Annotated in this window: 55 protein-coding genes and 1 riboswitch (2 of these 56 running past the window's edge); of the genes, 10 read left to right on the plus strand and 45 right to left on the minus strand. The window is 51.5% G+C overall.

The genetic code is table 11. The features are described from left to right. The 9 genes from AC0YOA_RS05300 to AC0YOA_RS05340 form a co-directional block, all read right to left on the minus strand. On the minus strand, window positions 1-102 hold the 5' end (the start) of the coding sequence (locus AC0YOA_RS05300; RefSeq protein ID WP_475785724.1) for a thiazole biosynthesis adenylyltransferase ThiF. It extends 915 nt beyond the left edge of the window; only the first 102 of its 1,017 coding nucleotides appear in the window; the start codon lies at window positions 100-102; its stop codon lies off the left edge, out of view. Continuing rightward, window positions 99-866, minus strand: coding sequence for a thiazole synthase (locus AC0YOA_RS05305; protein WP_475785725.1), 768 nt, complete (start codon window positions 864-866; stop codon window positions 99-101). Before AC0YOA_RS05305 ends, AC0YOA_RS05300 begins: the two co-directional genes overlap by 4 nt. A gap of 1 nt (window position 867) precedes the next feature. Then, window positions 868-1,071, minus strand: a complete 204-nt coding sequence (thiS, locus tag AC0YOA_RS05310) for a sulfur carrier protein ThiS (RefSeq protein WP_210039620.1) — start codon at window positions 1,069-1,071, stop codon at window positions 868-870. Next, on the minus strand, window positions 1,055-2,209 hold the full coding sequence (gene thiO / locus AC0YOA_RS05315; RefSeq protein WP_475785726.1) for a glycine oxidase ThiO: 1,155 nt from the start codon (window positions 2,207-2,209) through the stop codon (window positions 1,055-1,057). The genes thiS and thiO overlap by 17 nt, the downstream gene beginning before the upstream one ends. Next, window positions 2,193-2,828, minus strand: coding sequence for a thiamine phosphate synthase (locus tag AC0YOA_RS05320; RefSeq protein WP_475785727.1), 636 nt, complete (start codon window positions 2,826-2,828; stop codon window positions 2,193-2,195). The genes thiO and AC0YOA_RS05320 overlap by 17 nt, the downstream gene beginning before the upstream one ends. A gap of 117 nt (window positions 2,829-2,945) precedes the next feature. Beyond that, window positions 2,946-3,047, minus strand: a riboswitch (TPP riboswitch). Between the two features lie 145 nt (window positions 3,048-3,192). Further along, entirely contained in the window at window positions 3,193-4,479 is a 1,287-nt protein-coding gene (locus AC0YOA_RS05325) for a hypothetical protein (RefSeq protein ID WP_475785728.1), read from the minus strand. A 34-nt stretch (window positions 4,480-4,513) separates the two neighbouring features. After that, window positions 4,514-5,350: a carbohydrate ABC transporter permease gene (locus AC0YOA_RS05330; protein WP_379113025.1), complete on the minus strand. Its 837-nt coding sequence runs from the start codon at window positions 5,348-5,350 to the stop codon at window positions 4,514-4,516. Beyond that, on the minus strand, window positions 5,347-6,291 hold the full coding sequence (locus tag AC0YOA_RS05335) for a carbohydrate ABC transporter permease (protein WP_475785729.1): 945 nt from the start codon (window positions 6,289-6,291) through the stop codon (window positions 5,347-5,349). Before AC0YOA_RS05335 ends, AC0YOA_RS05330 begins: the two co-directional genes overlap by 4 nt. 45 nt (window positions 6,292-6,336) lie before the next feature. Continuing rightward, complete coding sequence (locus tag AC0YOA_RS05340) at window positions 6,337-7,659, minus strand: ABC transporter substrate-binding protein (protein ID WP_475785730.1); 1,323 nt, start codon at window positions 7,657-7,659, stop codon at window positions 6,337-6,339. A gap of 265 nt (window positions 7,660-7,924) precedes the next feature. Between AC0YOA_RS05340 and AC0YOA_RS05345 the strand changes: the two genes are divergently transcribed. Both AC0YOA_RS05345 and AC0YOA_RS05350 read left to right on the plus strand, forming a co-directional pair. Continuing rightward, window positions 7,925-8,653 (plus strand): response regulator transcription factor, encoded by a 729-nt coding sequence (locus AC0YOA_RS05345; RefSeq protein WP_475785731.1) that lies wholly within the window; start codon window positions 7,925-7,927, stop codon window positions 8,651-8,653. 16 nt (window positions 8,654-8,669) lie between these two features. Next, a complete protein-coding gene (locus AC0YOA_RS05350) occupies window positions 8,670-10,472 on the plus strand; it encodes a sensor histidine kinase (RefSeq protein WP_475785732.1) in 1,803 nt (600 codons plus the stop codon). A gap of 128 nt (window positions 10,473-10,600) precedes the next feature. On the opposite strand, the gene AC0YOA_RS05355 is transcribed toward AC0YOA_RS05350, so the two are convergent. The 5 genes from AC0YOA_RS05355 to AC0YOA_RS05375 form a co-directional block, all read right to left on the minus strand. Then, on the minus strand, window positions 10,601-11,806 hold the full coding sequence (locus AC0YOA_RS05355; RefSeq protein ID WP_475785733.1) for a multidrug effflux MFS transporter: 1,206 nt from the start codon (window positions 11,804-11,806) through the stop codon (window positions 10,601-10,603). Window positions 11,807-12,066: 260 nt separating this feature from the next. Further along, window positions 12,067-12,789, minus strand: a complete 723-nt coding sequence (locus AC0YOA_RS05360; protein WP_475785734.1) for a C40 family peptidase — start codon at window positions 12,787-12,789, stop codon at window positions 12,067-12,069. Window positions 12,790-12,985: 196 nt separating this feature from the next. After that, window positions 12,986-14,113 carry a PAS domain-containing sensor histidine kinase gene (locus AC0YOA_RS05365; RefSeq protein ID WP_475785810.1) on the minus strand — a complete coding sequence of 376 codons (1,128 nt, stop codon included), beginning with the start codon at window positions 14,111-14,113 and terminating at the stop codon, window positions 12,986-12,988. Between the two features lie 25 nt (window positions 14,114-14,138). Further along, window positions 14,139-14,792, minus strand: coding sequence for a response regulator (locus AC0YOA_RS05370; RefSeq protein WP_210045731.1), 654 nt, complete (start codon window positions 14,790-14,792; stop codon window positions 14,139-14,141). Between the two features lie 33 nt (window positions 14,793-14,825). Then, window positions 14,826-15,311, minus strand: coding sequence for a hypothetical protein (locus AC0YOA_RS05375; RefSeq protein WP_475785735.1), 486 nt, complete (start codon window positions 15,309-15,311; stop codon window positions 14,826-14,828). A 337-nt stretch (window positions 15,312-15,648) separates the two neighbouring features. On the opposite strand from AC0YOA_RS05375, the gene AC0YOA_RS05380 reads away from it, so the two are divergent. After that, window positions 15,649-16,161, plus strand: a complete 513-nt coding sequence (locus tag AC0YOA_RS05380; protein ID WP_475785736.1) for a DoxX family protein — start codon at window positions 15,649-15,651, stop codon at window positions 16,159-16,161. Window positions 16,162-16,246: 85 nt separating this feature from the next. Here AC0YOA_RS05380 and AC0YOA_RS05385 read toward each other — a convergent pair whose 3' ends face one another. The 9 genes from AC0YOA_RS05385 to AC0YOA_RS05425 all read right to left on the minus strand — a co-directional run bounded on the left by AC0YOA_RS05385 (window position 16,247) and on the right by AC0YOA_RS05425 (window position 26,477). Then, complete coding sequence (locus tag AC0YOA_RS05385) at window positions 16,247-17,197, minus strand: 6-phosphogluconolactonase (protein WP_475785737.1); 951 nt, start codon at window positions 17,195-17,197, stop codon at window positions 16,247-16,249. A 31-nt stretch (window positions 17,198-17,228) separates the two neighbouring features. Then, a complete protein-coding gene (locus AC0YOA_RS05390; RefSeq protein ID WP_475785738.1) occupies window positions 17,229-17,939 on the minus strand; it encodes a PIG-L deacetylase family protein in 711 nt (236 codons plus the stop codon). A gap of 71 nt (window positions 17,940-18,010) precedes the next feature. Continuing rightward, entirely contained in the window at window positions 18,011-18,745 is a 735-nt protein-coding gene (locus tag AC0YOA_RS05395; RefSeq protein ID WP_475785739.1) for a metallophosphoesterase family protein, read from the minus strand. Window positions 18,746-18,767: 22 nt separating this feature from the next. Beyond that, complete coding sequence (locus AC0YOA_RS05400; RefSeq protein WP_475785740.1) at window positions 18,768-19,442, minus strand: HAD family hydrolase; 675 nt, start codon at window positions 19,440-19,442, stop codon at window positions 18,768-18,770. 194 nt (window positions 19,443-19,636) lie between these two features. Further along, window positions 19,637-21,205, minus strand: a complete 1,569-nt coding sequence (locus AC0YOA_RS05405) for an extracellular solute-binding protein (RefSeq protein WP_475785741.1) — start codon at window positions 21,203-21,205, stop codon at window positions 19,637-19,639. Between the two features lie 210 nt (window positions 21,206-21,415). Continuing rightward, on the minus strand, window positions 21,416-23,218 hold the full coding sequence (locus AC0YOA_RS05410; protein ID WP_475785742.1) for a sensor histidine kinase: 1,803 nt from the start codon (window positions 23,216-23,218) through the stop codon (window positions 21,416-21,418). Between the two features lie 430 nt (window positions 23,219-23,648). After that, the gene (locus AC0YOA_RS05415) at window positions 23,649-24,728 is read right to left on the minus strand and encodes an AI-2E family transporter (RefSeq protein WP_475765341.1); all 1,080 of its coding nucleotides are present in this window, start codon (window positions 24,726-24,728) and stop codon (window positions 23,649-23,651) included. A gap of 194 nt (window positions 24,729-24,922) precedes the next feature. Continuing rightward, on the minus strand, window positions 24,923-25,708 hold the full coding sequence (locus tag AC0YOA_RS05420) for a class I SAM-dependent methyltransferase (protein ID WP_475785743.1): 786 nt from the start codon (window positions 25,706-25,708) through the stop codon (window positions 24,923-24,925). Window positions 25,709-25,736: 28 nt separating this feature from the next. Beyond that, window positions 25,737-26,477: a methylenetetrahydrofolate reductase gene (locus tag AC0YOA_RS05425; protein WP_210045720.1), complete on the minus strand. Its 741-nt coding sequence runs from the start codon at window positions 26,475-26,477 to the stop codon at window positions 25,737-25,739. 146 nt (window positions 26,478-26,623) lie between these two features. Here AC0YOA_RS05425 and AC0YOA_RS05430 point away from each other — a divergent pair, with 146 nt between their 5' ends. Further along, window positions 26,624-28,048 carry an RsmB/NOP family class I SAM-dependent RNA methyltransferase gene (locus tag AC0YOA_RS05430; protein WP_475785744.1) on the plus strand — a complete coding sequence of 475 codons (1,425 nt, stop codon included), beginning with the start codon at window positions 26,624-26,626 and terminating at the stop codon, window positions 28,046-28,048. A gap of 498 nt (window positions 28,049-28,546) precedes the next feature. Here the strand turns inward: AC0YOA_RS05430 and AC0YOA_RS05435 are convergent, their stop codons facing one another. The 6 genes from AC0YOA_RS05435 to AC0YOA_RS05460 all read right to left on the minus strand — a co-directional run bounded on the left by AC0YOA_RS05435 (window position 28,547) and on the right by AC0YOA_RS05460 (window position 34,914). Continuing rightward, window positions 28,547-29,341: a Cof-type HAD-IIB family hydrolase gene (locus AC0YOA_RS05435; protein WP_475785745.1), complete on the minus strand. Its 795-nt coding sequence runs from the start codon at window positions 29,339-29,341 to the stop codon at window positions 28,547-28,549. Between the two features lie 78 nt (window positions 29,342-29,419). After that, window positions 29,420-30,184, minus strand: a complete 765-nt coding sequence (locus AC0YOA_RS05440; RefSeq protein WP_475785746.1) for a pseudouridine synthase — start codon at window positions 30,182-30,184, stop codon at window positions 29,420-29,422. Then, entirely contained in the window at window positions 30,185-32,161 is a 1,977-nt protein-coding gene (locus tag AC0YOA_RS05445) for an RsmB/NOP family class I SAM-dependent RNA methyltransferase (protein ID WP_475785811.1), read from the minus strand. A gap of 310 nt (window positions 32,162-32,471) precedes the next feature. Continuing rightward, on the minus strand, window positions 32,472-32,996 hold the full coding sequence (locus AC0YOA_RS05450; RefSeq protein ID WP_475785747.1) for a DUF309 domain-containing protein: 525 nt from the start codon (window positions 32,994-32,996) through the stop codon (window positions 32,472-32,474). A 1-nt stretch (window position 32,997) separates the two neighbouring features. Next, window positions 32,998-33,801 carry a GTP diphosphokinase gene (yjbM, locus tag AC0YOA_RS05455; protein ID WP_210045717.1) on the minus strand — a complete coding sequence of 268 codons (804 nt, stop codon included), beginning with the start codon at window positions 33,799-33,801 and terminating at the stop codon, window positions 32,998-33,000. 18 nt (window positions 33,802-33,819) lie between these two features. Then, window positions 33,820-34,914, minus strand: a complete 1,095-nt coding sequence (locus AC0YOA_RS05460) for a quinone-dependent dihydroorotate dehydrogenase (RefSeq protein ID WP_475785812.1) — start codon at window positions 34,912-34,914, stop codon at window positions 33,820-33,822. Between the two features lie 193 nt (window positions 34,915-35,107). Between AC0YOA_RS05460 and AC0YOA_RS05465 the strand changes: the two genes are divergently transcribed. Then, a complete protein-coding gene (locus AC0YOA_RS05465) occupies window positions 35,108-35,248 on the plus strand; it encodes a hypothetical protein (RefSeq protein WP_475785748.1) in 141 nt (46 codons plus the stop codon). Here the strand turns inward: AC0YOA_RS05465 and AC0YOA_RS05470 are convergent, their stop codons facing one another. From AC0YOA_RS05470 to AC0YOA_RS05480, 3 genes are all read right to left on the minus strand, one after another. After that, window positions 35,249-36,649, minus strand: coding sequence for a L,D-transpeptidase (locus AC0YOA_RS05470; RefSeq protein ID WP_475785749.1), 1,401 nt, complete (start codon window positions 36,647-36,649; stop codon window positions 35,249-35,251). It abuts the gene before it with no gap. Between the two features lie 315 nt (window positions 36,650-36,964). After that, on the minus strand, window positions 36,965-37,201 hold the full coding sequence (locus AC0YOA_RS05475) for a ferredoxin (RefSeq protein ID WP_210045714.1): 237 nt from the start codon (window positions 37,199-37,201) through the stop codon (window positions 36,965-36,967). Between the two features lie 120 nt (window positions 37,202-37,321). Next, entirely contained in the window at window positions 37,322-38,611 is a 1,290-nt protein-coding gene (locus AC0YOA_RS05480) for a DNA polymerase IV (protein WP_475785750.1), read from the minus strand. Between the two features lie 259 nt (window positions 38,612-38,870). Here AC0YOA_RS05480 and cimA point away from each other — a divergent pair, with 259 nt between their 5' ends. Further along, window positions 38,871-40,484, plus strand: coding sequence for a citramalate synthase (gene cimA, locus AC0YOA_RS05485; RefSeq protein ID WP_475785751.1), 1,614 nt, complete (start codon window positions 38,871-38,873; stop codon window positions 40,482-40,484). Window positions 40,485-40,565: 81 nt separating this feature from the next. Here the strand turns inward: cimA and AC0YOA_RS05490 are convergent, their stop codons facing one another. Beyond that, window positions 40,566-41,129, minus strand: a complete 564-nt coding sequence (locus AC0YOA_RS05490) for a TlpA family protein disulfide reductase (protein ID WP_475765319.1) — start codon at window positions 41,127-41,129, stop codon at window positions 40,566-40,568. 178 nt (window positions 41,130-41,307) lie between these two features. Between AC0YOA_RS05490 and AC0YOA_RS05495 the strand changes: the two genes are divergently transcribed. Further along, the gene (locus AC0YOA_RS05495; RefSeq protein ID WP_475785752.1) at window positions 41,308-42,609 is read left to right on the plus strand and encodes an MFS transporter; all 1,302 of its coding nucleotides are present in this window, start codon (window positions 41,308-41,310) and stop codon (window positions 42,607-42,609) included. Between the two features lie 86 nt (window positions 42,610-42,695). Then, window positions 42,696-43,220: a M67 family metallopeptidase gene (locus AC0YOA_RS05500; protein ID WP_475785753.1), complete on the plus strand. Its 525-nt coding sequence runs from the start codon at window positions 42,696-42,698 to the stop codon at window positions 43,218-43,220. Here AC0YOA_RS05500 and AC0YOA_RS05505 read toward each other — a convergent pair. From AC0YOA_RS05505 to AC0YOA_RS05515, 3 genes are read right to left on the minus strand one after another with little or no spacing between them, the layout of a single operon-like run. Then, complete coding sequence (locus AC0YOA_RS05505) at window positions 43,167-43,901, minus strand: exonuclease domain-containing protein (protein ID WP_210045710.1); 735 nt, start codon at window positions 43,899-43,901, stop codon at window positions 43,167-43,169. The genes AC0YOA_RS05500 and AC0YOA_RS05505 overlap by 54 nt on opposite strands. A gap of 20 nt (window positions 43,902-43,921) precedes the next feature. Next, complete coding sequence (locus AC0YOA_RS05510; RefSeq protein ID WP_475785754.1) at window positions 43,922-44,992, minus strand: DUF294 nucleotidyltransferase-like domain-containing protein; 1,071 nt, start codon at window positions 44,990-44,992, stop codon at window positions 43,922-43,924. Between the two features lie 42 nt (window positions 44,993-45,034). Continuing rightward, complete coding sequence (locus AC0YOA_RS05515; protein WP_475765311.1) at window positions 45,035-46,405, minus strand: ammonium transporter; 1,371 nt, start codon at window positions 46,403-46,405, stop codon at window positions 45,035-45,037. 435 nt (window positions 46,406-46,840) lie between these two features. Between AC0YOA_RS05515 and AC0YOA_RS05520 the strand changes: the two genes are divergently transcribed. Further along, window positions 46,841-47,284 carry a MerR family transcriptional regulator gene (locus AC0YOA_RS05520; RefSeq protein WP_475785755.1) on the plus strand — a complete coding sequence of 148 codons (444 nt, stop codon included), beginning with the start codon at window positions 46,841-46,843 and terminating at the stop codon, window positions 47,282-47,284. Between the two features lie 24 nt (window positions 47,285-47,308). Next, window positions 47,309-47,992 carry a zinc metallopeptidase gene (locus tag AC0YOA_RS05525; RefSeq protein WP_210045706.1) on the plus strand — a complete coding sequence of 228 codons (684 nt, stop codon included), beginning with the start codon at window positions 47,309-47,311 and terminating at the stop codon, window positions 47,990-47,992. A gap of 217 nt (window positions 47,993-48,209) precedes the next feature. Here the strand turns inward: AC0YOA_RS05525 and AC0YOA_RS05530 are convergent, their stop codons facing one another. From AC0YOA_RS05530 to alaS, 9 genes are all read right to left on the minus strand, one after another. Further along, window positions 48,210-50,363 (minus strand): methyl-accepting chemotaxis protein, encoded by a 2,154-nt coding sequence (locus AC0YOA_RS05530; protein WP_475785756.1) that lies wholly within the window; start codon window positions 50,361-50,363, stop codon window positions 48,210-48,212. Between the two features lie 289 nt (window positions 50,364-50,652). Next, entirely contained in the window at window positions 50,653-51,909 is a 1,257-nt protein-coding gene (locus AC0YOA_RS05535; protein WP_475785757.1) for a peptidase U32 family protein, read from the minus strand. A gap of 37 nt (window positions 51,910-51,946) precedes the next feature. Next, complete coding sequence (locus AC0YOA_RS05540; protein ID WP_475785758.1) at window positions 51,947-52,912, minus strand: peptidase U32 family protein; 966 nt, start codon at window positions 52,910-52,912, stop codon at window positions 51,947-51,949. Window positions 52,913-52,915: 3 nt separating this feature from the next. Beyond that, window positions 52,916-54,055, minus strand: a complete 1,140-nt coding sequence (mltG, locus tag AC0YOA_RS05545; protein ID WP_475785759.1) for an endolytic transglycosylase MltG — start codon at window positions 54,053-54,055, stop codon at window positions 52,916-52,918. Between the two features lie 187 nt (window positions 54,056-54,242). Then, the gene (locus tag AC0YOA_RS05550) at window positions 54,243-54,539 is read right to left on the minus strand and encodes a DUF1292 domain-containing protein (RefSeq protein WP_210045702.1); all 297 of its coding nucleotides are present in this window, start codon (window positions 54,537-54,539) and stop codon (window positions 54,243-54,245) included. Window positions 54,540-54,575: 36 nt separating this feature from the next. Next, window positions 54,576-54,887 carry a DUF1292 domain-containing protein gene (locus tag AC0YOA_RS05555; protein WP_210045701.1) on the minus strand — a complete coding sequence of 104 codons (312 nt, stop codon included), beginning with the start codon at window positions 54,885-54,887 and terminating at the stop codon, window positions 54,576-54,578. A gap of 8 nt (window positions 54,888-54,895) precedes the next feature. Beyond that, complete coding sequence (gene ruvX / locus AC0YOA_RS05560) at window positions 54,896-55,312, minus strand: Holliday junction resolvase RuvX (RefSeq protein WP_475765301.1); 417 nt, start codon at window positions 55,310-55,312, stop codon at window positions 54,896-54,898. A gap of 27 nt (window positions 55,313-55,339) precedes the next feature. Beyond that, window positions 55,340-55,603, minus strand: a complete 264-nt coding sequence (locus AC0YOA_RS05565; RefSeq protein ID WP_210045699.1) for an IreB family regulatory phosphoprotein — start codon at window positions 55,601-55,603, stop codon at window positions 55,340-55,342. Between the two features lie 48 nt (window positions 55,604-55,651). Beyond that, on the minus strand, window positions 55,652-57,671 hold the 3' portion of the coding sequence (gene alaS, locus AC0YOA_RS05570) for an alanine--tRNA ligase (RefSeq protein WP_475785760.1). The gene runs 623 nt beyond the window's last position; only the last 2,020 of its 2,643 coding nucleotides appear in the window; the start codon falls outside the window, past its right edge; the stop codon is at window positions 55,652-55,654.

Raw genomic sequence — 57,671 nt, forward strand, 5'->3', positions numbered from 1 at the left:
CGCTCCTGCTCCAATGAGCAGAACATGCTTGCTTCCAAGCTTCTCCTGCCCGGCCGTGCCAATGGGAGGAAACAGCTCCTGCCTGGAATAACGCCCGTTCAATTGGAGCTCCAGCCTTCCATCGGGCTGCTGGCCGACGCATACCGTTTCTTCGGAATTCTTCCCGCCTCGAAGCCCAGCCTTCCCGCCTCAATGGCAAGCTTCATCGCCAAAGCCATCTTGACAGGGTCCTTGGCGCCGGAGACCGCCGTGTTCAACAGCACGCCATCAGCGCCCATCTCCATCGCAATCGCAGCATCCGACGGTGTACCGATTCCCGCATCCACGATGACAGGAACGGTCGCCTGTTCAATAATGAAGCTGAGATTCAGCGGATTGATAATCCCAAGCCCTGTGCCGATCGGCGATGCGCCCGGCATGATGGCATGCACGCCCAAATCCTGCAGACGTCTGGCCAGCAGAACATCATCGGACGTATATGGCAGAACGGTGAACCCTTCGGCAAGCAGCATCTCGGACGCCTTCAGCGTCTCGATGGGATCGGGCAGCAGCGTCTTGAAGTCGCCAATCACCTCGACCTTGATCATATCGCAAAGCCCGGAAGCTTTGGCCAGTCTGGCAATTCGCACCGCTTCCTCCGCGGTCTTGGCCCCTGCCGTATTCGGCAGCAGCGTGTAGCGGCTCACATCCAGCATCTCCAGAAAATTAGGCTGGCTAGCCTCAAAAATATTCATCCTTCTCACGGCGAACGTCAGAATCTGCGATTCCGAAGCCTCGACGGCCTGCTTCTGGATTTCAAAATCCGGGAACTTCCCTGTGCCGAGCAGCAGCCGGGAATGAAATTCATGTGCTCCAATCTTCAACATATCAGCCACCTCCTACAAAATGGACAATCTCAATACGGTCTCCGTCCGACAGACGGGTATCCTGGTGAGCGGACTTTTCCAGAATGCTCTGGTTCCACTCAACGATCACTACCTTCTCCTCCAAACCGAAATGACGGAGCAGGTCGTGTACGGATGCTAAAGTACCGGGCACTTCAACGTTCTCGCCATTAATGTGCAAATTCATCCTGGTTCATCGCTCCTTTCATGTCCATCTGCCGGTTCAATCGAAAAGCGTCGAGATAATCGGCCTCTGCCGCTTTTCCCTCCGCCCAATCAGCGGCCAATTGCCCGGTAATGGGACTAAGCAGTATGCCATTGCGATAGTGGCCGGCCGCCACATACAAGCCCCGCAGCTCCTTATGCTCCCCCAGGAAAGGCAATCCGTCCGCGGTCTGCGGCCGCAGTCCCGACCAGGCTTTTTCCCATTCCGCATGCACAATATCCGGAACCAGCAGCTTGGCAGCTTCGAGGAGTTTGCCAATCCCCCCCAGCGTGACTTTGCGGTCATAGGAATGCTCTCTCATCGTGGCTCCGACAATAAGCCGTCCGCCCTTCTTGGGAACGAGATAACAATCATCGCTGAAGATCGTCGCTTGCACCAGCGGCGCATGGGTAAGCACCGAGAAGCATTCTCCCTGAACAGGGAAAACAGGACTTGAAAGTCCAGCCTGCTCCATTAGCGGTCCGCTCCAGGTGCCGGAGGCAATGACGATGCGGCTGCCATACAAGGTTGTGTCCCGGGTGCGGACGCCGCATACAGAGCCCTGCTCCAGCACAAGCGATTGAACCTCCGCATATTCCCGTATATCCGCTCCCAGCGCCGCGGCTGCCTTGGCAAAAGCAAGGGAAAGCTCCGGGGCCAGCACATGCCCGTCCTCTTCAACAAGCATGGCGCCCAAAATATCCGGGGCAAGCGCCGGCTCGAGCTTGCGAACCTCACGACCGGTCAGCCAGCTTGCCTGTTGCCCCGCTTTGCGCTGAAATTCAATCGCATGCTGAAGCTCGTTCATCTGTTCGACGGTTGTGGCGATGCGAAGCAGCCCCTTGCGCTCCAGACCGATATCAATTCCGCTGAGCTCTCGAAGCTGGGCGGCAAGTGAGGGGAAGAGCGCGCGGCTGCGGAGGGCCAGCTCGAATAATGGCCCCGCTTCGTTGATTTCCGCCTGTGCGGCAAGCATGCCGGCAGCGGCATTGGAGGCCTGCCCGGCAAGCCGGTCACGCTCCAGCAGCACAACCTTCATGCCTCTTGCCGCCATATGGTAAGCGATCGAGCTTCCAATCACCCCTCCGCCCACAATGATCGCATCAAAAGTATTCGTCATCTGATTCGTCTCCTCGTCTGTTCAAAGCTTCGGCATACTGCAAGGCGGCCCGCAGAGGATCCGCCGCCTGCATAATGCCCGACAGCACCGCTACACCCGCTGCTCCTGCTGCCCGAACCTGCTGCACGCGCTCCGGATTAATTCCGCCAATGGCGATTACGGGTATATCTGCGCTCCGGACCATATGCGCCAGAGCGCCGATCCCTCTCGGCTCCTGCCCCGGCTTGGAAGCCGTTGCGAATATATGGCCATAAATCAGGAAATCCGCTCCCTGCTGCCCGGCCAGGACAGCCTCCTCTATTCCATGCACGGAGCAGCCCAGCCGAAGTCCGGGAAAAGCCATTCTGGCTTCTCTTACGCCCAAACTGCGGTAGGATAGCTGAGCGCCCTGCAGCCGGGCGGCCCAAGCTACATCGATACGGTCATTAATCATTATTTTCCCGGCCGGAACGCTTTCGGCCAGCAGAGATTGCACGCCCTGCCACAGCTCGAAAGCATTCCTCGCCGGTTCCCGCAGATGAAAGGAAGTCACATACGGATGAATCTTCCCGGCAGTCCTCGCATAGGCTTCCAGATCCTGCCGGCCATCCGAAATTATATGTAATTCCAGTGCCGTCAAACTATCACCGCCCTCCCAGACTACGGTATGGATAAAAACACAAAAAAGACCACCCTCCAGATAAGAAGGCGGCCCTGTTCAACTAGGCAATAGCATACTTATTCATATGCCGATAGACCAATCGTGAGACCACTTCCCTACGCTGGTATTACCCAGATCAGGTGCAAAGGGTTTGAATTCATCTTCAATCTCAGCCATTCGGCTCCCCTAGTGATACATCCTATGCAATTGGCTTTATACTATCACGAATGCTAGAAAAAGCAAATAAAAATCTGTTGGAAGGCTGCAAATATGCGGGTCCAACCTTATGTGGCCAGGAAGAAGCCGCATCTGAAAGGGTAAGCGTTGGGACATTATTTTCCTCTCAATACCCGCCGGCATACGGGCTTTTCGGCTCTGCTCCCTGATGGTCGAACTTCGCCATATAGGCCCCTCTCTTCTCGACTGTTTCTGCCGAGGAAGTCATCGCCTGCTTCAGATCCCCTTTATGCACGTCATTCACGATCCAGCGCTGCCCGAAACCGGCATGCACCACTTCATCGGCCCAGTCGAAGTCCTGGAAGGTCGTCATGAGCGGATCCCGGGCAATGTCGCGGCAAAATTCCCATTCCTCGCGCTTGCCAGGCGGGTATTTCATCGCCGCTTTCTCAATGGCAATCGTCAGATGCGTATAGGCCTCGTCCGGCTCGAACAGCTGCAGCGTCATGTCCAGCCAGCCCGTCCAGTTCGGCTTGTCGTATATATCATAGCCCTTGACGCGCAGCGCCGCTTCGCCGAACCAGGAATGTCTGACCTCGTCCCAGGCATGCCTGGCGGTATCAAGGTAGAACTCCCAGGGCTTGCCTTCGGATTGAAAGTGGACGCAGGCAACCGCTTCCGCCGGAGACATCTCGAAGAAGCGCGTAAACATCATCATTTCGAATCGGCCCGCCTCGGAGTCCTCGAACTGAAATTCCTTGAATTTGCTCACTGCGCTGCGGAACCGCTCGTCGCGCGTGCTGGAAGCAGGCAGCTCGAATGGCTGGGCGGCAACCGCAAGCTCTGGATCGGGCTCCTCCTTGGCGAGATCCCCGTCAATCCCTCCGGCTGCAGCCAGCAAATTACGAAGGTATCCGACCCAGCGGTCGGCATCGGTCACCTCTTTCTCAGTGGCCTCGGCCGTGAAATGCCGTACGGCCTCATTCCCCCACTCCAGCTGCTCCTCCCGGTCCATCAATTGATGCTTCAATAAATGAATCGTCGGCTCATCGACAATGGGCTGGGCGCTTGCCATATATGCCCGCGCAGAGCGGATTTGATCCGGTTTCACCACCTCGAACAACGCTCTCATCAGCTGCAGCGTATCCGCGGATTTCAGCACCTCGTCCATCAGCAGCTCCAGATTCGGGTCCGGCGACTTGTCGAAGGCCGACGAGCTCATTCGGAGCTGCTTGCAGCGGCTGCGCAGCTGATCGCAATGCGAGGCATCCTGCCACATCAGGCGGGAAAGCGCCCCCTTCACCTCGTATTCGGGGCGCGCCACCATATGCCCGGCCTCAAGCTTCATCAATCTGCGGTCCACATAGCCGATTCGATGCAATTTGTGGGATGATTCCGCTACCGACATGCCTACTTTGCCATAATTCTTGATTCCCATAAATGGATGCAGCATATAAATATTCCTCCCCGCAAATAAAAGTACTCTATTAACCCTTCAATCCGGTTGTAGAAATTCCTTCTACAAAATGCTTTTGCGCCAGGAAAAAGATAATCATGCAGGGCAGCATCGTCAGTAATGACATCGCCATGATCTGATTCCATTGAATATCATAGGTGGCGTCGATTGACATTCTCAGCGCCAGTTGAAGTGTAAATTTGCTGACGCTGTTCACATAGATCAGCGTGTTGAAAAATTCATTCCACAGCCAGATGAATTGAATTATACTGACGGAGAACAGCGCAGGCTTGCACAGCGGCATCAGGATCCGGGTCAGAATCGTAAAGGAATTGCAGCCGTCTATTTTCGCCGATTCATCCAGCTCGCTCGGCAGACCGCGTATAAATTGAACCATCATAAAGATGAAGAACGGATATCCCCCGAGGAAAGCCGGAACGACAAATGGCAAATAGCTGTCCAGCCATCCGAAATTCCGGAACAGCAGGTAACGCGGAATGATCAGCACCGCATGGGGCAGCATCAATGTTGCTATCATGACTGCCAGCAGCACCTTCTTCAGCGGAAATTGAAACCTTGTGAATCCGTAGGCGACAAGAACGCTTGAGACGACCGTACCGATGACAGTGGGAACGACCAGCAGAAAGGAATTGGCGTAGAACGTTCCGAACGTGAATTGACCGGAGCCCTTCCAGCCCTCCACAAAACCGTCCCAGATCACCCGCTTCGGAATTAATCCGATTGAAGTATAAATCTCTGCATTGGACCGGAAGGAAGCCGCCGCCATCCAGAGCAGCGGGTAGATCATAATAAAGCCGAATACGATCAATACCAGGTAAGCGCCGATTTTGGACAGATTCTTCATCATTTGCCACCATCTTCGTAGTACACCCATTTGGATGAGGATTTAAAAATAACCAGTGTAAAAATCATTATAATGACGAACAGCACCCAGGATTGTGCTGACGCGTAGCCCATTTTAAAATACTTGAACCCGTTCTCATAAATAAGCAGCCCGTACAGGTAGGTGGAATTCAGCGGTCCGCCGCTTGTAATCACCATCGCCGCGGTAAACTCCTGGAAAGCGTTCACCATCTGCATGATGAGGTTAAAGAAAATAATTGGCGTAATGAGCGGAAACGTGATGCTGACGAACATCCGGGACCGGGATGCCCCGTCGATCCGCCCCGCTTCATACAGCTCACCGGGCACCTGCTTGAGCGCCGCGAGGAACAGGACCATGGACGATCCGAACTGCCACACTGTCAGCGCGCTGATCGTATACAGGGCAATATCCGGACTTCCCAGCCAATCGATCGGAGCGATGCTCAGCTTCCCCGTCATCTGATTGACCAGCCCTTCCCTGGAGAAGAGATATCTCCAGAGCAGAGCTACCGCGGCGCTGCCTCCCATAATGGAAGGCAGATAATAAATGGTGCGGAAGAAATTGATCCCCTTCAGCTTTCTGTTCAGAAGAATGGCAATCAACAGAGCGAAAGCAAGCTTCAAGGGGACCGCGATGACGGCATAGATAAAGGTAACCTTCAACGATTGCAGAAACAGCTTGTCACGGGTAAACATCTCGATGTAATTTTGAAGACCGACGAAATTGGGACTCTTGAACATATTCAGATCCGTAAACGAATACAGCAGGGATGAGATAAACGGATATAATTCGAAAATAGCAAACCCGAGTAGCCATGGACCGATATAGAGAAAGCCTATATATTTCCATCTGCGGTTCCTGCTTTTTTTGGGTGACTTGAGCTTCGCATTCGCTGCAGCGGCATTGGATACTGATTCACTCACAAGCTCTGTTCCCTCCTTTGCCCATTCATGGATGAGTCCAGTGAATTATTGATGACTTTTGATTTCCTCCAGCTTGGCAGTCAGTTCCTTGATAATCTCATCGGCCGCTTCTTCCGGTGTGCTTTTGTGATAACCAAGCTTCTGCATGATGTCGGTGGCAATTTTGATCAGCTCGGCATTGTTGGTAATTCCGTTCTCCGGCTCGCCGCTTGTTTTCAGTGCCAGCTCCGTCGCATCCACGATAACCGAATCAAGCTTATCCGCGCCTTCCAGCGCATCCAGAGCGGCTGAGCTTGCCGGCACGCCGCGTACATCTCCGAGAATAACAGCCGCATCTTTATCATTGAGCAGCCAATTCATCAATTTGGCCGCTTCCTCTTGATGCTTGGAGCTCTTCGCAATGGAGAGCAGCTGTGATGGACGATTGACCACCGCCGTCGTCAGCGCGCCTTTCATTATAATTTCAGGCAGTGCCCCCACTTCGAAATCGACTCCATCCTGCAGTGAGGGAATGGTTGAAGGCCAGTTCTTCGTCATGCCGAACTCTCCCTTGAACCATTTCGGATGCTTGTCCAGATTATCCTGATAAGGGGCGGATTCCGCAAAAGGCTGAACAACGCCGGCGTCAAGATATTTCTCCAAATATCCCAGCGCCTCGACGGCAAGCGGTTTATCGAAGCCCAGCGTATAATCGTCCTGAATGAACTGCTTGCCTGTTTTCTGCCTGACATAGGATTTGAACATGGCCAGGAAGGTGTTCGGCCCGGCATTCAGCAGCACATCCGCACCGCCGCTCTCATCGTGGACTCTCTTGCCGATTTCGAGCAGATTGTCCCAATCGAATTGAATGTCTTCCGGTATGTTATATTTTTGAAAAAAGCTTTTGTTGTAGGAAATGATCATTCCGGTCGACCCCGTCGGAAGGCCCTGCAGCTGATTGTTCAGAACCGAATAATCCTGCAGAAATTTCTCGTCGAAGGTGGACAGGTCGATAATATCCTTGAATGTATTCAAATCTGCAAACATATCGTCCTGAGTGGAAAAATCGTAAATCCAGGGCTGATCCACCTGAATGAGGTCAGGCGCAGTCCCGCCGGCCAGCTGTGTTTTCAGCTTCTGCTCATAGCCCTCGTATCCGCTGTATTCAGCCTCGACTTTGACATTCGGATTCAGCTCCATATACTTGTCCAGTGCGGACAGTGTCTGCTCATGCCGGGCATCGCTGCCCCACCACAGGAAGCGAAGCGTCACCTTCTCCTGCTCGCCTCCCCCATTACCGGTTGACGAACCGGAATTGCCGCATCCGGCAAGCGCAAACGAACCAAGCAGAAAGACGCCGAGCAGTAAAGCCATCCCTTTTTTCATCATATTGCTTACAACCCCTTTTCTTTTTTTTGATTGATCAGCAGCATATACGTTTTCTTAGTGACACTTTATCAATTCATGCCGCGGTTTGGTATGCACCGGACTCGCGTTTATACCCCTTTGCTTTAGAAGCTTTGGGAATCGTTCCCCATAAAGGGGCGTTATTTTAAGAAAAGGGATGCCAGCTATAGATTATCCGCAAAGCATTCTCCCTCCCATGATATAATCAGATTAAAACGCTTGCATAATACGATAAGGAGACCCGAACATGTATCAATTGCTTATCGTGGACGATGAATATGAAATCCGGCATGGCATCAGCAGCTATTTTCCATGGGACGAGCTTGGATTCCACGTTGCGGGTGAAGCGGAGAATGGACTGGAAGCGCTCAACTTTATCCGCGGCCATGCGGTGGATGTTATATTATGCGACATTAAGATGCCGGTCAAATCCGGACTTGAGCTGGCGAAGGATCTGAAAGCGATAGGCGATCCGACCCGGATCGTATTTTTGACCGGACACAAGGAATTCGAGCTCATCAAGGAGGCGCTGGTTTACGGTGCCAGAGATTATATCGTAAAGCCGACTAAATACCAGGAGCTGGCCCAGGTGTTCCAGAAATTAAAAATCGAGCTTGATCAGGAGCGGCAATCCGAACCTGTTCATGAGGATGACCAGGACAGCGATATCATGATCCGAAAAATGAAAGACTATGTAAAGGAGCATTTTCAGACCGTTCAATTAAAAGACGTCTCCCGGATTGTCCATATGAATCTGTATTATATCAGCACCTATTTCAAAAAGAAGACCGGACAGTCCTTCAGCGATTATGTTCTTTCCGTGAAGATGGAGAAGGCTGCACAGTATTTGTCGGACCCCCAGTACAAGACGTATGAGGTGAGCGAGCTGGTGGGCTACGGCAATCCCAAGAACTTCTCCAAAGCGTTCAAGGCCTTCTACGGAAGAAATCCGAGACAATTTCGAAGCGGCCAGTAAGAGAGGAAGCCTAACGATGTGGAAGCAGAAATATATGTTCAAAAATCTTCTTTTCTTTCTGGTGCCTTTAATGGTGCCTATTCTTATTTTTGGCGCTTTTTCGATACTGATCACCCAGCATTTTATCAAAAATGATGTAACCCAGAAAAACTGGAATCTGCTGGCGCAAACGAGAGACTCTTTGGAGCTGATCCTCAATGAGATGGATACGCTGTCATTAAGTTACCAAGCCAATCACAATATATCCGTGCGCCTTAAATCGATCTTGAACGCAACCCGTCTGGAGTACGAACAGGTTCTGCAGCTGGAATTATTCATCAACTTCCTGAGCTCTCCGGCTAATGCGCGCCCTTATATCGATTCGATTTATGTCTATTACGACAACCCTGCCGGTCGGGTGCTCACCTCGACCGAGGGGCTTGCCACGATCGGCAATTTCTACGATATCGACTGGTTCCGCTCCTATCAGACGGGAAACAGTGACGATACGTGGATCGAAGAACGCGATATCGAACGGTTCGGCCTCGGGAAGAACAGGATCGTCACCATTTACCGCAAGCTGTATACACCAGGCTCGAAGCAGGCGACCGGTATTCTGGTATTGAATATATCACCGGCCTATATCGACAGCCTGCTGCAGGATCTGGCTCCTTCCAAGGAGCAAACGCTGCTCATTGCCGATCAGCAGGACCGGATTCTTTTTCACAGCAACCGGATACCGGATTTATCTGCGACCGATCTGCAGCAGATAAGCGCTTCCACTGCGGACCAGCTGCCGCTTCGGACAAGCACTCAAAGCTATGCGGTATCCCATATTCAGTCCGAACAGCATGAGCTTCATTATATCCTGCTTATTCCGCAGGATGTCTTGTACCGCGTGCCTACGCTGCTGCGGCAGGTTACTTTCATTCTGCTGATTGCCTCATTTCTGATCGGGATTGCCATCACCTATATTTTGACCAAACGCAACTACAATAACTTAAAGAACATTGTGTCGATTATTTCAGCAGCCAAGCATGACCGGCCTCTGCCGATGCAGTTGAATAAGGTTTCGGATGAATACGGCTTTATTTTGCAAAATTTTATCAAAACGTTTATCGAACAGGATTTTCTGAAAACACAGCTGTCCAATCGAAGCTACGAACTGAAATACATGGAGCTGCTGGCGCTGCAATCGCAAATTAATCCCCATTTTCTGTACAATACCCTGGAAATTATCAACTGGAAGACGCTTGGACTGTCCGGCGGACCTAATGACGCCAGCAAGATGATCGAGCATCTGAGCGATATTTTGAAATACGCCTTGAGCAGCCCGAAGCAAACGGTTATTGTAAACGAGGAAATCCGCTACACGGAAATTTATCTGGAAATCCAGAAAGTCAGAAACAAAGACAAGCTTTCGATTATTTGGGATGTGGATGACGATACCAGATATCTGCCGATCCTGAAGCTGATTTTGCAGCCTTTGATCGAGAACAGCATTTATCACGGAATTAAGGAGAAGACGGGAAGATGCGCAATCAAGATTAAAATCCATCATAAATCCCCCAACGTATGGATTCGGGTAATCGATAATGGCAGGGGGATGAACAGGCGGCGTCTTAAAGAAGTACGGGACAGGCTTGAAGGCACAGAAGTGCTGTCCGTGCACAGCGGGGACGCTTCCTCCCGGAGCGGCTCCGGTCATATCGGATTGTCCAACAGCAGCAAACGGTTGATTCTCTCATATGGAAGAGAGCATGGCCTGCGCATCCTCAGCAAGGACGGATGGGGAACAAGTGTGGAAATCACCGTCCCGATCGAAGCCCGGCAGTCTTAATGAGGCCGCAAAGGTTAAACCTGCAAGCCACCAACACACCACAGACAATCGGCAGTCCTGACAAAAAAGCCTGCACCCTTTGCGGCAAAGGGTGCAGGCTTTTTTCGCATGCTGGCTGACGCTGATACTCAAGCAAGCCTTGTCTTGGGCACTCTAACGAGTCCAAAGTAAGCAAGCAGGGCCAGGAAGCTGGTCGACAGCAGAATAACGCCCATAGGAACAGCCGTGTACTCGCCGGCAACCCCGACAAGTGGGGAAACGATGGCGCCAATTACGAACGGGAACAGTCCAAGCAGGGCCGATGCGCTCCCCGCGATATGACTCTGCGTCTCCATCGCCAGCGAGAAGGAAGCCGTCGATGTGATGCCGATTGACGCGACAAATATGAACAGCAGCGCAACCAGCGCAAACAACGGGCCCTTCAAGAGAATGACGAACAGAACCCCGATACTGGTCGTCCCCGCGAGCAGCAGCCCGATCGTCAGGAAGCGGCTCTCCGATACCCGATGGGCCAAACGGCCAACCACCTGGGAGCCAAGAATCAGGCTGATCCCATTAGTTCCGAATAACAGGGCAAACAGCTGTGGAGACGCTCCGTAGATGTTCTGATAAATAAACGGCGTGCCGGATACGTAGGCGAAAATTCCGCCGATCATAATGCCCTGCGCAAGCGCATATCCCATGAACTGCCTGTCCCTCAGCAGGACCTGGAAATTTTTGAACAGCTCGCCAAGTCCGCCGGGAACACGTTTGTCTACCGGCAGGCTTTCCTCCAGCTTCCAGGCAGCCGTGATAACCAGAAGAATCCCCACGATGCCAAGTGTAATAAACACGCCGTTCCACGATGTAAAGGAGATGACGCCGCTGCCTGCTACAGGAGCAATAAGCGGGAACACATTGTTCACCAGCATCAGTATGGAGAAAAACTGGGTCAATTCACGGCCGCTGTAATGATCCCGGACGACGGCACGGGAAATGACAATGCCGGCCGAGGCTGCAAAGCCCTGTATAAACCGGGCCGCAATGAAGAAAATAATATTCGGGGCGACCGCACAAACAAACGAAGCGATTAAATAGAAAACAAGTGAAATCAATAAAGGCTTGCGTCTCCCATGAACATCGCTCAGAGGGCCCATAATCAGCTGTCCCAAACCTAATCCGACCAGACACGCGGTCAGGCTCAACTGAACCAACGAAGCTTTTGTTCCAAAATCAGCTGCAATCTCAGGGAATGAGGGCAAATACATATCGATCGTAAGCGGACCAAGCGCTGAAAACGCGCCTAAAATCAAGGCAAACCGTATTGAATTTTGCTTCTTTTTTACTGTTGTCATTGCTGCTGCTTCTCCTAACTGCTACTGGATGTTGGTAAAAAGGTTAGTATCTTCCTTTCTTATATTGGCTATCATTTATTGTAAAAACGGCTGAATTCTATAATAACACATCCTTCTGCTTCGTAGAGTAATGAAATAATATTAAATTTTCAAAAAAGCCGCCGTACTGAATCTGCAGCCGGTATAATACGGCAAAAAAGCCGCCATGAAGGCAGCTCTGTTCGAAAAGATATAAAGTTGGATTAGTCCTCGTGGCGGTCTCAGTGCCGGTTGCCGGATTTCCATCCTTCGTTATGTTCCCAATGAGATGACTGATTGCCCGTTTGCTGATCCGTCGGAGCCTTAACCGCTGGCTGTGAGCTATCATCTGCAGGCTGTGAGCTATCGTCTGCGGGCTGAGTTGTCTGATCATCCGATTGCTGATCTGCCGGAGCATTCACAGCGGGCTGCGAACCATCATCAACAGGCTGTGACGCCTGATCTTCCGAAATGACACGACGTGCCGTAACAAAATCATGATCCCACGTGCTTCCCGCAAAATCGGAAATTGTAACGCCTATGCCGACCCGGTAAGTGTGGAGCAATTGTCCGTCACCCATATAAATCGAGACATGATTAATCGTTCCGTCTCCGTTCGTATCGGAGAATACCAAATCGCCGGCCTGCAGATCGCTTTTGGCTACTTTGGTTCCAGCCTTCGCCTGCTCGCGCGAGGAACGGGGAAGATCAATCCCATTTTGCTTGAATACATATTGGACAAAAGAGGAACAATCAAATGAGCTGGTTATTCCCGATTTTGCCCCAAACTTATAAGGAACGCCCAGAAACTGCTTTCCTGTTGCAATCACGTTGTCCGCAGTTGAGGCGCTGGAGGAAACAGCCGCTTGAGCTGACTGGGGTGTGATTAGTATGCTGCCGGAAAAGGCAACCGTGAGACTGAAGCCGATTCCTGCGATCATTTTGACCATGTGGTTTTTTTTCATGTTGTCCATGTCTCCCTCCCAATAGGAAAGTTGGATTTGGCGATCACCTAATACCACCATAACACAACTTTAAACGCCCACCATTTCCCATTGGTTAAGAAAACCCTTTCACCACCTGCATTTCCCTGCGATTATGAGAGATTGATGAGAATTTGCTGAGCAGATTAGCCTTGACAAAATAGACAACATAAGTCTGTCAGTCCCTGAAACCTTCCTCTGCAGAGCTGCCGTTATCGAACTGCGTTTGTTCACGCTTCAATAGAAGTGTCACCGTTGTGCCGAGACCCTGTTCTGTTGCGAGCTGAACCTGGCCCCCTGCGATACGTGCCCGCTCTTCCATGCTGAACAATCCCACGCCCTTGGTGTGAGATTTCGCATCGAAGCCATGACCTTTATCCCTGATTTGCACGGTGATTCCCGCATCGGTCTCAAGCATTGACACTTCGGCTTCAGCCGCGTCGGCATGCTTGGCGATATTGGTCAGCGCTTCCTGAACGATGCGGTAGATCGCTGTTTCTGCCTGTATATCAAGCCTTTTGCGGAGATTGCAGGTAAACTTTACATCGATACCGTAATGCGAGGAATAATTCTCGATATAGGTTCGAATCGCCGGCACCACGCCGAGATCATCCAGCACCGAAGGACGAAGCTTCCAAGCCAGACCGCGGACATCCGCCATAAGACCGGAAACCATTTCGCGGATGCCCTGAAGTTCCTCTTGTCCCTTTTCTTGACCGGAAATATAACGGTCAAGCTGGATTTGCAGGAAGAACAGGCTTTGACCGATTCCATCATGAAGCTCCCGGGAAAACCGGTGCCGCTCATCCTCCTGAATTCGGATCACATTCGCAATCATTTCCTGAAGCTCCTGCTCCACCTTCTTGAGCCTTGTTACCTCATTGCGGATGGCCAGAAATTGATAAGGCCGCTCCTCTTCATCCACGAACGGAACGATGGTCGTGCTTACCCAATAATAGCTACCGTCCTTCGCACGGTTGCGGATTTCTCCAAACCATACCCGGCCGGAGCTGATCGTCTGCCACAATTCCTGCATAAACGCTTTATCATGATACCCCGAATTAATGATCCGATGATCACGTCCGATCAGCTCTTCCCGCTCATATTGCGAGATTTCACAAAATTTCTTGTTCACGTACTGGATGCGTCCACGGTGGTCGGTCAAAGCAACGATGGAGGACTCATCAAGAGCAAATTTGACATCGGCCAGCTGCTTGAGCGATTGCTTGATGGCGCCGCGGCTTTGCTCGTCCCGGATCACATGATCGAGGCTGGACAGCAATGCCTCCACATGCTGACCAATCATTTCGGACTCATGGCTTTTTGGCTGATCACTCAAAGCTCAACAGTCCTTTCTTCAACGCATATTTGACCAGCTCGGGCCGGGATTTGAACCCCAGCTTTTCCATCACATTGCTTTTATGTGTTTCTACTGTTTTTACGCTGATGAACAGCTGCTCGGCGATATCTTTATTGGCATAGCCCTTCGCGGTCAGCGCCAGCACTTCCCGCTCCCTTTCCGTCAGCGTATCGAATTGGTCCATGCTCTCTCCGCGTTTCATCCGATCCATATACTCTTTCATCAGCCGCTTGGTCGCAGTCGGGTACAGGTAAGCGTCTCCCTTGGATACGGCGCGGATTGCGCCAAGCAGCTCTTCATGGGGAGCGCTCTTAAGCACATAACCCGATGCTCCGGCATGAATGGCGCGGAACAAATATTCGTCGTCGTCATGCATGGTGAGAATAAGGATCGCGGTATCAGGCAGCCTGGACTTCAACTCCGCGGCCGAGGTCAGACCGTCCTTGCCGCTTGGCATGCTCAAATCCATCAGCACCACATCAGGGCGCAGCTCTACCGCCTTGCAGATTCCTTCATCTCCCTCTGAGGCCTCTCCGATCACTTCTATGTCGTCTTTACCGCTGAGCAGCATGCGCAGCCCCGAACGAACCATCACATGATCGTCGACAATGATGATTTTGATCATAGGCACCTCCAGCCGCTTCGGCAATATATTTTCTTAATAGGAGTCGGGATAAACCTCGCTGGTCTGTTCTTCACTACGGCTGCTCTGCAGCAGCTGATGAATATTCGGCAGCAGTGCCGCTGCCTCCCCGATCTCCTGGACTCCAAACGATCGGCCGGTTCTTCTTCCAACCAACAGAACGCCCCCGGGAATCCTTTGCCGCACAGGCGGGAGTGCAAAAGCAATGGCTGCGGTCAGCTTCTCTGCGAGCATGACAGGGCATTCAGCGGCCTTCATTCCCCCTGAAGAACCGTCAATCCGGCAGGTGGTTCCGTGGCGGAGTACCATACCTGCCAGACCGACGCCGGGAGCCACTGTCAACCGACAAGTCCGCACGCTCCGGCTCCCCCATAGATACTGCCACTTCATCTGCCGGACACCGGGCAGCAGCACCGCCAGCGCGGCAAAATCGCCAGACATGCGGGTGCCCAGCCTGTTCAATTCGCGCCTGATCTCAATATCTGCCGGATGAGTCATCATGCAGTCCCTCCTCCTACAACGGCGTTCATAGCCCGTTTGTCAGCTACTCTACATTGTAAACAAGGAGTCCTTGTTTGTAAGTAGGGGAACTCCCTGAATTCCAGAACGAAGAAGGTTCGGGGAATTCCCCTCCCATAAATAGGGTCATCCCCCGATTACGGGAGCTGGCCGTTTCCTCTATGATGAAGACACGACCTGACATGAAGGCGCCAAAAGAAGTTTGGGAGTATTTCATGTGAAAATAGCTGCATGGATTAAATCCGAGCCGCTTGGAAGCGGACTGTTCTGCCGGGCTGTACAGAATGTGAAACATAGACAGGGAAAGGGATGATTGAAGATGATCCATACATTTTTAAGAGAAAACGTTTATGCCGCCGGGCTTCTGCTGCTGCTTCGTCTTTATATCGGCTGGGAATGGCTGACAGCCGGATACCATAAGCTGATGGACGGCTTCGACGCCAAGGGATTCTTGACGGGCGCAATCAGCAAGCCGGTAACAGATCAGGGCGGAGAACTCGTCTACCCGAATTTCACTGCCTTTCTGGAACATTTCGCCCTGCCAAATGTCAAGCTGATCAATATCCTTATTCCTCTTGGCGAGGTGTTGATCGGTCTCGGACTCATCGTTGGCGCGTTGACAGCAGCGGCTGCGTTCTTCGGCCTTCTGATGAATTTCATGTTCATGTTTGCCGGAACTGTCAGCACAAATCCATGGTTGATACTGCTTGGCGGACTTATTATGATTGCGGGTGCCAATGGAGGCCGGCTGGGCGTCGATTATTATGCGGGCCCCTTTGTCCGGAAGCTGTTCCATAAAAATTCATTTCATGGCGCCAAACAACAAAGCTAAAACCGGATAACGACGCAGCGAATCCCGATCAGGTCTGCAGATGTATGGAGCCAAGCAAAGCCGGGCCCATTCCTCAAGCCGGATCTCAATTAATTTCCGCATCAAGCGGACCGGCGAGTTCCCTCAGGAAAAACAATTTGCCCGGAAGTGTCGGCATATAGGTGGAAGGCAGCCACATGTCGGGGCCGTAGCGCAGCGTTGTCCAGAGCGAAAGCCCCTGCCACTGCATGCCGCGCCCCAGAGCGCCGTCGCAGCCGCCGATGACCCTGTCGGATTGGAGAAACAATCCTGGTCCAATGGTATTCGCGCGGCAGGGCACCAGCGTTGTGCGGCTTTTGAAACTGGTGATGGCATTTTGTTCAATGGTCAGAGGATGGAGCTTCGCGCCAAGCCGGTGCGTCTCTTCCCGCCACTGCTGTTCAGTGCTGAATTCAGCAGCGAAATGCGGCTCCCAGAAAGCAATATGCAGCATGCGGCCGATCCCGAAGACGGTGATAAGCTCGGCTCCATCCTTCCTCAGCCTCTCTATCCTGGATGCATAAGCCGGCAAGCTGTCCGCAGTAGCAAAATTTCGCTGCATTACCGGAACCGTCAGCTCGCCAAGCGGCCCGTAGAATGCCTGCTCCATCGCATATTGAAAAGATCCTTTATTCTCCGGCGGCAGCGTGCGCCCATCCCCGTCGCTCCATTCATCCATGTTAAAGCCGTGGACATGCGAGCAATCCACCTGCCACTCTTTCAGAAAATAGACCGCCCATTTATACATCCCCATCGGTCCAGCCGGCAGTATGATCGCCAGCTTGCGGCCCGCTTCTTTGCTTATCCGGATTTCCCGGGCGATTTCATGGCCCATCTTCACATCCAGCTCCTGCACCTCTTCACAGGAAACCGGCTGAAAGTCCGCATGCCAAAAGGCTTGAGGCTCCTGAATGCTTTCCGGGCTGTTCGCGCAGCATTGGTCGATTCTGTCCATATCCCAGCCCGCAGGATAGAAGCCTTCCAACATGGAATCCTTCAGCGTTCGCATAAAATTCATCGCCTTCACGCTCCTGTTCTTCTATCAACCGTTAAGGGAGAAGCCGCTCCGTTGTCAGACGCGGCCATGCCTGGCACTGCTGAAAGCCTTCCGCGTACGCTTTGCCGCACTGCAATCCGCGAAATTTGGAAACGGTCCGGACAAAATCCAGAAAATCGATGCCGTCATGCTCATACAGCCATTTGATCTGGCTCTGATGACAGTTGTTCATTTGAATTTTAACATCAATGAAATCCGTTATATCCACATATTCGGTAGGGAGAAAGCCTACGCCTGCAAGCGTATCCATATAGAAAATCGGGGCAACTTTTTCATGTGCGGGCAATCCGTTTTCGACTGTATAATGGGGCACGGTTGCTGCGAAGCTGGCATCAAACACCGCCCTGGATACCTCCATATGATCCTTCATATAATCCTCTGGCGGGTGCGTGATGATATAATCGGGCTTCACCTTGCGGATCACCCCGGCCAGCCGCCCGATCAGATCGGCCTCATCCGACTTGACCGTCAAATCGGGCTTATTCAGGCTGATGACCTGAGCGCCGATCAGGGCCCCCGCATTCCTGGCTTCCTGCTCGCGAATCTTGATCAGATCCGCAGGCGCAATGACTTTATGCCCTTTATCCCCATTCGCCACATGCACCATCGTAATTCCATGCCCCTGTGAAGCAAGCTTTGCCAATGATCCGCCGCAGCCGATTTCCAGATCATCCGGGTGACACCCGACAGCGAGCACATTCACGTGGATTCCTCCTCCTGTCGTTCCAGCTCCTCATCGCCTTAGCCAGATCGTTTATTCTCCTTTTTATCCATTCATCTCTTCTGTCTGCCCCGGTACACAGCCGTTCTGAGCTCCAGCGAATAAGACTCCAATTCAGGCATCTCCGCCTCAACCGCCTGCCGGATCGCAAGATCAATATCATACGGGACTCTCACCAGCTGGATGCCAAAAGGGGACAGCTCCGCACTATGCAGCTGCCCCTCCAGTATCGCATAAGAAGCCTGGTTAATCTCCAGGGGGTTGCCCACGCTTCCCGCATTAAATAATGTTTTTCCTTCGAAATTCTGCACGTAAGCATTATGAACATCGCCATATCCAATAACATCCGCATCGCCCGCATACTCGCAATATTCGGAATGCCGGAATAAGGAAAGTCTCGACTCATGGGTATCCCATGGCTGAATCCGCTCATGCACACTGCGGGGTGAGGCATGGAACAGTCTGATATGTCTGCCGCTCATTTCAAACTCAAGGATCATCGGCAGACTCCGGAGGTAATCCAGCCGCCCCGGGCCCAGATTGTTCTGATGCCAGATGATTGTGGGGTATTCGCTGTCTTTAGCCATATTCTCATCCCAATTTCCTCTGACCACGATCGTACAGACCTCTCTGACGCGGTCAACTGCCTTATCCCCGCTTGGACCTTTGCCAACCAGATCGCCCAGACAATAAATGGTTGAGATCCCCCGTTTATGAATATCCGCTACCACCGCGTCCAATGCAGGGATATTCCCGTGAATATCCGAAATAACGGCTATCCGATCCATGAAATCACCTCAGTGTTTTCGTTTAATTGACCTTGTGGCGCGCACTCAGAAATGCGATGACTTCTTCCAGACTCTTGTCTGTCATGGAGTCGATCAGAAGATCATAATCCGCAAACGCAAACTGTCTGGTCATTTCGTTCGGCACGACCACGCAGTGAAGTCCGGCCGTCCTGGCGGCATTGAAGCCATTCAGGGAATCTTCGAAAGAAATCGCCTCATCCGCCGCAACCTGAAGCTTGCTCAGACTTTTCAGGTAGAGCTCAGGATCCGGTTTAACCTTCGATACCTCATCCGCTGTCGTGACATAATCAAAGTACTCCGTCAGTTGAAATTGATTAAAGAAAGGCTCAATCCATGAGATGGTGGAGCTTGTCGCCAATGCCGTCTTTAAATTCAGCTTCCGTGCCGCCTTTAAATAATCCATCACACCGGGACGCAGAGCCGATTCGAACAGCAGCTTCGAGTAAATAGCCTGAAACTTCGTACGGACGACTTCCGGGTCAATGGTTTCTCCAAGACAATCGGATATGTACGTGTAGGGATTGAAGAGATCATGGCTGGTGCCTACGCATTTGGCGTATTCCGCCAGGGGCAGCTCCGCTCCAAATTCGCGGTATACCTCGCAAAATGCATGATAGGATGGCGTTTCCGTATCAATAATCAATCCGTCAAAATCAAATACAACTGCTCGAATCATGCAGAATCACTCTTTTCTGTCAGGATGTCTGTCTGTTAACGGAGATCCATTTCACCGGGCTCCTACTCAAAATCATACAACAGATTGATGGGCAAGTGTAACTTATCAATAGAATCATTTTATGCGCGTTTACGGCTGATCCATGCAAACAGGGATGCTCCATTTTGGAACATCCCTGTTTTACGCCTGGCTTTTTATTTTTTGCTTGCCAGATAGGTATCGATTTGCTTTTGCGTCTCCTGCAGAATCTTGTCAAGACCATTGTTTTTCTGTTTCTCAATATAATCCGCGACCGCTTCATCCACATTTTTGACCATCCCGAATTCAATCGGTCTGCTGATTTCCTCCGTCGCCTGATCGCGCTTGGCTATTTCATTCTTCATGGCATCTTCGGCAATAAACAAACCGTCAATCGGGGAGTTCACATTGTTTGGCTGGCTGGCGAATTCCGCTTCCTTCAACCAGAAATCCTGGCCGTATGTCATCGTCGGACGCATGAACTGCGGCTTCCAGAAAGCCCACTGCCCGCCCCACTCCATATAGTTGCTGGTTGTTGTCGTCATGCCTTCGGGATACTCGGTCGCTTCGCCATTGAGCACATAGGTTTTGCCTTCAATGCCGTACTGCACCAGGTCGTACAGCGTCTTGTCGGTTTCTATCATATCCAGGAAACGCAGAACACGATCGGGATGCTTCGAATTCCGGTTGATGGCGACTACATTGGCCAACGCAGTCCGGTTAACAAACTTTTTATCGGGATAGAGCAGCGACGTTTGCTGCTTGTAGTTCGGATCGGCAAAGCCCGGATCGGCATTCGCCCATTCATGGGAGGTGACGGTGAAGAGCGTTTTGCCGTTTCTCCACTGCGCGGCTCCGTCCTCCTTGTCGATCATCGCATCGCGGTTGATCAGCTTATCGTCATACCATTGCTTGGCCAGCGCCGCTGCTTCCTTGAAGAAGGGCTGCTGCTCAATCGGTTGAATCTTGATAGCAGGATCATTCAGATAGAAGCCGAGTCCGTGAAAATTAAGATCCACCCACTCATCACGAATCATATAAATGGACAGCGGCGTCGTCCGCGACAGCTTCTCGTTCGGATACGCTTTCTTCAAATCCCGCAGCAGTTTATCGATATCTTCTATCGTTTTGATGGAATCGGGAGCTATCGTGATTCCGGCTTTCTCGGCCAGATCGGCCCGCCACCCGGCGAACTTGCGTTCATTCATCTTCATCGTCCACGGAAGCCCGACAATTTGACCGTTTACGGTAGCCGCGGACAACGTTCCCTGCTCTTCATATTTTTTGTTCAGATTGGGAGCATATTTCGGAAGCAGGTCATTAAGAGCCATATATGAGCCTTTAGCCGCCATTTGCTTGTAAGACAGCCAGTCGCCGTCGAAGTTCATATCCCAGTCATCCCCGGATGCGGCCATGACCAGCATCTTATCCTTGAAATCGCCGAAAGGAATGAAGTTGACATTGAAGCGGATATTAAGCCCCTTGGATTTCACATAATCGCTGATTGCAGACCAGACCTCATCGGTCGCCGCCTTCTTGTCCCCGCCAAAATAAAACTTGAGCAGCACCTCATCTTCCTGCTCCGGCGCTGGTTCGGCCGCTCCGTCGGTTGTTTCGGACGTATTGGCAGGCTGATTCGACTGATTCGGCTGATTGCCCTCATTGCTGCTGCTGCACGCAGCAAGCAGCATTACAATTAGCAGCGCGGCCATGAACAGCGGTATTCTTGATTTTCTTCCTGACATCTGGACTTCTCCCCTTACTTGATCGAATGATGTTTCAAATCTTGATAGTATTATCATAAGTTTGGGGGCAAAAGGTTACTATGAGCTAATCTTATCCTTTGCGGTGCGATATTAGCCTATTGACCGGGACTTCTGCTTGAGGGAAGGCGCACACGATTCTTAAGCTTCCTTAGTCATGGTGCCGAGCGCAAATAACGGCAAAATCCGCCCTTAACGGACGGCTTCCGCCACTCCCGCCCGCAGCGTCTCTTCTTCAAGTATCGGATGCCGCAAGGTGATCTTCGTCCCGATATCCGGGCCTGTTTCGATTTTCAGCTTGTAGTTGTCTCCAAAATACAGCTTAAGGCGGTCATTCACATTCCGCAGCCCGACGCCTCTATGCACAGGCTTGCCGCCATGATCCATGTCCCTGTTCAGCTGTAAAAGCGTCTCGTCCGGAATGCCTTTCCCATTGTCCACAATATCGATGACCATATCCTTTCCTTCCCTGCGGGCGGAAATCAGAATTTTGCCTTTCTCGAAATTGTCCCGTATGCTGTGCTGGATAGCATTCTCTACCAAAGGCTGAAGCAGCAGGCGCAGAAATGGACTCGACATCGCTCCGCTGTCGCAGGAGTACAGGATTCGCACCGTCTGGCCCATCCGGGCCTGCTCGATCAGGACATAGGCCTTGACCTGCTCGATTTCACGCGCCAACGTCGTAATTTCATTTCCCTGATTCAAGCTCAGCCGCAGCAAATTGCCAAGTGCTGAGACCATTTCACTGATATCGCTCCGCCCGTGGCTTTCGGCCTTCCAACGAATGGACTCCAGCGTGTTGTACAGAAAATGCGGATTGATTTGATGACTGAGCACCTGGAACTCCAGCTCCTTCTTCTTCCTCTCGGACCGGGAGGCCTCCTCTACCAATCCTTCTATCCGCTGTGTAAGACTGTTTACCCCCCGGTACAGCCAGCCCACCTCGTCCCCGCGGGACGAATAGGGAAGCTGCCTGAAATCCCCGGTTTCCATTCTTCTCATCAGCCGGACCAGCTTGGCAATAGGCTGCGTATAATTAATCGTGATATAGACGACTACGCCCAGGCAGCAGATTAAATAGACAATGAGAAAAATAACGAGCAGCCGGTTAATCTCATCAATCGTTCCCGTTAATTCCTGAAGAGGCGTAAGGCTGACAATCGACCAGGGAACGGAATCCATTTTGACAAAAGTGGCCAGATAGGTTGTGCCCTCCATGGTAATGGACTGCGAGCCCTCCCTTCCTGAATGAATAAGCTCATTAAACCGCGGCGAAGGGAGCAGGCTGCCTGTCCATTCATTACGGCCGGAATCGAAGAAAATCATGCCCTCATCATTGAGAAGCAGCAGCTTCTGCTCGATCAATTGATCCGATGGCGAGAAGAAACGCTTCAACTGGTCCTCGGACAAATCGGTCGCAATGATTCCGCGGGGAATCTGATCGTAGAGTCCCGAGAATCTTTTTACGTAAGAAAGCAGCGGCTTGGAATATTCTCCTCGCTGGGGCATGGACAAATGCCATGTCGGACTGATCGAGGCTTTGGATTCCAGAAACCATTCCTCTTCTCCAACCTCTACGGATTCACCGATTGTGCTCATATAAGAGGGATAGTGGGAGGGATTGATGGGGTACACATGCACCCGGAATGCATCGATCAGGGGCGTACTCGGATACAAGATCGTCAACAGGTTGACCGTGAACGCTTCTTCCTCGGCCTGATTGCCGGGCTCCTTCTCCAGCAGCTCCTGGAGCTGTTTGTTGCCGATGAGATCATTCACCTGGTCGTTGACAGAATTCAGATAGATTTCGAAATTTTTTCTTGCTTGCTGCAGATAGCTCATGGACATGGTCGTATTGGCATGGGAAATGCCTTCGATCGACTTGATATGCGCGTAATATGCGAACAGCAAAAAAGGGACAATAATGATCATAAAAAAGATCAAAATCATCCTGTTGCGAAAAGACGATGTGAAGCGCAGAGAGACTTTATTCATCCGTCAATATTCAAAAGAAGCATGATGCGCCTCCCCCTCTCTTCGATGATGATAGCAATTAGGACATCAATGTCCTACAATCTTATACTTGTTGCAAATCAAGATGCAATATGGCATTCTTAACTCTTTGTGGGACATTCATGCCGGATTGCTGCCCTTGATACAAGGAGTGCCGGCGATTTTACAAATCCATTGGACATGGCAGGTCCGCTGCATATTTATAGAATACATTATTTGGTAACCGTCTGTTAATAGACAATTCTCGCAGCAGATCTGCCATAGAAAAATAACGGGATACAGAGACGTGCAAGTCTCATATCCCGTTATTTATTCTTGTTTATGATTCGGCTGTATTCTCATATTCGTATCCGCATTTCTAATTTCATGTCATTTCACGCTTCTTGCAAGCGTACCGATCTCCCGATCCAAGTTACGCATTCTCCCAGCTCTGCTTGAAGAACAGCTGATAGACCTTCGTTACAATGATCTTAAGAATCATATAAATCGGTATAATGAGCAGAATTCCAATAATTCCGGCCATATCTCCTCCCACCAAAGCAAGGATGATCGTCGTCAGAGGATGGATATCCAGCTGTTTGCCAAAAACATACGGAGCAATCAGATTATCCTGGATTTGCTGTGCCACCAGAATAATAATAAGCGCCCAGATTGCCGTCGTAGGCGATTCTATAAACCCGATAATGACAATCGGAACCGCCGAGAGAATCGCACCGACAAATGGAATGAAATTCAAAATAACAGCCACTACGGTCAGCAGCAAAGCATAAGGCAGTCCGATAATGAGAAAACCGCAATACATCAGAACACCCAGAGACAGATTGACGATCACTCTACCCACGATAAAACCACTTAGCGCATTGTCGATTTCGTCCATAACCTCGTTGCCTTCATCTCGAAACCGTTTTGGCATAAAGCTGACAATTTTGCGCCCGAAATTCCCGCCTTCCTTCAGCATATAGAACAAAATGATCGGGAAGATAAACAGGATGATGGCGAAATTGGAAATGATCGAGAACAGGCTCGTGAAATAATCCGTCAGCACGCCAAAACCTTTGTTCAGAAAATCGGTTAACCGGTTGAGCGGGCTAAGGTCCCCAGGGAACAGATTTCCGATAAATCCGTTCTTCTCCAGCTTCTCCACCTGCTCGCTGAGCGTGTTGAACAGGGTCGGCGCATTATCAACCAGATTCACGAGCTGCGTCCGTAGGGAAGGCCATACCCCGATGCTGAAACCTACCAGAACAATGGCGACAACGAGATAGATCAGCAGGATGGACAGCGCCCGGTTTATTTTATAGCGTTCCATCATGTTTACAAGCGGCCGGAGCAAATAATAGAAAAACACCGACAGCATCAAAGGAACAATGATAATGCTGAATAGAGACAGAATGGGCTTGAAAATAAAATCCACCCGCGATCCCAAATAAATGATCCCTATCACCAGAAGGATCGCGATACACAATCGGATAAAGCTGTTCAATTTGATCATTGCTTGTCCTCCCCTGTCATTACCGGTTTCCTTTATTTACCCACTTCCAGCACAAATCCGACCGTTTCTCTTACGCTTCATTATCTCCTATGAATCCCCGTGCTTCAACCGATGGTTCCTGTTATCAAAAAAATGACCACCCGTATGCTCTATACGGACATGGTCATCAAAAATTTCATATTTCGTTAAATTCTCTATTTCCCCTTCACAGCCTGAAATAAAGCCGACTCCCCTGTAAAGCTGACCAGTTCTCCAGCTTCCCCCCTGGTGATCGAGAAATAATCAATCACCTGCGGCTCGGCCTGAAGCATGGATGCTGCCAGCATGGCCCGTTCATCTTCCGGCAACCCGGATCTCTCGCACCAGGAACGATAATCAAACGTTTTCGGAAAACACGTGAGCCCTTCAATCCGGAATCCCGTCGTTTCGATCATACGGATCCATTCGGATTTTTTATAGGCGCGCACATGGCTTGCGTCTCTGTGCTTCTCGATCCGGTTATAGAATTGATCGAACGCGTCGTTCTCCGGCGTAATATTGTCAATCAGCAGCAGCCTTCCACCTGGCCTTACAACCCTAAGCGCTTCCGCCAAAAAAGCTCCCACATCGGCAAAATGATGAGCGGCTATCCGGCAGGTGACCAAATCAAAGGAATGCCCGTCAAAAGGCAGCGCCTCCGCATCCCCCGTAACGAAATCAACATTGGCATGTCCATCGCTGCGGATAAACGCAGCTGCGGTATTGAGCATATCCTCCGTCAAATCATAGGCAATCACATGATGCACCAATGGAGCGAGCGCTTTGGCCACATGTCCCCCGCCTGTTGCAATATCCAGTACGTTCATCTGCTTATTGCCATTGGATGCGGCAACCAGCTGCGCCAAATCCTCGCCTTTGGCATGAAGCGGACTTGTGATATACTTTTCGGCGTTTTTGCCGAACTGCTGCTGTACCTGTTTTTTGTTGGAATCTGACGACATGAATTTTCCTCCTTTATGTTCCAGGTTTTTATTGAAAAATCCCCGTTAAATAAGCGGCAATATCGTTTTTGATCGGCATGAAGTAGATATTGCTGCCACTTCCATAAGCATAATCCAGCGCCTTGCGGCCAAACGCAATATTCCATTCCAGCGTAGGCTCGAAATCCGCAGGGAAGAGGGCTTTATTTTTAACCTCCCAGTAATTTCTGGACTTCACGGACGTTACCGGCGATACTCCCCAGAAGGTATCAACGGGCTCCAGCAGCTTCAGGTACTTGTCCATCATGCGAAGATCAAAAAAAGGCTGTGTGAAAAATCCGTCAGCCCCCGCATCGAGCTTTCGCTGCGCGTACTCATATTCGGCCTGCACATCGCTTCGATAGGGATCCAATGCGGCATAAATCCGGGTCTCGGGGCTTGCGGCCTTGATCTTCCTGATCAACTCGATGCTGGTGGTCGGATAAACGGCACGGCTCATATCCTGCGGCGCGTCGCCGGTAATGACGAGAATCTCTGAAATGCGATTGCGGTGCAGCTCTTCTAATAGCTTCATAGGAACATCAGGATCAAAATCAATAGCCCTTATATGCGGGATACTGTTCTCAAAATAGGGTTTGGATATAGCCGTGCCTTCCCAGCTGCGGATGCTCAGCCTGAGCAAATCCGGTATATTGACCGTATTGACGGATGGAAAATGGGTTTTGATAAATTGAAGCTCCTGCTGCAAATGCTCTGCTTGTCTTGGAACCAGTTCAATCGATATTCTCATAGGCACTCCTTTTTGTTGATAGCTTTATATCAAATTATAGCATGAATAGATTGCCGTATCAGGCTGTCCATTCGCCTCTTTATGGTATAATAATCTGCATTGTATTGCCCAGCCTGCCATCTCTGCTGAAAAGGAGCTAAAATACCGTGCCCGTCACACTCCCGGATGCTTTCATCCATCAAATGCGCCAGCTACTGCCCCATGATATTGAAGCCTTTCTCAAGAGCTACAGCGCCTCCCGGACCTTCGGCCTGCGGATCAATCCGCTCAAGCCCGCTGCCGGGCAGCCGCTGCTTGCGGAAGCTGTCCGGCAGTTCAGGCTGGAGCCTGTCCCATGGTGCGGAACCGGCTATTATTATGAAGAAGCGTCAAGGCCCGGCAAGCATCCTTACCACATGGCCGGATTTTATTATATCCAGGAGCCCTCGGCGATGACGGCCGCGGAGCTGCTTGACCCTCAGCCAGGCGAGCTGATTCTTGATCTGGCCGCTGCTCCAGGCGGCAAAACGACCCAGATCGCCGGAAAAATGGCCGGACAGGGCGTTCTGATCGCGAATGAGATCCATCCTGCGAGAGCCAAAATATTAAGTGAAAATGTGGAGCGCTGCGGCATTGCCAACGCTATCGTGACAAGCGCCGCCCCGGATGAGTTATCCCGCCGGTTTCCGGGGCTGTTCGACCGGATTATGCTGGACGCCCCATGCTCGGGCGAAGGCATGTTCCGCAAGGATGAAGCGGCCATCAGCGAATGGTCGGTGGCTCATGTTGCCATGTGCGCGGCCAGGCAGGCGGATATTCTGGATCATGCCGCCATTCTGCTGAAGCCCGGAGGAAGGCTGGTCTATTCAACCTGCACCTTTAACCGTCTGGAGAATGAAGAGACGATTGCCGCCTTCTGTTCCAAATATCCGGCGTTCAGCGTTATGCGACTGGAACGCATATGGCCGCATACAGAACGGGGAGAAGGCCATTTTGTCGCTGTGCTCCAAAAAGCCGGGACTTCTTCCCCCGCGTTTGCTGGAGATGCTGGCGACAGCCCGTCTGCCGCGGAGCAGCACCAGGGCAAGTCAAAGCGTGAGCGCCGCCGGAATCACACCGCAGCGGGAACCAGCGGCATCGAGGCGGATATGGCGCTCGTGCGCGCTTTCGCCGAAACGGCGCTGCCCGGCGGATGGACGCTGGGACCAGGCGAGCCGCTTCGCTTCGGCGACGCCCTCTATTGGCTGCCGCATCCGGCAAGCGGCGGCACAAGCCCCATCGGGGCGGGGGACCTTAACGGTCTCAAGGTCCCCCGCCCCGGCCTGCACCTGGGTGACGTGCGCAAGAACCGCCTGGAGCCGGCGCATGCTCTGGCTATGGCAGTCCCGGCTGGCGCCGCCGCATGGATGCAGAGCTACCGGCCCGAGGCGCCGGAGATCGCCGCCTTCCTGCGCGGAGAGACCCTTCCCGCACAGGAGAGCAGCACCGGCTGGGGCCTCATAGCCGTAGACGGCCTCCCGCTTGGCTGGGGCAAAGCCAGCGGCGGCCAAATCAAGAACCACCTGCCCAAAGGGCTGCGGCGCTTCACCTGAGGGACACCAGCACGCCAGCTCCCGACACTCCCCGGCAGCTGCCTTCCATAATTGAACGGCAGTCTCTGCGTGTCACAGCAGGGCATATGCCCAAATATGGCCGCAGCCTGGGCAGCTGTCCAGTCGCATGCCGGTTTTCTTCATACTATACTGTATACCGAGTACCGAAGATCATCATGAAGGACCAGAAGAAACGGTGCCGGAATTATCTTTTCAGGGAGAAATTTGCTTGTCCGGAGCTGTCGGAGGATACGGAGGTTTCACTTCGGCCGGCGCAATATTGGTCTTGTTCATTCTGCTGGTCATCTTAACCTGCGGAATCCTGTACGGATCGATCCCGTTTGCGCACAAGAAGAGCTGGCGCCGTCCCTGGGCGGCGCATCAAGCTTCTTCATTCCAGAAAATACATATGACGGAAAGGCAGACTTTCTTACAGTTAAGAATAAAACCGCCTGAGGGAGTTCCCTCAGGCGGTTTTGCATTCCCTATAAAGCCTTATCACCAGGCATAAGTACGCAGCGCATAGGCGACACCATCTTCTTCATTGGAGAACGTCACCGCGTTCGCAGCTGCCTTAACCGCCTCGGGCGAATTGGCCATCGCAACGCCAAGTCCTGCGAAGGTCAGCATGCCGATATCGTTATAATAATTGCCGATAGCCATCACCCGGCTGCTGTCGATGCCGCGCACATGCGCAAGCTGGGTAAGAGCCGTGCCTTTGCCGGCTTCCGGATGCTGCACATCAATAAAATATTCTCCGCTGCGTATCGGCTTTAGTCCGTCCTTCCACAAACTCCAGTCCGCCTCGATCCTGTCCATCTCCGCCGCGCTGCCAAATACCGTAAACTTCACCAGACCCTCCGGCAGAGGTGCGGCGCTATCCCGCCAAACCGGCTTCACCTCATAGCGTCCATACATGGCCTCCGCTTCGGTGGTGATGCCTTCAATCATCAGATCAAACGCCGTGTTTATATCAAAATGATAGCCGCCCTGCAGGCAGTACTCCCGGAAACGGGCAAGCTCAGCGCCGGATATCGCATATTGATGAATCACCTCTCTGCGGTCCGCATCGACTGTCGCCGCTCCATTATGCGTAATCATCGTACCCGAGAGGCCAAGCTCAGCGAGTACCGGCAGCGCATTGGTCGGCCCCCGTCCCGTGCACAGCACGATCTCCGCTCCGCGGGAGGCTGCCTCCCGCACCGCGTCACGCACGGCCGGAGTCAGTACATGACCGTCTGTGAGAAGCGTTCCGTCCACATCAAGCGCAATCAAATCGTATTGAATCGACATCCTGTCCTTACCTGCCCTTCACTAAATCACGGTTGTTTGCCTCAACAAACAGGCTTAATTTATGCACGGCAAATACGTCTAGCCGTTCTTGACCTTCGCCTCTTTAATCAACATGAGCTGCTCAAGCTCCGTTTCCGTAAGCGGACGGTACTCACCAAGGGACAAAGCCGGATCGAGCGCAAGCGGCCCCATGGCTACCCGTTTCAGGTAGATGACTTTTTTGCCCACGGATTCAAACATCCGCTTAACCTGATGAAATTTGCCTTCATGGATCGTCAGTGATATTCGGCTCTGCACTGCTCCCTCTCCCGCGGCTTCTTTGCCGGTTATATGAAGCTCCGCAGGCATCGTCTGATACCCGTCGTCCAAAGCGACTCCCGCGGCAAAAGCATCCACATCCTCCCGGGTGACATCCCCCAGCACGATAGCCTCGTACGTTTTGGGCACATGCTTGCGCGGCGACAGCAGCTCATGAGCCAGACGGCCGTCATTGGTCAGCAGCAGCAGTCCCTCCGTATCCTTGTCAAGGCGACCGACAGGAAATGGCTGAAGCACCCGATCCACCGGATCAAGTAGCTCGATTACGGTTTGATCCCATTTGTCCTCCGTTGCCGAAATGACCCCCTGCGGCTTGTTCAGCATCACGTAGATCACTTCCTGGTACACAACCTTCTCGTCATCGAACAGGACAACCGCCGTTTCCGGATCAAGCGTGAGACCGTGATCCTTGGCACGGACGCCGTCCACGCTCACGCGCCCTTGTTTAATCGCTATTTTCACTTCGCTTCGCGAGCCGCAGCCCATATTGGCCAGCAGCTTGTCGAGCCTCATCTTCTTTGCCACTTATATCAACCTCCAACCGGCAGGCAGCTCATTCTTGAGCCAGCCTTCTCCGCCAACCTTGCCCCATCCAATGGGGAAATCATCCGCGCAAACCAGCACATAGCCCTTTGCCGCGGCTCCAGCCGGCGTACTATGCTCCTGTTCGTGCGGATCTCCGTCCCGCGCATCGGACCGGCCATCCGCCTCCCCGGTCCGAACCAGGCGCTCTGCATCGATATGCAGCGTCTCGCCCTTCAAATACCGGAGCGTCGCTTCATCATCCGCGCCCAGCCGCAGACTCAGCGCCGCTTCCCCGCGCCGCAGTCCCAGGGCAAGCGCCTGCGACGGCTCAAACCGGTGCGGGCCGGCTTCGCCGATGTACCAGCCGGCCCGCACGACCCGTAATCCGCCGAGCGAAGGCATGCCCGGCGGCTGCAAATAGACACGCGAGCCGTAAGCAACCAGCTCGCCGGTCCACTGCTCCGCGCCGATCAGCTGCTCGGCCGCGAATTTCCCCCAGGACGCCGCGGCATCCGGAGCCGTTCCGGGGCTGCTGCTCCCCTTGTGGGCGGAAGCGCGCTTGTCGTCCCGCGCGGATTTTCCCCCATAGCTTATGCCGCCTGTTTTGTCCGCCCTTCCGCCGCGGAGGCCCTTCTCCCCGGCATGAATTCTGACGCTGTCCTGAGGATGGCTGCCCTGCCGGCTATGGGCTTTTTTACGGCTGCGCTCATCAGCATGACCTTGTCCACTTTGCGCTCCGTTAGCCTGACGCTTCGCCCCGGAATACCGTTCCTCGCGGACAGGCCATTGTTGATAACCTGACTTCTCTTGTTCATCAATCCCAGCTTTGCTGGCGGCAGTCCGCTTCAGCTGCCCGCCGTGGCTTGGCTTCCCTCCATGACGTTCAGGCTCCACGCCTGTTACGGCACCGCTTCGCCCGCCGTCGCTTGTCAGCTCATCAGCACCAACCGGTTTGCGTTTATACAGGACCGCTGCATAATGCCCTTCGCCTCCGGTCAAATGCGGCCACAGACGGACCGTACCCGAAATGCTTGCCAACCGCGCACGGCCCGCTTCGGCGTTCTCTCCGAGCTGGCCGACAAGCAGATTTCTTCCGGCTATCCGTTCCATGTCAGGATCTGTATCATTAACGGCTCCGGCAGCCTCGGCAGCGCTCAATCCGATCCAATCCGGTCTGCCTGCCGCCCAACCATGGGCAAGCTCAATGGGGACAATCTCCAGCAGCGGCTCCGCAATCAATAAAGCGGCAATTTGGGCTTCGTTTTCTTCAGGCGAGAACGTGCATGTCGAATAGACCAGAGTGCCGCCCGGCGCCAGCATCCGGCTCGCATGAACGAGAATATCCCGCTGCATGACGCTGCAGCGTTCCACTGAATGACGTTCCCACTCGGCAATCATCGATTCGTCCTTACGGAACATTCCCTCTCCCGAGCAGGGGGCATCCACCAGAATTCGGTCGAACCATCCTTCGAATACCTCCGCAAGCCTCCCTGGTTCCTCGTTCAGAATAACCGCATTCCGTACTCCGGCCAGCTCGATATTTTTGGCGAGCGCCTTCGTCCGTTCCCTGGCATTGTCGTTGGCTACCAGCACGCCGCTGCCCTGCAGCTTGGCCGCCAGCTGGGTCGACTTGCCCCCGGGAGCCGCGCATAAATCCAGCACGCGTTCGCCAGGCAGAACGCCGAGCAGCTCCGCGGGCACCATTGCGCTGGGTTCCTGAATATAGTAAAGCCCCGCATGATAATGCGGGTGCTTGCCCGGGCGGTCGGCTTCTTCATAATAGAACGCCCCCTGTTCCCAGGGAACACCTGTCAATCTATCCGAAAGCAGCGATAGCTCGGCAAAAGCCGCCGCCGTCAGCTTTAATCCGTTTACCCGCAGTCCGAATTTGCGCGGCCGTTCATAAGAAGCAATAAAATCGTCATATTCGCCCTGCAGCATGATTTTCATTTTATCCGTAAACGATTGCGGCAGCATGATGCCCACTTGCCAAAACCCCTCCTGCCGTTTCTCTCGTTCATCTAAAAGCAAAGCATTTTTTTACCTTTGTAGTCATTAACATATTGTATTATACAGCGCCTGGCTTCACCAACTGCTTTTTTTCAGGCCATTCCGTCCAAGTGGGAACAAATGGCTGCTGCGAGGCAGATTTCTTCCCTCAGATTCCTATATTTAAAATAAACCGCCTGAGCCGCTTCGCCCCCTATCCGGAGCAGGCCAGCGGCAGACGGTTATTTCCCGGTGGATATGATTGTGCCGGCAAGCCGGCTATTCGGGTTCATGACGCTCATATCTCATCCTCCGCATGCAGGCGCTGCTCCAGCGGAATTTGCGACATCGCCCCGACAAGCCGGCGAAGCTCATCATCCTGTACAAGCAGCCGAAAAGCTGCGAACGGAGGGGGCCCCGCGAGCCCGGGTCCAGGCCTCGTCTGAACAGTTTCACCGGCGGCTTCAGAGGCACGATTGCCCTCGTCAACCAGCCGGTTCACCCAGGAATGGAGCGGCGCAAGAACGCGGGCCATGTCTTGACGGAGCATTCCCAAATCCAGTCCCATCAGAACATCCGGGTATGAAGCAAGCTTGTTCTCCGCTTGCGTGAACAGCTTCACAGCGCCCGAGTAATTATCATTGCGCCAATGGTGCAGACCGACTGCAGCCTGAAGAAGTCCTTGATACAACGTATTCCGACCCTCCTCGAGCCACAGCTCCTCCATCACCTCATGGCATTCAAAGTAATCCTCGTCCACATTGAAAAGCACGATAAAATGAACGAAACGCTCATCATACCATTCCAGCTCCCTGCCGACCAATCTACGAACCTCCGCTCTTCTTGACCTTGATCAGCGCTGTACGGATTTCATCAGCCAGCATGCGGATGGCATAGCCGTCTTCTTTCTCCCACAGCTCGTTGAACCGCAGCTGGAATTGGACGGCTTCTCTGACCCTGTGGAAGAAATACAGGTCCTGGATATCGCTCAGCACACTCGAGACCATATTTGATTTTTCTTCGAAATCGCGCTGGGCATCCAGAATCTCCTTGCGGATGCTCGACATCTCCGAATCCAGTACCGCTGCGGCTTCGGCCGCTGTCTTGAGCCGGGTCCGCACATCGTCAGGCAGGCTTTCTTTATATTTATAGTTAAGGGAATGCTCGATTGTTGCCCAGAAATTCATCGCGAGTGTCCGGATTTGCACCTCTGCCAGCACGATTTTAAGGCCGATTGCCGTCTGGACAGGATATTCTACAATCATATGAAAGCTGCGATAGCCGCTGTCTTTGAAATTCGTGACATAATCCTTCTCAAACACCAGGGTTAGATCCTTGCGGTTGCGGATCAACTGCGCCACACGATGAATATCATCGACGAATTGGCACATGATGCGGATTCCCGCGATATCCTCAATGCCCGTTTCGATGCTTTCCATGGGAACATTCAGACGCTTCGCCTTCTCCAGAATGCTTGAGATCCGTTTCACCCGTCCGGTTACAAACTCGATCGGCGCGTAGGTCTCTCTTGTTTTCAACTCTGTACGAAGCGTCTTGAATTTCACCTTCAATTCCTCAACAGCCTGCTCATAGGGCTGTAAAAACAGCCCCCAATCTCTACCGTCCATCCAGCCGCCTCCTGTCTGTTATCTATGATCCGCACCGACTGCATCGGCGATCGTATGATATCCGTCTCTGTGCAAGAGTGCTTTTATTCCATAAGTCAGCTCCCGCAGCAGCACCGGCCCGCGGTAAATATACGCCGTATAGATTTCGACCAAACTGGCTCCGGCGCGAATTTTATCGTATGCATCGTCCGCGGTAAAGATGCCGCCAGAACCAATAATGGGCAGTTTGCCGCCAGTCAGCCTATACACTTCGCGTATGACCTCCGTGGAGCGTTCCTTCAGCGGCCTGCCGCTGAGGCCGCCGGTTTCGCTCGCGTGCGGATGCCGGAGCCCCTCCCGGCTGAGCGTCGTATTCGATGCTATAATCCCGTTCACACCGCTCGCCGCAATGGTCTCCACGGTATATGCGAGCTGCTCGTTCGTCATGTCCGGCGCAATCTTGACCAGCACCGGCTTCACGGCCCCGCCGTTTGCCTTGGCCTGAGAACGCATCTCCTCCATAACGGTGGAAAGCAGCAGCCTCAGCTCATCGCCATGCTGCAGGGCGCGAAGGTCAGGTGTATTCGGCGAGCTTATATTGACAACGAAGAAATCGCCGTACGTATATAACGCTTTAATGCAGGCGCGGTAATCCTCATGCGCCAGCTCATTAGGCGTTGATTTATTTTTGCCGATATTGACGGCAATCGGAATGCTCCTCTTCTTCCCGTCAGCGAGCCGCTGCGCCATTGCTGCCGTTCCCTCATTATTGAATCCCATCCGGTTCACGAGCGCCTCGTCGGGCGGCAGGCGGAACAGTCTGGGGAGTTCATTGCCTGCTTGTCCTTTGGGGGTCACCGTACCCACCTCAGCAAAGCCGAAGCCCATATTGGCAAACATATCCACCGCTTTCGCGTTCTTATCCAGGCCGGCTGCCAGCCCTACCGGATGGGGGAAATGTAGACCGAATACATCCATGGCAAGCTCCGGGCATTCCTTGACTCCGTACAGCGACCGCATCATAGCCGGGATTCCGGGAACCCGGCCCGCGGAATGCAGACCGTCTATAACGAGATGATGGGCTTTTTCCGGATCCATCCGAAACAGAATTGGTTTGGCTACTTTATACAACAACTTCTTCACTCCGTTCATCATGTTAGCTCTACGCAACATTTTAACGTGTTCAACTAAAAAAAGAAAGAGCCCGGCTCAGGCCATCAGCAGCACGAGCGGGCATTTATACTGTCTTTGTCGTTATTGCGGGCTATCAGGAAAACGGATACAATGAGATCACATCCTATTACCTATTAGAGAAAGGTTGATCCACATGAGCCAAACCAAGAAGAAACCGCCCATTCTAAAAACCAAACCAAAAGAAGAGGTTAACAAGAAGGCGCTGCTGTGGATCGGTGCCGTTATCGTTGTGGTCGTCGCTGCTGTTGCGCTTCTGCTCGTATTCGAGAATTAATTAGTTCAGCCAGCGGTACACGACTTCCGGATTCGTTTCATCCTGCATCGGCTGCAAGCTGAAGCGCTCTGCAGCCGGCTTGGGAGCATCTGCAGGCAGAACCCCGCTCTTGATCTCCACCTTGGTCCCAAGTGGCACAAGATCGAACAGCTCCTCCACATCCTCCTTGTTCATCCGTACACAGCCATGCGATTCATCCTTGCCGATGCTTTGAGGCTCATCCGTTCCATGAATGGCATAACGCGTTCCGGACAGCGTCATTCCCCTGCTTCCAAACTCGCCGTCATCGCGCCCGTTCGGATTCTTGACCTTCTCGCTGATATAAAAGCTTCCTGAAGGCGTCTTCTCACCGCCGAGACCCACGTTATAGCTGCGGATGATGACGTCCCCGCTCACGACGGCCAGCGTGTGATTCTCTTGATCGACGATAATGGACAGCGGTTTATCCGGAAGCACCATTTGTGCCGCCGCACTTGACCTTTCATTACTATTCGACTCTGCTCCGCCTGATCCGTTCCCTGCGGGATCGCCCCGGACAGCTGAAGCCGCCTTTTGCCTCTGGAGAATATCCGGGAACAGCTTCCTCATTAATGAAGTTTCGCCGGACAGGACATTGTTCGGATAGGGGCGCACCATATCCTCAAGCTTGTCTGGCCAATGTTTAAACAGCTCCCGGTACTGTTCAATCGCGCTGGTCAGCGTCCAACGCTGCTCCTGCTGCTTGCTCCAGCTTCCATAAGCCTGTTTGGCTCCGGCTGCATCGCTTGGCTGGCAATTACAGGCTATCGCATCGTGAAGACTGACATTGAAGGCTTGTCCTTCTCCCTGCCGCTTGGTTGACAGCAGCATGCGGGTATTGCCCGTCCATTTCCGCCAGCTGTCGTCCTGCTCCAGCATCACGGCAAGTCCGAGATCGGCCGACTTCTCCCCTCCTTCCATCAGTACGCCCATCGCCTTCCCCAGACCGCTGCTGTCGGCAGGCTTTACGAATGCCACCCGGACATCCGGACCGGAATTCTCTTCAGAGCCGGCCGGCCAATCATCAACCGCCGCACTCTGGTCAGCAGCTTGTTCATCCCGGCTGCTTGGCCCATCGGCAAAAGGATTAGTCAGAACAGCGCCCAATAGGAGCAGCAGCGCAATCAATGAACGGATAACCAGCTGCTTCATGCGCCGGCGGCGGTTCCACTGGGCAATCAGCTGCTGCGGCTCATTGGCAAGCGGATGCTGTTTGCGCTCAAATGCTTCATATATGCTGCCTGCCTTGAGAAAGCAATAATTCGCTTTCGCTTCTTTTTCTTCAATTACATACTGTTTGCCTAACAGGTACCATGCCATGCGATTATCGGGATGGTTTTGTACATAACGCTTCAAATACGCCATATCGTCCTGCTGCTCCATAGCCATCCCTCCCTGGAATCCGAGCTAACTACTATATCGGCAAAAGGCCGCCCGATTTGGAATCGGACGGCCCTAAATTTAATATTTTTTTATAAATTAGCGCAAAAAAGCAATAAAAAATAAGCCGAAACGTAAGAAGAACCGGCTTCGCCATCTTTTTAGGCAACAAAGTTAGTTACATCCCCAAAATATAAGCAAAGGTTGATGGAATTCTATACTTTCTTATATTTCAAAAAAGAATCCCGCCCTTGTCAGCACAAGAAACGGGACTCTTCCATATTACACGCGCTATGCTCAGGCTATACGCTTTTGGTATTACATGTTGAAAGGTACGTCTGCGACTTTGATAGAATCGGTAGGGCAGCCGTCTGCCGCATCCTGCAAATCATCATATAAATCCTCAGGAATCTCCGTATTTCCTTTATTTGCGTCACCATCGAAAATCACTTCAGCCAGACCTTCATCGTCGTAATCATAAATATCCGGTGCCGTTGCTCCGCATGCTCCGCAAGCAATGCACGTATCTTTTTCAACCCAAGTGAATTTAGACATCGTATACCCTCCCAAAAGTGTTATGCATGCAGGTACAAATTCTGCAATAAAGTTCGGCATGCATCAGCTTAGTTTTGTAAGCGCGTAACCATTGTTGCATATAAACGTAATGAACAGTCCTTACTCATCACTATATAACATATGCTCGTCTGTTTGCAAGGATGTCCCACGAATTCGCTTGTTCCGGATCAGTGCGGACGGGTCATCGCCAAGCATGCCTGCCGTAAGCACCGCATCCTCTCCGAACTTGTCGCGAAGCAGGTCCATTGCCCGCGTCAGGGCTTCCTTGCGGGGCTGCTCTTCATAGCTGAAAAGATCAAGCTGCATAGCGGTCTCACTCCGTGATGTCAAATTCTGCAGCGTCACACCAAGCAGCCGTACGGGGTCGCCTTCGCGCCAATGCTTGTCGAACAGCTTGCAGGCTTCAAGATGGATCTCAGCCGTTGTATCCGTCGGAACATGGAGTGTTACCGAGCGGTTAACTGTCGTCATATCCGGTTTGCGGATAACGACTTGGATCGTGGCCGCCACCAGCTTCTGGCGGCGCATTCTTCTGGCTGTTTGATCGGCCAGATTCAGCAGGATGCGATGCGCCTCCTGCCGCTTGGTTACATCTTGCGGGAGTGTCGTTGTATGCCCGATAGATTTATTCCGTTCTCTGACAGCATTCACCGCAGAATAATCATATCCGTGCGCGGCCGACTTCATCCAGGAGCCTGCCACACCGAAATGCTTTACCAGCATGGCCTCTTCCGCTGCCGCGAGCTGACCGATTGTATGGATATTCAATTTTTTCAGCTTCTCGCCTGTTTTGCGTCCTATTCCAAACAGCGAGTCACAAGGCTTATGCCAAAGCAGACGCGGCACATCACGTATCCGCAAAACTGTCATCCCATTGGGTTTGTGCATATCCGAAGCCATTTTGGCGAGCAATTTGTTAGGCGCAACGCCGATTGAGCAGGGCAGATTCCATTCGGTTTGGATCCGATGCTGAATATCCCGGGCAATATCGAGCGGTTCCCCGAAAGCCGAAGACCCTGTAATGTCCAGATAGCATTCATCAATCGAGGTTGCTTCCAAGAGCGGCGTGTATTGACTGGCAACCGACATAAATCCGCGTGAGTACTTGCGGTACAGTTCAAAATCGGGCTTGATCAGAATCATCTCCGGGCACAGCTGCAGGCCCTGCCTTACGGTCATTCCGGTTTTGACGCCCTTCTGCCTCGCTGTATAGGAGGACGTCACGATAATCCCTCTGCGCTGCTCTACACTGCCGGCAACTGCCGTCGGCTTTCCTTTATAAATGCCTGGTTCCTCCGCCTCATGAACCGAACAATAAAATGCGTTCATATCCAGGTGAATGATGATACGGTTTTTTCTGACTTCCTGATCTTCACCGGCTTGTTTCATATTCGGTTTTAACCGCACATAGACTTAAAACAAGCCCTGGTGCCGTCTGCTCCAAGCTAATAGACGCCAAACAAGTCTTCATAGCTTCCGCACCTCCTATATGAATATGTAAAAGCTTCGATTGTTTCTAGCATACCACAAAAACCGCTACTAAAATGACAATCCCGACAGGACCGCGTTTAGCGACAGCCATCAGGTCTTATGCTATAATATGAAATTATGACTTTTCAAAGTATGGATAGAGGAGGGCGTCCAAGCAATGACCAACATTATCTCGGTTTTCGATACGACGCTGCGTGACGGTACGCAAGGCGAAGGAATCAGCCTGTCAGCGGACGACAAATTAAAAATCGCCCAGAAGCTCGATACGCTTGGCGTTCATTATATTGAAGGCGGCAATCCTGGAAGCAACAGCAAGGATATTGAGTTTTTCCAGCGTGTCAAAACTTTGAAGCTGAATGCCAAACTAACCGCTTTCGGGAGCACGCGGCGCAAGAACAGTGTGGCGGAGCAGGACAGCAATCTGCTGCGTATCGTGGAATCCGGCGTACCAGCGGCAACGCTGGTCGGCAAATCGTGGGATTTCCATGTTCATACCGCACTCCAAACAACACTTGAAGAAAATTTGTCCATGATTTATGACTCCTTCGCCTTTCTCAAGAGAAATCATGTAGAAGCGATTTTTGATGCCGAGCATTTCTTTGATGGATACAAAAATAATCCGGAGTATGCCCTCTCCGTGCTGCGCAAGGCTCAGGATGCCGGCGCAGATTGGATTGTACTGTGCGATACCAATGGCGGTACACTGCCTACGGAAATTCACGATATCGTCAGCCGCGTCCGCGCCGAGCTTACTGCCCCGCTTGGCATCCACACCCATAACGATTGCGAGCTAGCCGTCGCCAATACGCTTGCGGCCGTACAGGCGGGCGCACGTCAAATTCAAGGCACGATTAACGGGTACGGCGAGCGCTGCGGCAATGCCAATCTGTGCTCCATCATCCCGAATCTGCAAATCAAAATGGACTATCGCTGTATCGCAGACGAGCAGCTTGAGTCATTAACGACCACAGCCCGCTACATAAGCGAAATTGCCAATGTGCATATGCCGGTGGGCCAGCCTTATGTAGGAAATGCGGCATTCGCCCATAAAGGCGGCATTCATGTATCGGCGATTATGAAGGATTCCAAAACCTACGAGCATATTCAGCCGGGTCTTGTCGGCAACAAGCAGCGCATTCTCGTATCGGAGCTTGCCGGACAAAGCAATATCATCTCCAAGGCGCAGGAGCTTGGTCTTGATGTGAACGCCAATAACGAGAAAACAAAACAGATTATGGAACGGATCAAGGAACTGGAGCATCAGGGCTATCAATTTGAGGGAGCCGATGCCTCCCTGGAGCTGCTCCTTCGTGACGCCTTCGGCGAGATGAAAGAACTGTTCAAGCTGGAATCGCTGAAGATGCTTGTGGAAAAAAACAATGGCAGCATGAACGCAGAAGCCATCGTCAAAGTTAATGTGGAAGGCCAAACCGTCTACACCGCTGCCGAAGGCAATGGACCTGTGAACGCTCTGGACAATGCGCTCCGCAAAGCGCTGGTCCAATTTTACCCAAGCATCAACAACATTCATCTGGCTGACTACAAGGTGCGCGTGATTGATGAGAAGGATGCCACCGCCGCCAAGGTCCGGGTGCTTATCGAATCCACCGATTTCAAAAACACCTGGAACACGGTGGGCGTGTCGAGCAATGTTATTGAAGCCAGCTGGGAAGCACTCGTGGACAGCATACGCTATGCCATGATGAATATGGCCAAAGTAGATGGCAATCAGGACCAGCCGCGCGCTAGCCTTGGTCTTGTGAACCATTAAACGACCGTTTTATAACCCTCAAACAAATTAATGGACATGCCCTACGGGTCTCAAACCCATCCGGCATGTCCATTTTTTTTATCAGGCCGCAGCCTTCTGATCATCTTCCACCTTCAGCCATTTGTCAATCCGGTCCTGCCATTCCTGTCTGGAAATGACGCCCGTAATCCGCTCCCGTACAATCCCTTGACTATCGATCAACAAGCTTGTCGGAAAAGACGATACCTTGTAGAGATCCGTCGCATTCCCGTCACGGTCCATGAGAATCGGGAAGGTGAGCTTCTGCTCGTCCACAAATTCGCGCGCCTGCCGTTCCTTGTCATAGCTTGTCGCATTAATGCCATACAAATCGACGCGGCCACCGTATGCCTGTGACAGCTCTTCCATGTCAGGCGCCTCCAATTCGCAAGGATAACACCATGACGCCCAGAAATTGATTAAAACCAGCTTGTCCTGTTTTCCGCCGATCGCAACTTTATTGTCGTTCAAATCGGGCAGTTCAAGCGTTGGCGCGGTGAAACCGGGCTTGGGCAGCATGTCTGCCGACGCAGCCAAAGCTTCACTTTGCTTGCTTTTATTTTGATACACTGCGATTCCTGCCAGCACAAGTACAACCGTGAGCAATATCCATGTCCGTCTCATCATAAGCCTTCTTTCCTTCTGTAAAAAGTCGTCCCGCAGTCTGTCCAGGCGAGCTTTTCTATTGTGTTTTCCTCGCCCTGCGGATTCTTAAGCTCCCTATATGTTACCATGCTGGAGAATGGAAGCTCAAGTCGGGGGGCACATTACCACTACAACAGATACCATGGGAGTGTAGACAATCATGAACAAGACCAAATCCAGAGCCGCCACTAAATTCATCACCCCAATGCGCACTACCGAACTTGCACCTTCCGAGGGCGGCGCTGCATCTGACAATAAGCCAAAAGGCAGTGGAAAATGGCGGGAATATGCTGCCTTATCCTCAGTTCCGCTCGTACTGGTTCTGGGCAATTCCATGCTTGTGCCGATTCTTCCTGACATGGAAACCAAACTTAATATATCCAGCTTTCAGGCCAGTCTGGTTATAACTCTATTCTCGGTATCCGCCGGAATCATTATTCCTGCTGCCGGTTTTTTATCGGACCGCTACTCCCGCAAGGCCGTTATGCTCCCTTCCCTCGCCTTATACGGCCTAGCCGGTATCGGAGCGGGCATTGCCGCCCTGATGCATTCATATGGTTTCCTGATAGCCGCAAGGGCTTTGCAGGGCATTGGAGCCGCCGGGACAGCCCCGATTGCCATGGCATTGGTCGGAGACAAGTATAAGGATGGCGAAGAGAGCGAGGCTCTGGGTTTAATTGAAGCCTCCAACGGAGCAGGCAAAGTGATCAGCCCGATACTTGGTTCCTTGCTTGCTCTCATTATATGGTACGCGCCGTTGTTTGCCTTTCCTGTCTTTTGTGCGGCTTCCTTCCTGGCTGTCAAGGTAATGATCAAGGAACCAGCCAGCGATAAGGAAAGCTCGACGCTTAAGCAGTATATTTCCGATACGGTCAAGGTGTTTCGTGAAAAGGGACGATGGCTGACATCCGCCTTCGTCGCCGGCTCCCTCGGCCTGTTCATCTTATTCGGAGTATTGTTCCGGTTGTCCGATCTGCTGGAAAAGCCGCCTTATTCCATAGACGGTGTCGCCAAGGGCGGGGTCCTTGCCATCCCGCTGCTTGGCCTGGTGGCGACAGCATACTTGACCGGCCGTGCAATCAAAAACAACGGGACGCTCATGCGGTGGCTGATGCTGATCGGGCTGGCTCTGATGTGCGCGGCGCTTGGCGCCTGTGCTTTTCTGCACAATAATATTTACGCCCTGATCGGCTTCGCCACCCTGAGCAGCATTGGAACCGGTCTCCTACTTCCCTGCCTGAACACGCTGATTACCGGTTCGGTGGACAGCTCTCATCGCGGTATGGTTACTTCATTATATAGTAGTCTGAGGTTTCTGGGCGTTGCCTTTGGCCCGCCGATATTCAGCTGGATGGCGGACCGGTCGGACACGCTGCTCTTTGGAGTCGTCTCCGGGCTTTCACTTGCCGGCTTATTTCTTATTCTGGCGTTTGTAAAACCTCCTCAGCAGGCCGGGGGCTAACCATTTCCATTCCTTATATGCGGTGCTTCAGCCAAGCTACCATCTACGGTATAATGGTTTCAAACAGGACCAGGAGGCGGATTGGCGTGGACAAGCGGAATAAACAGCAATCTGGGATTACGCTCACTGCCCGCTTAAGCATGGCCCAGATAACTGGAGAGGCTCGAATTCAACTAATTGAATCCTCTTTGTCAGCTTACCCCCGCGAGGCATGCGGTGTCCTCACAGGCTCCATAAGAGAGCCCTTGCAAGGAACAAGCGACGGCATTGTCCGCGTGGATGCTGTCCATCCCATTCGCAATGCTGCAGCGGAACCATTAAGCGCTTTTTCCTTTGATCCCCATGAATGGATCCAGACGATGTACAGCATACAAAAAAACCGACAATCACTTGTCGGTTTCTATCATTCGCACCCTGCCTCGCCCCCCCTTCCGTCAGATGCGGATCTATGGGGCTTGCAGCACGGCAAAGCCGCGTCCTATTGGATTGTTTCGCTGGCGGAGCAGAAATGTCCTGTCATAAGCGCTTTTGGTGTTAACGGAATTTCACTTTACCCATTAATGCTTGCTCAGATAGGCATAAAGGTCGCCGAGTGTCACCACGTTACGTGAGAATATCCGCTTCAAATAAACAAGCCACAGCTGCGCGGTCATGATGGAATCCTCAAGGGCATGATGCCGCTGCGTGATGCGAATGCCGCTATCCTCAAGCAGCTCATCAAGGCCATAGCCTTCTCGTCGCGGCTCCAGCCATTTGGCCACCATCATCGTATCCAGCACCCGATGGGTCAGATTTACCTTGGAGGTCCGCCACAGTGCCGCGTTCAGAAATTGCCTATCATGGCCGCTGGCATGGGCAATCAGCATTCTTTTACCCACAAATTCCATAAAATCATGGAGAACCTGCATCAAATCCGGCGCGCTCTCCGCCATTTCATTCGTAATGCCTGTCAGCTCAGTTATATGTCTGGGAACTTTGCGTCCCGGGTTTACAAGTGTATAGAAGGACCGCTCCTCCAGAATGGTTTCCCCTCTTAAGGTTACAGCACCCACCGACAGAATCTCATCGCCATTGGCAGGGTAGAAGCCCGTAGTCTCCAAATCAAATACGACCACTTCCATCTCTTTCAGTGATTGATCCAGGATGGATTCTTTCCGCTGCTCCTTGGACATGGAACGTATAAAGGCCATCTGCTGGGCGTTTTGAGCACCCATCATTGAAGCGATCGCCGGCGTAATGCCGCCCATTTTATACAAATGCCACATCCGTCCGACGCCTTTTTGCTCCTTCATGGTATCCCCTTTCGCCTCCCCTATAGCCCGCTCATCGTCTCTTTATAAACTCGCCGCTGCAATTTCTTCCCCAGGCGCAAAGCAATTTTGAGCTCATCGGTTAGCTCCTTGGTCATTCTGCTGCCTGCAAGCTTGCCATTATTGGCATACAATCCATCTTCCTGTCGCTCTGTCGTCATTAATCGAATACGCAGAACCAACCGGAAAGCCCCGGAATATAAATCGGCATCCCGCTGCGTAAAATCTCCGCTCAGCAGCAGTTCCTGAATCCGCTCAAGCGTTGAGGTTGTCCTGATATTGCTGCGGATGCTCATGAGCCGGATGGCATTGACCATTGGGATGTAGGCCCCGTATTTGATATCCAGACTGCCCGCATCCTCTCCATACTGCTCTTTAAGCAGCTGACCGAATACACCTACCAGCATTTTGTGGCGCATCGTGTTATTCAGCATGCTTCTCACGATGGCCGGTTTATCCAGCAAATCGGCATAAAATTGATTTTGGAATACGGTCATTAACTCCGAATCTCCATAAATCAGCCGGCTGTCGGCAATGATGAGCAAATATCTTACGCGTTCCCAGTTTGGTTCCGTGAACCATTCCTTCAATCTGGACCTCCATTCGGTCAGTGATTGGCGCCACTCGGAGTTCGAGCTGATAACTTTGCCTTCACATGGCGGATAACCAAGCTGCTGCAGCAAATCGACTATGGTTTCGGAGAATATTTTAAAATAGAGCGATACTTTCTCCTGAAGGCGTTCATCCTCCGGATCTTCGTAAACAATACCGCTATCCTGATCACTGGATAACGTCTGTTCCTCTCTGCCCCCGCTGCCGAACAATAAATAAGCGTAAAGCACGGGTGGGGTTCCATGCCCCAGCCGTGCCATTTGCGCTTCCGAGAGGATAATTGCACGCTTGATAAAAGCGTCATGCACCTCATTTAAATCGGTATAAAATTGTTCGACCGTTTGTTCCGAGAGCAGAGCTTCCATTTGCTCGTGGATTTGATCCCGCAAGCCGCGCAGCGTCTTCACATCATCAGCGGTGCCGATGAGCGCCAGCAGCTGAGCATAAATCGAATCGCTCATGCATCCCTCTCCCCTGGCCAGTATGAAAGCTTATGATTTGGATTACAGGCTTTGTTGAGCTTTTTTCATTTGCTCAGGGTAGCCGTAAGTACCATGCTCGGAAAGATCAAGTCCGATAATCTCTTGTTCTTCCGTAACACGGAAGCCCATAACAAGCTTCATAATACCGAGCAGCAGGAACGATGCGCCGAGCGCATAAGCACCGCAGACAACAACGGATTCAAATTGAACCCACAGTTGATGCCAGCTGCCTGTATCGATCAAACCGCCTTCACCGACGCCAACTTGCTCAGCCAGTGCTTTTGTTGCGAAGATACCGTTAGCCAGCGTACCCCAAACACCTGCGGCGCCGTGAACAGACATGGCATAAATCGGATCGTCCACTTTGATTTTCTCAAAGAATTTTGCACTGTAGAATACAAGCACACCTGCAACCAGACCGATAACAACTGCTGCCCATGGATCAACGAACGCACAAGATGCTGTGATGGCAACGAGTCCGGCAAGCGCACCGTTCAACATAGTAGAGATGTCAGCTTTGCCGTTAACCAGCCATGAGATCAGAAGCGCTGCTACTGCACCGGCTGCCGCGCCGAGTTGTGTATTGAATGCCACATAACCAAAGAATCCTTCGCCGACTGTAAGAGCCGAACCTGCATTGAAACCAAACCAGCCAACCCATAGAAGCAGCACAGCAAGTGAACTGAATACTTGGTTATGACCGAGGATTTCGTTAGCGGAACCGTCTTTGTTGAATTTTCCGATACGCGGTTTAAGCAGCACGGTTGCTGCGAAAGCTGCAAGCGCACCTGTTAAATGGACGACCGTCGAACCGGCATAATCTTGTGCGCCGTCCTTGGCCAGCCAGCCGCCGCCCCAGATCCAGTGAGCGACAACAGGATAAATTAATGCAGTAAACAAAATCGTGAATACGAGATATGCTGATAATTTTGCGCGTTCCGCGAATCCGCCCCATGCGATGGTCAGCGAAATAGCTGCAAACGCCAATTGGAATAGGAAGAATACGCTCGAAGGATAAGCTTCACTGGTAGAATCTCCTACAACAGATGGGCTAAAGAAGAAATTGCCTGAGCCGATAAAATTATTGATTGCATGATCGACGTTGTCTCCTCCGAAGATCAAACCATAACCTACTGCCCAGAATACCAGGGAACAAAGACCTACTGTGAAAATTGTTTTACCTGCTACGTGCCCGGCATTTTTCATCCGGGTCGATCCTGCTTCCAGCAGAATGAAGCCGCCTTGCATAAGAATAACGAGAACTGCTGCAACCAGAATCCAGACCGTGTTAATTCCCAGACTCAGCGTTGCCGGAGTAGGATCCTCCGCAAATGCCATTGCGGGGAAGACCAAAGATAACGCAGCAATCGATAAGACCAACTTCTTAACCATGACGACCACTCCCTAATTGTGTAATGTTTCTTGACATGCTTGGAAAGACTTAATGTCATTATAGTCAGAAGTGCTCATTTTGACAATACGGTTTTTCGAATTTCTACAAAAAAATCAAACATTCGTTACTTCCAAAGACCTGAATGTTAAGTTTTTTCACAATTTCAACTCCAAAATCATCTATTAGAGGGTTTATCCTTCGCCTTTTCCATTAGAAACTCTTATTTGTCAACTCAGAATTTGTTTGTAAAATCTTAAAAATCAGTGAGGATTATGAGGCATATTCTAAACAATTAACAATTTTGAAAGCATTACGTTTGACTGTATGGTTGTAGATTCTGTATCATATACTAATAAGGTAAGCTTGGATAGGAAGGCAATTTGTCCATTTATACAGATCCCTTGTGTTCGTGTAATTAATGAAAGAAGGTGAGAATGTTGGCGGAAAAATCTTTGTACCGTATTGGCATGCTTTCAAAACTGGCCGACGTCAGCCCTCGCACAATCGATTTCTATACTTCGATTGGATTGATTCAGCCAGAGACGCGTTCAGCCAAAAATTACCGCTTATACAGTGATGAAACCTTAATTCGCCTCAAACGTATTGTACAAATGAAGAAAGATAAATATTCGCTTGATGAAATCAAAGAAAATATCAACGTATGGCGCAAGGTTTCATCCGAAGAGCAGGTTTCGAGCAAGCTTACAGACCTGCAGCTCCATCTGGAACAGCTGCAGCGCGAAGTAAAGGAGCTTGAGCCGGTTTTGAACCAGATGAAGCCCCAGCAGGCCAAGCAGGTCTTCAAACGGCTTGTGCCGCAAACAGCGGCTTGTGTAGAGGCATTGGTGCTGCTCCTGAATAAAGGCGGACTAATGTAAAACTAAATAATGGAGGGACTTCAGATGCTTTTTTTTCATCCCATGGACTTTCTGATTATCATCGCCTTCGGTTTGTCGCTTTGGGCTCAGTTCCGGGTTAAAGGAACGTTTAACCGCTGGGCTGAGGTGAGAACGATGAGCGGGATGACCGGCTATGACGCCGCCAGAAGAATGCTCGATGCGAACGGCCTGCATGATGTGCCTGTTGAGCCTGTACCAGGAAGGCTCTCCGATCACTACGATCCGATCCACCGGGTTGTACGGTTGTCGGAGCCCGTCTATTACGAGAACTCCATCTCGGCCGTTTCTGTGGCTTGTCACGAGGTCGGTCATGCCATACAGCATCAGCAGCATTATCCGATGCTCGTCGTTCGCCACCGTATCTTCCCGGTCGTCAGATTCGCTTCCGGAGTCGCACCTTTTATGCTGATTGCCGGATTCCTGTTCCAGGCAAGCGGACTTATCGGCCTGGGGATTATATTCTTCACCTGCGCCGTCGCTTTCCAGCTCATTACACTGCCGGTTGAGTATAATGCCAGCAACAGAGCACGGGACTTGATGATTGCGGAAGGCTTTATTACAAACGATGAAGAGCGGGGCGTTGCCAAGGTGCTGAACGCCGCTGCATTGACCTATGTTGCAGCCGCGCTCATCTCTCTGCTTGAGTTATTGAAATATATTATGATCTTCACGCAAAGCAGAGATTAATATCGCAAAAGAAAGCTAAGAGGCGGGGAATCATCCCCGCCTCTTTTATTTTATACGAATCAGTAAATGCGTTCTTAGCCTTTGCCGCGTCAGTCCCTCATAAGCCTGCTAAGTAATACCTTTGCCACACTAATAATGCGGCTAAGAGGAGAAGTGCAATCCCCACGCAAAAAAAACCGGGCATTCTCATGCCCGGCAATGCTCATAAAGTTTCGTTCTATCGTTCTTCCGTACGGAAACGGGATAATGTCTCCTTTAAGCCAGTCGAGACAGTCTGAAGCTTATCTGAAAGTCCGACAAGCCCTTCGCTGATATTCGTCTGTTCATTGCTGAGGGAGGCCACTTCCTCTGAAGTTGCAGATGATTCTTCGGCAACCGCGCTGACATTTCCCATTGCTTCCGACAATACAATCTGTGATCGATCCAATACCATAATCGATTCCGTGACGGAGCTGAGGCGGTCAACGAACTGTCCCATCTGGCTCTGAACCGTTAAGAAAATCTGATTCGTTTCTTTAACGGAACCAATCTGTTCCTGGAAGATCGGATAGGCATCGGAAAGCACGTTGACGGTCTCATCAATTTCTTTCTGGATGGTATCGGTGAATTGTCCAACCACATCAATGGATTGGCGGGATTGATCGGCAAGCTTGCGGATTTCGTCAGCCACCACCATAAAGCCTCTTCCTGCCGCCCCTGCACGAGCTGCCTCAATGGTTGCATTGAGGGACAGGATATTCGTCTGTTTGGATATATTGTTCAAGACGTCCAGAATCTTGCGAATCGATGACGTGCTTTCTTTGAGACGATCAACCTTCTCAACCATTGATCGGGTCATTTCTTCTGTTTGGCCCGTTTTCTCAATGAGACTGTTCATATAAACCGTCCCTTGGCGACTGGCATTCTCAACCTCAGCGGCAGAAGTGCCCATCTGTTGATTGGCATCCATGACTTCCTTCATCTGGTTGCTGATCTCGGTTGTCAGGTCGCTGCCTTTCTCCGCCTCCATCGCAAGGCTTGTGGCCCCATTGGCAATTTCCTCAGTCGCTACCGCAATTTCCTTGGCGGATACAGCCGTTTTCTTCGACGCATCGGTCAATTCGCTGGCAGTGCTGAGTACATCCTGCGCTGATTGCGTGGTTTGATTAACAAGCGTCGTGATTTGCGCCATCATTTGATTGAAGCTTTGTGATAATTGGCCGATTTCATCCTGTGACTTTACATTCGACCGTACAAATAAATTCCCGTTCTCGCCTTCATTCATCAAATTGCGGAGTCTGCCGAGCGGAATAGCTACCATACGGATGACCAGGAATCCGATACCAGCGGCAATAACAGCCGATATTGCGGCAATTATCCAGGTCCAGTTGCGGATTGCGGCTGCGTCTTTTACCAGTTCCTTCACAGGCACCGTACCAAGCAGCTTCCAATTCATCGTATCGAATTGATGATACATAGCCAAAACTTCATTCCCGTTCTTATCATCCACCTGCATCGATCCATCCGCTGCATTCTTCCCTTCCGTAGGAAGAACGACCAGAGAATCCTTCTCCAGCAGTTCCGGATCATCACTATAGATAATTTTGTTTGTACTGCTCACGATGGTAATTTCACTGTTGTCGCCGAGCTGCAAATCTTCCATCTGTTTGGTGATTTGTTTCAGGAATATCTCGACCACGACAATATAATTTCCTTGGTTGGTTACGGTATTTTTCAGCACTCGGCTAAGCGCAAACGAAGGCTCTGTCAAAGAGCCGCTGTACCCTTTCACTTTGGTTGGCAGCCATATAAGCTTGCCATCCCCGTCAACAATTTGCTGCATCCAATCCGACTTTTGAGCTTCTTCTGCATTAATCGAGCTTCCGCCAACCGTAATGCTTGTTTCTCCTGCCTTGATTGGAATGATTGATGCTCCTACAATCGTACTGTTGCCGATAACATAGGTTTGAATTGTATCGGTCAGTTTTTTCATGGCATCAAATTTCTCATAGGCTTCTTTTGAAGCGTCAAGCATCTGCAGGTTTTCCTGTACTGATTTGTCCAGCATAATTTGCATTGTCAAATCTTCATAGTTGCCGAACATAAGATCCAGTTTGCCCTTGGATTGAGAGAGTGCAACTGAGCTCGACTCGGATACCTTCTTCTTGATTATCGACTTCGACGTAGAATAAGAAAATAATCCGACAAACAGCACACATACCAGAATCGCACTGAAAATAATTAGAAACAGCTTGGTTCCCACTGACTTAAGCGGACTTGTAAATTGAAAGTTCTTCAAACTTTTTACAGACGAACTGTAAAGCGCCTTCGCATCCTTTTTCTTTTCTTCTGAGCCCGTGTTTGCTTTCTTGTCCTTGTTCGTCCATTTCATCGACCAGACACCACCTGATATAATGTTTGTTTGCAATTGTGCTCGTACGTCTGTGTTAATGAGTCGTTCGCTGCCATGGTTATATGTAAGAAAATACGAAAAAAATTAATTTGTGTGCTGAATCCTCCTAACGTCCCAAGCCTTTCCTCACAATCTGGCGGAAATCAATATCCTATATATCGGTAATAAAGGCCGTCATTGTTAGGCGAATCCATCAAAAATTCATAAAAAAACCTTTCCTGGTGAAAGCTCACCGGAAAGGCGCATGACTTTAGTCTTATGAAGGAACCTAACTTACACGTACCCGTTTACGCATCATATCCATCGGATTGACCGGATGCTCGGTCTTCATTACGATAGATTGCAGCGGATGGCGCGCCGCATCTAGCGTTGTTCCCGCTTCATCTGTAATCGGACCGACAATCTGCTTGAAAAAGGTGCCCTGCGGGCCAAAGAACTCCACTTCTTGTCCAGGCTTGAAATGATTGCGCTGCTGGACAACGGCAAGCCCTGTAGATGAATCGTAGGACAGAACAACGCCGGCAAAATCATACGGGGCCGCCTTTTCCTCCGGCTCATAAATATGATCCTCCGCACCAGGCGTGTCAAAGAAAAAACCGGTGTTGAGAGGACGGTTGGCCGCCTTGTTCAGATCATCCAGCCACTCTTGCTTCATTATATAATGCTCCGGGTCAGCCATATAGGAATCGATAGCCTGCCTGTAAGCATTAACGACCGTGGCGACATAGTGAACACTTTTCATCCGGCCTTCTATCTTGAAGCTGTCGATGCCCGCTTCAATTAAATCTGGAATGTCTGCCAGCATGCACAGATCCTTGGAGCCCATGGTAAATTTGTCTTCATCGGCACCAAACATCGGCTTGTCTTCCTCAAAAATATCATATTTCCAGCGGCAGGACTGGGAGCAGCCGCCCCTGTTGGAATCTCTGTCTGTAAAATGATTGGATAGCACGCAGCGGCCCGAGAATGAAGAGCACATGGCCCCATGGATGAAAGCCTCTATCTCAATATCCACATGAGCCTTGATCTGAGCGATTTCCTCCAGGCTTGTTTCACGGGCAAGCACCACGCGCGGCAGTCCCTCTTCTTTCCAAAATTGGACAGCCTGCCAATTCAGCGTAGATTGCTGGGTGCTCAGATGCACCTCCAGCTTGGGGGCTACTCGCTGTGCCGTTTCAATAATGACGGGATCGGCAGCAATGATGGCCGCAATTCCGGCTTTCTGAAGATTTTGAAGATAATCCTCCAAGCCTGCAATATCCTCATTGTGGGCATAAATATTTGTAGCTACGAATACCTTCGCTCCATAGCGTGCAGCAAATTCGACGCCTTCCTTCATTTCTTCAAAGCTGAAATTGCCGGCTCCCGACCGCAGACCATATTTCTGGCCGCCAATATATACGGCATCTGCTCCATAATGAACGGCAAATTTAAGCTTTTCCAAATTACCTGCCGGCGCCAGCAGCTCGGGTTTGGCGAGCCGATGACGTTTACCGGTTAAACTCGGCGATGTTACGGTCGTCACGGTGTCACCTCCTGAATAATCGTAATCGATTTATACTTTAATACACCTGTTCTTTATAGAAAAAGCCGTAAGACAGCTCGCGCACGGGATCTTGTACAGCCTTGATTGCATCAAGCCATTCCTCCTGAAAGGAATAGTCTGCCGGACTCTCAAAATATGCATCGATAGCGGCACGGTAGCTGCGTACTACGGTCTCGTTGTACTTGGCCGATTTAAGCAGTCCCTCAATTTTAAAACAGTCAATCCCGGCTTCCATGAGTTCATGCAGATTTTCAATCATGCAGATATCATCCGAGCTCATGATATGCGTCCCGTTCGCATCCTCATAAATGGGAAAGCGTTCGTCCGGCCGTTCGACCTCAATCAAATACAAACCATCCTCATACGTGCCATGCGCAGTTCCTTTCGGCATATCCCCATCCACTGCGCCGGCATTCGCCGATTGTCCCTGATGATCCAAATAATTCTGCACAAGCGGCCTCTTGGAATGATAAATATTCGTTAAACCATGAACCTGCACCTGCACCTGAAGCTTCGTGTTCGCCTTGGCTTCCAGCACCTGCTCCATATTCAGCTCGCGTGCAAGCACTACCCTTACAGCGCCGCGGCGTCCCCAATAATTAGCCGTCTCATAATTGGTAGAAGTCATTTCCGCATTCCAATGAAGCTTCAAGTGAGGAGCAGCCATGCGTGCAGCCATCAGGACAGCAGGGTCTCCGAATACAATGCCATCTACACCAGCAGCTGATAAAGCCTGAATATAGTCAGGCAGCGTTTCTACTGTCGCATTATCCATAACATTGTTAAGAGCCCCATAGACAGCAACTCCCTTGGGGTGCGCTATCCTGACCGCGTCGGCCATAGCCGCAGCATTGAATTCGCCCGGCAACCGCAGGCCATATCGGGATTCACCAAGCACAAATGCATCTGCGCCCGCTTCAATCAGCCGCTCCACCTCTTCCAATGAAGCGGCGACTGTGAGCAGCTCGGGTTTCGTTGTCATTGTTTACCCTCCCTGTTTCGCCGTCTCATTGCTTTTGGCTATATTTTGATTATGCTCTTTCAGGGTGCGGCCGAACAAATGCTCATGGCTGCCGTCTTTCTTGGTCACATAATAAAGATAATCCGTTTTCTCCGGCAGCAGGGCAGCCTCAATCGATTTGAGGCTTGGTGAAGCAATCGGACCTGGCGGCAGGCCTTTAATCCGGTACGTATTATAGGGACTGTCCACTTGGGTATCCTCTTCCAGCAGCCGCTCTTTGGGTGCAGGAAGGGAATATTGCACGGTAGCATCAATTTGCAGAGGCATGCCTTCGGCAATCCGGTTATAGATAATTCCAGCCACGATTGGCCGTTCTTTCTCCACCACAACCTCACGCTCAACCAGAGAAGCAATGGTCATCAGAGAATGAAAATCGATTTTACGCTCGGCAAGCGTCTCTTCCCAGTTCTCCGGAAGCGAATCCAGCTTGTGATCCAGCTCTCCCAGCATACGGGTAATGATCGCCTCTGCGTCGCTGCCTTTCTCCATCTCGTAAGTCTCTGGGAACAAGTACCCTTCCAGGCGATGCTTCATCTGCTTGCTGTCCTTAGGGATATCCCTCACAGCCTCAGCATCCCCCCAGGTCTGATCGGTATCAGCCAGCTTGAGGAACGCCTCCCGGTCCACATAGCCGTCTTTGCTTAAGGTATCGGCGATTTGCTCAATCGTAAAGCCCTCCGGGATGGTAAATCGGATCGTTTCCTTCTCCAATATCGCTCCCGCATTCAGGGCAGCAATAATCGCATCCTTGTCCATGCCGGGATTCAAGGCGTACACGCCAGCTTGAAACCGCGGGCCTTCATCCTTGAAACGCAGATAATATTTGAAAAGAAAGGCATTCCGAATAATTCCCTCTTCTTCGAGAGTATCGGCAAAATTAAACGGAGACATTCCTTTTTTGAGCTCGATCTGTTTGGCTTCACCTTTTGAGGCAGGGCGCAGGCCATTCCATATGTAGAATGCAATACTGGCTGTTATAACAATAATTAAGCCTAACAGTGTAAGTATGACCCATAGAGTTATTCGTCCACGTCTTGGTCCTGCTGGGCGATTATTATTGTTTACCGGCTTCTCACTCACCGGCTGCTGGTCTGATCGATCCAAGGATATATCCTCCATTATAATGAAATCGCGGAAAAGGACGGCCTTGCGCCGCCCCCATCCTTGAAGCATCAGAGACAGCTTCAGCTTCGGCTGATCATCCCTGATCTAATCTATGTGAAGAAATTTTACCATCTTCTTCTTATTATTTCAGTTATCATACACTGATAACCAATTGAGTTGGGCTAAGCTACGGCTGCTGATCCCCGTCAAACAACAAGTCGTCATAAGCTTCTGCAGCAGCTTCCCATTCCTCATCATCCTCGATGGACTCCAGTGACGGCTCTGAACCGCCAGTAAGAATTCGGAAGAATGCTACTTCATCCGACTTTCGCATGAGAGCGGATTGCAGACCCGCATAATCTGAACCGCCAACACGGAACTCAGCTACAATTCTCAGCGATTCTGTCTGTCCGTCCTCGCCGACCAACTCGACTTCCTGTCCGTAAACAGCCTTCAGGACGGAAATTCTCTCGACAGTGGACACCGATTATGCACACCTTTCTTCAGGAAAAAATAATTCTTAGCCTTCGCTCTCTTCGATTTCGGCAAGAAGTGTATTAAAGGTTTCTTCAACCATATTCCACTCTTCTTCGTCCTCGATCGTATACAGCTTCAGATCATCGCCTTCTTCTTCATAACGGAAAGCGTAAACCTCTTCAGCTTCTTCCGAATCCTCATCGGAATCTGCATTCAATGGCACAACCATCATATATTTCTGATCGGAACCGTCTACCTCAAACTTCATGACAACCTCGAATTCTTCCTCGTTGCCTTCTTCATCTGGAATGTAGATGATTTCCGGCTCTTCGTACTGCATGTCGTCCTTTGTCATCGTTACCCTCACCTTTTCGTTTTAGAATCGAGATAATTTTGCAAAATGAGCGCTGCCGCCATTTTGTCCACCACTAACTTTCGCTTCTTCCGGCTAACATCCGCTTCGAGCAAGGTTCTTTCTGCCGCGACGGTTGTCAGACGTTCGTCCCATAGGTGAACGGGTACATTTAGCTTTTGCTGCAATGTTTGTGCGAATGCGATGCAAATTTCGCCACGCGGACCGATGGTTCCATTCATGTTTTTCGGTAAACCGACCACAATTTCGCTTACTTCATGCTCACGGACCAGACTTTCAATCGCATTGATTTCACTATTGTCGCGACGCTTCTCGACAATACCGAGTCCTTGAGCAGTCCAGCCGAATGCGTCACTGACGGCAACTCCGATTCTGCGGTCGCCGTAATCCAATCCCATAAGACGCATACGCCAGATGACCTCTTTCATTGAAAATTACGTACGATGCTTGCTTAAATACGAGCGTACGAGTTCTTCAATAAGCTCGTCTCTTTCTTTTCGGCGAATTAGACTTCTGGCGTTGTTATGCCGCGGAATGTACGCGGGATCTCCGGACAACAGATAGCCGACAATCTGGTTGATCGGATTGTAATCCTTCTCCTGCAGAGCATCGTAAACAGACAGCAGTATCTCTTCTGAAGAAGTCTCGGGTCCCTCCGCCTTCACGTCGAATTTCATTGTCTTGTCCATGGAACTCATCGCCAGCACCTCACTTTCCAAGTCGCTTAAAAACGGTAATATAGCTAATCATATCACATTTCCCTGGGATAGAACCAGTTCTTGCGCAATTTGCAGCGCTTCTCCTAATTTAGACGGATCTTTGCCGCCGGCCTGGGCCATATCAGGGCGTCCGCCCCCGCCTCCGCCGCAAGCTGCCGCGGCCGCTTTAATGATTTTTCCGGCATTGTAGCCCTGTTTGACAAGCTCAGGAGATACCGCTGCCACCAGATTGACCTTGTCCTCTGAAACGGCTCCAAGAACGATCACGGCTTCGCCGAGCTTTGCTCTGAGCTCATCCACAATGCCGCGCAGCGCATCCATGGACGGCGCATTGACCTGACTCGTCAAAACCGTAACCCCGTTCACAGTCTTCGCCTGCGATTCCAGAGAGCCTGCTTCAATGCGGCCAAGCTTGCTTTGAAGCGATTCATTTTCCCGGCCAAGCTCCTTCACTTGCGCGTTCAATGCTTCAATCCGTCTTGGCACCTCATTCATATTCGATTTCAGTAATCCGGCAGATTGCTTGAGCAGATCCAGCTGGCTCTCTACATATAAATAGGCATGGCGGCCGGTAACCGCTTCGATCCGGCGTACACCTGAGCCGATTCCGCTTTCGCCCACCAGCTTGAACAGCCCAATCTGCGCCGTATTGGCAACATGACAGCCGCCGCATAGTTCAAGGCTGTATTCTCCGACGCGCACGACACGCACGACATCGCCATACTTCTCGCCGAAGAGTGCCATAGCTCCCATTGCCTTGGCTTCAGCCAGCGATTTATAATCGATCTGCAGCGGCGTTCCGATCCAGATTTGTTCATTAACACGGCGTTCAATATCGCTCAGTTCCTCGGCGCTGATGCTGCCGAAATGGGAGAAGTCAAAGCGCAGGCGCTCAGGCTCGACGAGAGATCCTGCCTGATTGACATGCTCGCCAAGAACATCTTTAAGCGCGCGGTGCAGCAAATGAGTTGCGGTATGATTCTTAACGGTCGCTTCACGCGTTTGTCTGCTGACAGCGGCTTGAACACGATCGCCGACACGCAGCGTTCCGCTTGTAACAAGGGCGTGATGAACCGGTTGTCCATGCGGCGCTTTGGTTACATCCTCGACAATCAGCGTAAAGTCGCTTCCTGTAATCATGCCATGGTCGCCGACCTGTCCTCCGCTCTCTGCATAGAAAGGCGTCTGGTCCAGCAGCACAAGAACGCGGCTGCCTTCACCAGCCTCGCTTACCGACTCCTGGCCGCTGACGATGGCAATCACCGTTGCCCCTTCGGCTGTCAGCTCATCATAGCCGATGAATTCCGATTTCTCGGTGAAATTCGCAAGCGGACCGCCCTGCACATTCATGCTGCCCGTATCCTGTCGCGCTGACCTCGCCCTGTCGCGCTGCGCTTCCATTGCTGTGTCGAAGCCTTCGCGATCTACCGTCATGCCCTGTTCTGACGCATAATCCTCGGTCAAATCAAACGGAAATCCGTAGGTATCATACAGCTTGAACGCATCCGGACCATTGATTTCCTTCTGGCCGGCCGTCATGGCCGTTCGTACGAGTTCATCCAGCAGCGCAAGACCATCCGACAGCGTTTCGTGGAAACGCTCCTCTTCCGTGCGGATGACCTTCTCGATGAATTCACGTTTCTCAACAACTTCGGGGTAGTAGACACCCATGATATCGCCTACTACTGCGACCAGTTCATGCAGGAAAGGCCGGTCTACGCCCAGCGATTTGCCATAGCGGACCGCACGGCGCAGCAAGCGGCGGATAATATAACCGCGTCCTTCATTTGACGGAAGAACGCCATCTCCTACGGCAAAAGCAACTGTACGGATGTGATCGGCAATAACCTTTAATGCGATATCATGCTCCACATTGGCCCCATAACGAACGGAATCGCCGGCAATCTGGCAGGTCTGATTGATAATCGGACGGAACAGATCCGTGTCAAAATTGGAATCCACATCCTGTAGGATCGATGCGAAGCGTTCCAGACCTGCGCCGGTATCGATGTTTTTGTTCGGGAGCGGCGTATAGCTGCCGTCTTTG

This window comes from Paenibacillus sp. JT22N12 (assembly GCF_056269365.1).

Coding starts and splice junctions, on each gene's coding strand:
- AC0YOA_RS05305 (WP_475785725.1), bottom strand. CDS start 866: ATGTTGAAGATTGGAGCACATGAATTTCATTCCCGGCTGCTGCTCGGC.
- thiS (WP_210039620.1), bottom strand. CDS start 1,071: ATGAATTTGCACATTAATGGCGAGAACGTTGAAGTGCCCGGTACTTTA.
- thiO (WP_475785726.1), bottom strand. CDS start 2,209: ATGACGAATACTTTTGATGCGATCATTGTGGGCGGAGGGGTGATTGGA.
- AC0YOA_RS05325 (WP_475785728.1), bottom strand. CDS start 4,479: ATGCTGCATCCATTTATGGGAATCAAGAATTATGGCAAAGTAGGCATG.
- AC0YOA_RS05330 (WP_379113025.1), bottom strand. CDS start 5,350: ATGATGAAGAATCTGTCCAAAATCGGCGCTTACCTGGTATTGATCGTA.
- AC0YOA_RS05340 (WP_475785730.1), bottom strand. CDS start 7,659: ATGATGAAAAAAGGGATGGCTTTACTGCTCGGCGTCTTTCTGCTTGGT.
- AC0YOA_RS05345 (WP_475785731.1), top strand. CDS start 7,925: ATGTATCAATTGCTTATCGTGGACGATGAATATGAAATCCGGCATGGC.
- AC0YOA_RS05350 (WP_475785732.1), top strand. CDS start 8,670: ATGTGGAAGCAGAAATATATGTTCAAAAATCTTCTTTTCTTTCTGGTG.
- AC0YOA_RS05355 (WP_475785733.1), bottom strand. CDS start 11,806: ATGACAACAGTAAAAAAGAAGCAAAATTCAATACGGTTTGCCTTGATT.
- AC0YOA_RS05360 (WP_475785734.1), bottom strand. CDS start 12,789: ATGAAAAAAAACCACATGGTCAAAATGATCGCAGGAATCGGCTTCAGT.
- AC0YOA_RS05365 (WP_475785810.1), bottom strand. CDS start 14,113: ATGATTGGTCAGCATGTGGAGGCATTGCTGTCCAGCCTCGATCATGTG.
- AC0YOA_RS05370 (WP_210045731.1), bottom strand. CDS start 14,792: ATGATCAAAATCATCATTGTCGACGATCATGTGATGGTTCGTTCGGGG.
- AC0YOA_RS05375 (WP_475785735.1), bottom strand. CDS start 15,311: ATGATGACTCATCCGGCAGATATTGAGATCAGGCGCGAATTGAACAGG.
- AC0YOA_RS05380 (WP_475785736.1), top strand. CDS start 15,649: ATGATCCATACATTTTTAAGAGAAAACGTTTATGCCGCCGGGCTTCTG.
- AC0YOA_RS05385 (WP_475785737.1), bottom strand. CDS start 17,197: ATGAATTTTATGCGAACGCTGAAGGATTCCATGTTGGAAGGCTTCTAT.
- AC0YOA_RS05395 (WP_475785739.1), bottom strand. CDS start 18,745: ATGGATCGGATAGCCGTTATTTCGGATATTCACGGGAATATCCCTGCA.
- AC0YOA_RS05400 (WP_475785740.1), bottom strand. CDS start 19,442: ATGATTCGAGCAGTTGTATTTGATTTTGACGGATTGATTATTGATACG.
- AC0YOA_RS05405 (WP_475785741.1), bottom strand. CDS start 21,205: ATGTCAGGAAGAAAATCAAGAATACCGCTGTTCATGGCCGCGCTGCTA.
- AC0YOA_RS05410 (WP_475785742.1), bottom strand. CDS start 23,218: ATGAATAAAGTCTCTCTGCGCTTCACATCGTCTTTTCGCAACAGGATG.
- AC0YOA_RS05415 (WP_475765341.1), bottom strand. CDS start 24,728: ATGATCAAATTGAACAGCTTTATCCGATTGTGTATCGCGATCCTTCTG.
- AC0YOA_RS05420 (WP_475785743.1), bottom strand. CDS start 25,708: ATGTCGTCAGATTCCAACAAAAAACAGGTACAGCAGCAGTTCGGCAAA.
- AC0YOA_RS05425 (WP_210045720.1), bottom strand. CDS start 26,477: ATGAGAATATCGATTGAACTGGTTCCAAGACAAGCAGAGCATTTGCAG.
- AC0YOA_RS05435 (WP_475785745.1), bottom strand. CDS start 29,341: ATGTCGATTCAATACGATTTGATTGCGCTTGATGTGGACGGAACGCTT.
- AC0YOA_RS05445 (WP_475785811.1), bottom strand. CDS start 32,161: ATGCTGCCGCAATCGTTTACGGATAAAATGAAAATCATGCTGCAGGGC.
- yjbM (WP_210045717.1), bottom strand. CDS start 33,801: ATGGACGGTAGAGATTGGGGGCTGTTTTTACAGCCCTATGAGCAGGCT.
- AC0YOA_RS05465 (WP_475785748.1), top strand. CDS start 35,108: ATGAGCCAAACCAAGAAGAAACCGCCCATTCTAAAAACCAAACCAAAA.
- AC0YOA_RS05470 (WP_475785749.1), bottom strand. CDS start 36,649: ATGGAGCAGCAGGACGATATGGCGTATTTGAAGCGTTATGTACAAAAC.
- AC0YOA_RS05475 (WP_210045714.1), bottom strand. CDS start 37,201: ATGTCTAAATTCACTTGGGTTGAAAAAGATACGTGCATTGCTTGCGGA.
- AC0YOA_RS05480 (WP_475785750.1), bottom strand. CDS start 38,611: ATGAAACAAGCCGGTGAAGATCAGGAAGTCAGAAAAAACCGTATCATC.
- cimA (WP_475785751.1), top strand. CDS start 38,871: ATGACCAACATTATCTCGGTTTTCGATACGACGCTGCGTGACGGTACG.
- AC0YOA_RS05490 (WP_475765319.1), bottom strand. CDS start 41,129: ATGATGAGACGGACATGGATATTGCTCACGGTTGTACTTGTGCTGGCA.
- AC0YOA_RS05495 (WP_475785752.1), top strand. CDS start 41,308: ATGAACAAGACCAAATCCAGAGCCGCCACTAAATTCATCACCCCAATG.
- AC0YOA_RS05505 (WP_210045710.1), bottom strand. CDS start 43,901: ATGAAGGAGCAAAAAGGCGTCGGACGGATGTGGCATTTGTATAAAATG.
- AC0YOA_RS05510 (WP_475785754.1), bottom strand. CDS start 44,992: ATGAGCGATTCGATTTATGCTCAGCTGCTGGCGCTCATCGGCACCGCT.
- AC0YOA_RS05515 (WP_475765311.1), bottom strand. CDS start 46,405: ATGGTTAAGAAGTTGGTCTTATCGATTGCTGCGTTATCTTTGGTCTTC.
- AC0YOA_RS05520 (WP_475785755.1), top strand. CDS start 46,841: ATGTTGGCGGAAAAATCTTTGTACCGTATTGGCATGCTTTCAAAACTG.
- AC0YOA_RS05525 (WP_210045706.1), top strand. CDS start 47,309: ATGCTTTTTTTTCATCCCATGGACTTTCTGATTATCATCGCCTTCGGT.
- AC0YOA_RS05530 (WP_475785756.1), bottom strand. CDS start 50,363: ATGAAATGGACGAACAAGGACAAGAAAGCAAACACGGGCTCAGAAGAA.
- AC0YOA_RS05540 (WP_475785758.1), bottom strand. CDS start 52,912: ATGACAACGAAACCCGAGCTGCTCACAGTCGCCGCTTCATTGGAAGAG.
- AC0YOA_RS05555 (WP_210045701.1), bottom strand. CDS start 54,887: ATGACAAAGGACGACATGCAGTACGAAGAGCCGGAAATCATCTACATT.
- ruvX (WP_475765301.1), bottom strand. CDS start 55,312: ATGCGTCTTATGGGATTGGATTACGGCGACCGCAGAATCGGAGTTGCC.
- AC0YOA_RS05565 (WP_210045699.1), bottom strand. CDS start 55,603: ATGAGTTCCATGGACAAGACAATGAAATTCGACGTGAAGGCGGAGGGA.